The organism is Clostridium amazonense, assembly GCF_056431285.1.
In genome coordinates, this window is record NZ_JBWKMH010000010.1 from 592,709 (window position 1) to 646,717 (window position 54,009).

Annotated in this window: 58 protein-coding genes; 48 read left to right on the plus strand and 10 right to left on the minus strand. The window is 27.3% G+C overall.

The window, feature by feature from the left end; genetic code table 11:
- The 3 genes from AC07E4_RS07020 to AC07E4_RS07030 all read left to right on the plus strand — a co-directional run.
- The coding region (locus AC07E4_RS07020) for a hypothetical protein (protein ID WP_478216009.1) at positions 1-342 on the plus strand (342 nt) is incomplete at its 5' end.
- Positions 343-404: 62 nt separating this feature from the next.
- The gene (locus AC07E4_RS07025) at positions 405-617 is read left to right on the plus strand and encodes a hypothetical protein (RefSeq protein WP_040330834.1); all 213 of its coding nucleotides are present in this window, start codon (positions 405-407) and stop codon (positions 615-617) included.
- Between the two features lie 303 nt (positions 618-920).
- Complete coding sequence (locus tag AC07E4_RS07030; RefSeq protein WP_478216010.1) at positions 921-2,060, plus strand: hypothetical protein; 1,140 nt, start codon at positions 921-923, stop codon at positions 2,058-2,060.
- Positions 2,061-2,194: 134 nt separating this feature from the next.
- Here AC07E4_RS07030 and AC07E4_RS07035 read toward each other — a convergent pair whose 3' ends face one another.
- Together AC07E4_RS07035 and perR are read right to left on the minus strand one after the other, a co-directional pair.
- Positions 2,195-3,130 (minus strand): VCBS repeat-containing protein, encoded by a 936-nt coding sequence (locus AC07E4_RS07035; RefSeq protein ID WP_478216011.1) that lies wholly within the window; start codon positions 3,128-3,130, stop codon positions 2,195-2,197.
- A 132-nt stretch (positions 3,131-3,262) separates the two neighbouring features.
- Positions 3,263-3,697 (minus strand): transcriptional regulator PerR, encoded by a 435-nt coding sequence (gene perR / locus AC07E4_RS07040; RefSeq protein ID WP_040329634.1) that lies wholly within the window; start codon positions 3,695-3,697, stop codon positions 3,263-3,265.
- 345 nt (positions 3,698-4,042) lie between these two features.
- Here perR and AC07E4_RS07045 point away from each other — a divergent pair, with 345 nt between their 5' ends.
- The 8 genes from AC07E4_RS07045 (at position 4,043) to AC07E4_RS07080 (ending at position 12,375) form a co-directional block, all read left to right on the plus strand.
- Positions 4,043-5,416, plus strand: a complete 1,374-nt coding sequence (locus AC07E4_RS07045; protein WP_040329633.1) for a PhoH family protein — start codon at positions 4,043-4,045, stop codon at positions 5,414-5,416.
- A gap of 472 nt (positions 5,417-5,888) precedes the next feature.
- Positions 5,889-6,935 (plus strand): phosphodiester glycosidase family protein, encoded by a 1,047-nt coding sequence (locus tag AC07E4_RS07050; protein WP_478216012.1) that lies wholly within the window; start codon positions 5,889-5,891, stop codon positions 6,933-6,935.
- A gap of 15 nt (positions 6,936-6,950) precedes the next feature.
- Positions 6,951-8,099: a hypothetical protein gene (locus AC07E4_RS07055; RefSeq protein ID WP_478216013.1), complete on the plus strand. Its 1,149-nt coding sequence runs from the start codon at positions 6,951-6,953 to the stop codon at positions 8,097-8,099.
- Between the two features lie 191 nt (positions 8,100-8,290).
- Positions 8,291-8,941 carry a site-2 protease family protein gene (locus AC07E4_RS07060; RefSeq protein ID WP_040329629.1) on the plus strand — a complete coding sequence of 217 codons (651 nt, stop codon included), beginning with the start codon at positions 8,291-8,293 and terminating at the stop codon, positions 8,939-8,941.
- Between the two features lie 126 nt (positions 8,942-9,067).
- Positions 9,068-9,610 (plus strand): sigma-70 family RNA polymerase sigma factor, encoded by a 543-nt coding sequence (locus AC07E4_RS07065; RefSeq protein ID WP_040329628.1) that lies wholly within the window; start codon positions 9,068-9,070, stop codon positions 9,608-9,610.
- A gap of 5 nt (positions 9,611-9,615) precedes the next feature.
- On the plus strand, positions 9,616-10,635 hold the full coding sequence (locus AC07E4_RS07070) for a DUF4179 domain-containing protein (protein WP_430830717.1): 1,020 nt from the start codon (positions 9,616-9,618) through the stop codon (positions 10,633-10,635).
- Between the two features lie 86 nt (positions 10,636-10,721).
- Positions 10,722-11,588, plus strand: a complete 867-nt coding sequence (rbsK, locus tag AC07E4_RS07075; RefSeq protein ID WP_478216014.1) for a ribokinase — start codon at positions 10,722-10,724, stop codon at positions 11,586-11,588.
- 91 nt (positions 11,589-11,679) lie between these two features.
- A complete protein-coding gene (locus AC07E4_RS07080) occupies positions 11,680-12,375 on the plus strand; it encodes a nitrite/sulfite reductase domain-containing protein (protein ID WP_478216015.1) in 696 nt (231 codons plus the stop codon).
- Positions 12,376-12,432: 57 nt separating this feature from the next.
- Here AC07E4_RS07080 and AC07E4_RS07085 read toward each other — a convergent pair whose 3' ends face one another.
- On the minus strand, positions 12,433-13,230 hold the full coding sequence (locus AC07E4_RS07085; RefSeq protein ID WP_430830716.1) for a metal ABC transporter permease: 798 nt from the start codon (positions 13,228-13,230) through the stop codon (positions 12,433-12,435).
- Between the two features lie 24 nt (positions 13,231-13,254).
- Positions 13,255-13,905, minus strand: coding sequence for a metal ABC transporter ATP-binding protein (locus AC07E4_RS07090; protein ID WP_040329621.1), 651 nt, complete (start codon positions 13,903-13,905; stop codon positions 13,255-13,257).
- A 285-nt stretch (positions 13,906-14,190) separates the two neighbouring features.
- Here AC07E4_RS07090 and cobC point away from each other — a divergent pair, with 285 nt between their 5' ends.
- The 8 genes from cobC (at position 14,191) to AC07E4_RS07130 (ending at position 22,083) form a co-directional block, all read left to right on the plus strand.
- Positions 14,191-14,799 (plus strand): alpha-ribazole phosphatase, encoded by a 609-nt coding sequence (cobC, locus tag AC07E4_RS07095; protein WP_478216016.1) that lies wholly within the window; start codon positions 14,191-14,193, stop codon positions 14,797-14,799.
- A gap of 52 nt (positions 14,800-14,851) precedes the next feature.
- Complete coding sequence (cobU, locus tag AC07E4_RS07100) at positions 14,852-15,400, plus strand: bifunctional adenosylcobinamide kinase/adenosylcobinamide-phosphate guanylyltransferase (RefSeq protein ID WP_040329646.1); 549 nt, start codon at positions 14,852-14,854, stop codon at positions 15,398-15,400.
- A gap of 19 nt (positions 15,401-15,419) precedes the next feature.
- A complete protein-coding gene (gene cobS, locus AC07E4_RS07105) occupies positions 15,420-16,169 on the plus strand; it encodes an adenosylcobinamide-GDP ribazoletransferase (protein ID WP_478216035.1) in 750 nt (249 codons plus the stop codon).
- 87 nt (positions 16,170-16,256) lie between these two features.
- The gene (locus AC07E4_RS07110) at positions 16,257-16,484 is read left to right on the plus strand and encodes a DUF1450 domain-containing protein (protein ID WP_430830714.1); all 228 of its coding nucleotides are present in this window, start codon (positions 16,257-16,259) and stop codon (positions 16,482-16,484) included.
- Between the two features lie 301 nt (positions 16,485-16,785).
- Complete coding sequence (locus AC07E4_RS07115; RefSeq protein WP_430830713.1) at positions 16,786-17,634, plus strand: DegV family protein; 849 nt, start codon at positions 16,786-16,788, stop codon at positions 17,632-17,634.
- A 2-nt stretch (positions 17,635-17,636) separates the two neighbouring features.
- A complete protein-coding gene (locus tag AC07E4_RS07120; protein WP_478216017.1) occupies positions 17,637-18,080 on the plus strand; it encodes a PadR family transcriptional regulator in 444 nt (147 codons plus the stop codon).
- Between the two features lie 221 nt (positions 18,081-18,301).
- On the plus strand, positions 18,302-20,053 hold the full coding sequence (locus AC07E4_RS07125) for an ABC transporter ATP-binding protein (protein WP_478216018.1): 1,752 nt from the start codon (positions 18,302-18,304) through the stop codon (positions 20,051-20,053).
- Positions 20,053-22,083: an ABC transporter ATP-binding protein gene (locus AC07E4_RS07130; protein ID WP_478216019.1), complete on the plus strand. Its 2,031-nt coding sequence runs from the start codon at positions 20,053-20,055 to the stop codon at positions 22,081-22,083. Before AC07E4_RS07125 ends, AC07E4_RS07130 begins: the two co-directional genes overlap by 1 nt.
- Positions 22,084-22,348: 265 nt before the next feature.
- On the opposite strand, the gene AC07E4_RS07135 is transcribed toward AC07E4_RS07130, so the two are convergent.
- Positions 22,349-23,002 carry a DUF4397 domain-containing protein gene (locus AC07E4_RS07135; RefSeq protein WP_430830710.1) on the minus strand — a complete coding sequence of 218 codons (654 nt, stop codon included), beginning with the start codon at positions 23,000-23,002 and terminating at the stop codon, positions 22,349-22,351.
- Between the two features lie 585 nt (positions 23,003-23,587).
- Here AC07E4_RS07135 and AC07E4_RS07140 point away from each other — a divergent pair.
- Both AC07E4_RS07140 and cobT read left to right on the plus strand, forming a co-directional pair.
- Entirely contained in the window at positions 23,588-24,271 is a 684-nt protein-coding gene (locus tag AC07E4_RS07140) for a uracil-DNA glycosylase (protein WP_478216020.1), read from the plus strand.
- Between the two features lie 18 nt (positions 24,272-24,289).
- Positions 24,290-25,360 carry a nicotinate-nucleotide--dimethylbenzimidazole phosphoribosyltransferase gene (cobT, locus tag AC07E4_RS07145; protein WP_040329612.1) on the plus strand — a complete coding sequence of 357 codons (1,071 nt, stop codon included), beginning with the start codon at positions 24,290-24,292 and terminating at the stop codon, positions 25,358-25,360.
- 494 nt (positions 25,361-25,854) lie between these two features.
- On the opposite strand, the gene AC07E4_RS07150 is transcribed toward cobT, so the two are convergent.
- Positions 25,855-27,459 carry a PAS domain-containing sensor histidine kinase gene (locus AC07E4_RS07150; protein WP_051540436.1) on the minus strand — a complete coding sequence of 535 codons (1,605 nt, stop codon included), beginning with the start codon at positions 27,457-27,459 and terminating at the stop codon, positions 25,855-25,857.
- Between the two features lie 330 nt (positions 27,460-27,789).
- Here AC07E4_RS07150 and AC07E4_RS07155 point away from each other — a divergent pair, with 330 nt between their 5' ends.
- The 22 genes from AC07E4_RS07155 (at position 27,790) to AC07E4_RS07260 (ending at position 46,908) form a co-directional block, all read left to right on the plus strand.
- Positions 27,790-28,680 carry a class I SAM-dependent methyltransferase gene (locus tag AC07E4_RS07155; protein WP_478216021.1) on the plus strand — a complete coding sequence of 297 codons (891 nt, stop codon included), beginning with the start codon at positions 27,790-27,792 and terminating at the stop codon, positions 28,678-28,680.
- 16 nt (positions 28,681-28,696) lie between these two features.
- The gene (locus AC07E4_RS07160; RefSeq protein WP_478216022.1) at positions 28,697-29,437 is read left to right on the plus strand and encodes a glycerophosphodiester phosphodiesterase; all 741 of its coding nucleotides are present in this window, start codon (positions 28,697-28,699) and stop codon (positions 29,435-29,437) included.
- 166 nt (positions 29,438-29,603) lie between these two features.
- A complete protein-coding gene (locus AC07E4_RS07165) occupies positions 29,604-30,773 on the plus strand; it encodes a 1-propanol dehydrogenase PduQ (RefSeq protein ID WP_040329608.1) in 1,170 nt (389 codons plus the stop codon).
- Between the two features lie 211 nt (positions 30,774-30,984).
- Positions 30,985-31,329: an ethanolamine utilization microcompartment protein EutS gene (gene eutS, locus AC07E4_RS07170; protein WP_040329607.1), complete on the plus strand. Its 345-nt coding sequence runs from the start codon at positions 30,985-30,987 to the stop codon at positions 31,327-31,329.
- A 12-nt stretch (positions 31,330-31,341) separates the two neighbouring features.
- A complete protein-coding gene (locus AC07E4_RS07175; RefSeq protein ID WP_478216023.1) occupies positions 31,342-31,776 on the plus strand; it encodes a EutP/PduV family microcompartment system protein in 435 nt (144 codons plus the stop codon).
- Between the two features lie 65 nt (positions 31,777-31,841).
- Positions 31,842-32,420: an ANTAR domain-containing response regulator gene (locus AC07E4_RS07180; RefSeq protein WP_040329606.1), complete on the plus strand. Its 579-nt coding sequence runs from the start codon at positions 31,842-31,844 to the stop codon at positions 32,418-32,420.
- Positions 32,421-32,426: 6 nt separating this feature from the next.
- Positions 32,427-33,854 (plus strand): histidine kinase N-terminal domain-containing protein, encoded by a 1,428-nt coding sequence (locus AC07E4_RS07185; RefSeq protein ID WP_242838441.1) that lies wholly within the window; start codon positions 32,427-32,429, stop codon positions 33,852-33,854.
- Between the two features lie 243 nt (positions 33,855-34,097).
- Complete coding sequence (eutA, locus tag AC07E4_RS07190) at positions 34,098-35,531, plus strand: ethanolamine ammonia-lyase reactivating factor EutA (RefSeq protein WP_040329604.1); 1,434 nt, start codon at positions 34,098-34,100, stop codon at positions 35,529-35,531.
- A gap of 25 nt (positions 35,532-35,556) precedes the next feature.
- Positions 35,557-36,924, plus strand: a complete 1,368-nt coding sequence (locus tag AC07E4_RS07195) for an ethanolamine ammonia-lyase subunit EutB (protein ID WP_040329602.1) — start codon at positions 35,557-35,559, stop codon at positions 36,922-36,924.
- Between the two features lie 14 nt (positions 36,925-36,938).
- Positions 36,939-37,823, plus strand: coding sequence for an ethanolamine ammonia-lyase subunit EutC (eutC, locus tag AC07E4_RS07200; protein WP_040329601.1), 885 nt, complete (start codon positions 36,939-36,941; stop codon positions 37,821-37,823).
- An 18-nt stretch (positions 37,824-37,841) separates the two neighbouring features.
- A complete protein-coding gene (gene eutL / locus AC07E4_RS07205; RefSeq protein ID WP_040329600.1) occupies positions 37,842-38,498 on the plus strand; it encodes an ethanolamine utilization microcompartment protein EutL in 657 nt (218 codons plus the stop codon).
- Positions 38,499-38,513: 15 nt separating this feature from the next.
- Positions 38,514-39,137, plus strand: a complete 624-nt coding sequence (locus tag AC07E4_RS07210; protein ID WP_040329599.1) for a BMC domain-containing protein — start codon at positions 38,514-38,516, stop codon at positions 39,135-39,137.
- Between the two features lie 14 nt (positions 39,138-39,151).
- Entirely contained in the window at positions 39,152-40,624 is a 1,473-nt protein-coding gene (locus tag AC07E4_RS07215) for an acetaldehyde dehydrogenase (acetylating) (protein WP_040329598.1), read from the plus strand.
- Between the two features lie 111 nt (positions 40,625-40,735).
- Complete coding sequence (gene eutM / locus AC07E4_RS07220; RefSeq protein ID WP_040329597.1) at positions 40,736-41,020, plus strand: ethanolamine utilization microcompartment protein EutM; 285 nt, start codon at positions 40,736-40,738, stop codon at positions 41,018-41,020.
- 252 nt (positions 41,021-41,272) lie between these two features.
- On the plus strand, positions 41,273-42,088 hold the full coding sequence (locus tag AC07E4_RS07225) for a cobalamin adenosyltransferase (RefSeq protein WP_478216024.1): 816 nt from the start codon (positions 41,273-41,275) through the stop codon (positions 42,086-42,088).
- A 12-nt stretch (positions 42,089-42,100) separates the two neighbouring features.
- Positions 42,101-42,742 carry an ethanolamine utilization phosphate acetyltransferase EutD gene (gene eutD / locus AC07E4_RS07230; RefSeq protein WP_081771026.1) on the plus strand — a complete coding sequence of 214 codons (642 nt, stop codon included), beginning with the start codon at positions 42,101-42,103 and terminating at the stop codon, positions 42,740-42,742.
- A gap of 11 nt (positions 42,743-42,753) precedes the next feature.
- Positions 42,754-43,590 carry an ethanolamine utilization protein EutJ gene (gene eutJ, locus AC07E4_RS07235; RefSeq protein WP_040329595.1) on the plus strand — a complete coding sequence of 279 codons (837 nt, stop codon included), beginning with the start codon at positions 42,754-42,756 and terminating at the stop codon, positions 43,588-43,590.
- A gap of 33 nt (positions 43,591-43,623) precedes the next feature.
- Positions 43,624-44,319: a TIGR02536 family ethanolamine utilization protein gene (locus AC07E4_RS07240; RefSeq protein ID WP_242838442.1), complete on the plus strand. Its 696-nt coding sequence runs from the start codon at positions 43,624-43,626 to the stop codon at positions 44,317-44,319.
- A gap of 34 nt (positions 44,320-44,353) precedes the next feature.
- Positions 44,354-44,623, plus strand: coding sequence for a EutN/CcmL family microcompartment protein (locus AC07E4_RS07245; RefSeq protein ID WP_040329593.1), 270 nt, complete (start codon positions 44,354-44,356; stop codon positions 44,621-44,623).
- Positions 44,624-44,645: 22 nt separating this feature from the next.
- Positions 44,646-45,185 (plus strand): BMC domain-containing protein, encoded by a 540-nt coding sequence (locus AC07E4_RS07250; RefSeq protein ID WP_478216025.1) that lies wholly within the window; start codon positions 44,646-44,648, stop codon positions 45,183-45,185.
- A gap of 105 nt (positions 45,186-45,290) precedes the next feature.
- Entirely contained in the window at positions 45,291-46,382 is a 1,092-nt protein-coding gene (eutH, locus tag AC07E4_RS07255; protein WP_040329591.1) for an ethanolamine utilization protein EutH, read from the plus strand.
- Positions 46,383-46,437: 55 nt separating this feature from the next.
- Entirely contained in the window at positions 46,438-46,908 is a 471-nt protein-coding gene (locus tag AC07E4_RS07260; protein ID WP_040329590.1) for a cupin domain-containing protein, read from the plus strand.
- Between the two features lie 119 nt (positions 46,909-47,027).
- Here the strand turns inward: AC07E4_RS07260 and AC07E4_RS07265 are convergent, their stop codons facing one another.
- Entirely contained in the window at positions 47,028-47,399 is a 372-nt protein-coding gene (locus tag AC07E4_RS07265; protein WP_040329589.1) for a hypothetical protein, read from the minus strand.
- Between the two features lie 657 nt (positions 47,400-48,056).
- Between AC07E4_RS07265 and AC07E4_RS07270 the strand changes: the two genes are divergently transcribed.
- The 4 genes from AC07E4_RS07270 to panD are packed head-to-tail and all read left to right on the plus strand — an operon-like array spanning position 48,057 to position 51,031.
- On the plus strand, positions 48,057-48,914 hold the full coding sequence (locus AC07E4_RS07270) for a Rossmann-like and DUF2520 domain-containing protein (RefSeq protein WP_478216026.1): 858 nt from the start codon (positions 48,057-48,059) through the stop codon (positions 48,912-48,914).
- The gene (panB, locus tag AC07E4_RS07275; protein WP_040329588.1) at positions 48,911-49,738 is read left to right on the plus strand and encodes a 3-methyl-2-oxobutanoate hydroxymethyltransferase; all 828 of its coding nucleotides are present in this window, start codon (positions 48,911-48,913) and stop codon (positions 49,736-49,738) included. Before AC07E4_RS07270 ends, panB begins: the two co-directional genes overlap by 4 nt.
- 47 nt (positions 49,739-49,785) lie before the next feature.
- Positions 49,786-50,634, plus strand: coding sequence for a pantoate--beta-alanine ligase (gene panC, locus AC07E4_RS07280; protein ID WP_478216027.1), 849 nt, complete (start codon positions 49,786-49,788; stop codon positions 50,632-50,634).
- Positions 50,635-50,647: 13 nt separating this feature from the next.
- Positions 50,648-51,031 (plus strand): aspartate 1-decarboxylase, encoded by a 384-nt coding sequence (panD, locus tag AC07E4_RS07285; protein WP_040329586.1) that lies wholly within the window; start codon positions 50,648-50,650, stop codon positions 51,029-51,031.
- A gap of 105 nt (positions 51,032-51,136) precedes the next feature.
- Here the strand turns inward: panD and AC07E4_RS07290 are convergent, their stop codons facing one another.
- Together AC07E4_RS07290 and AC07E4_RS07295 are read right to left on the minus strand one after the other, a co-directional pair.
- Positions 51,137-51,487, minus strand: coding sequence for a hypothetical protein (locus AC07E4_RS07290; protein WP_040329585.1), 351 nt, complete (start codon positions 51,485-51,487; stop codon positions 51,137-51,139).
- A 37-nt stretch (positions 51,488-51,524) separates the two neighbouring features.
- The gene (locus AC07E4_RS07295; RefSeq protein ID WP_040329584.1) at positions 51,525-51,848 is read right to left on the minus strand and encodes a hypothetical protein; all 324 of its coding nucleotides are present in this window, start codon (positions 51,846-51,848) and stop codon (positions 51,525-51,527) included.
- 348 nt (positions 51,849-52,196) lie between these two features.
- Between AC07E4_RS07295 and AC07E4_RS07300 the strand changes: the two genes are divergently transcribed.
- Positions 52,197-52,442, plus strand: a complete 246-nt coding sequence (locus tag AC07E4_RS07300) for a hypothetical protein (protein WP_478216028.1) — start codon at positions 52,197-52,199, stop codon at positions 52,440-52,442.
- A gap of 115 nt (positions 52,443-52,557) precedes the next feature.
- On the opposite strand, the gene AC07E4_RS07305 is transcribed toward AC07E4_RS07300, so the two are convergent.
- Positions 52,558-53,310, minus strand: coding sequence for a TSUP family transporter (locus AC07E4_RS07305; protein ID WP_430830700.1), 753 nt, complete (start codon positions 53,308-53,310; stop codon positions 52,558-52,560).
- Positions 53,311-54,009: the final 699 nt, after the last annotated feature.

Consider the following 54,009-nt stretch of genomic DNA (forward strand, 5'->3'; position numbering starts at 1 on the left):
AATGGTTATGGAAACAACGGTGGTGGATGTAATAATATCTGGAGTCCATGTGTTATCATTTTGATAATAGCAATATTTTATTATCAAGGCTTATTAAACACTAGGAACTGTAAAGATAACTCAGCAAGGAATGCATTAGTATTACTATTCTTATTCTTATTATGCAGTGGATGCTGTGGCGGCAATAGAGGATGCAATAATTATGCAAATAATAATATGCCATACTACCCACAACAAATGATGTGTTGTGCACCAACAATGAAATGCTGTATGCCAACAATGAAATGCTGTAGACCAGCAATGAAATGTTGTATGCCAGCAATGAAATGCTGTTGTAATTAACCTTGCTAATGTTATAGATAGTTACACTCTATATCAACTAAAGATTGAAAGGAGTAGATATTATGTATGGCAATAGGTGTACAGGATTATTCTTACTATTGTTAGTTATAATAATTTTAAATCAAGGAAACTTATTGAATTCAAATTGTGAAGCAGGAAAATCAACAATGACATTGATACTAATAGTATGGTTATGGATATATTGCTGCTCACGTAACAGAAATAATAATAATAATATACCATATTACCCATGTAGAAGAGTTTGCTGTTGTTAATATTTTAAAACTAAAGATTACTAATCGCAATAAAACCATGGCCCATGTTGGGGGGTTTGAGGTAAAGATAAGATTTTTAGCAGTCCATGTGAAAACATGGATTGCTTTTTAAGATAATATATTAGTACATATAGATATAAGCTATAAAACATATAAGATAAACTCAAAAATTAAGATTACTAAAGGAGAGTTTAGAATTATAGAAAAACATTGTAGAAGAAATAAATATAAGAGTAGAAGAATTTTGAAAATATAAGACTAGTTAAAGTGAAAAGAAAGTATCTTAATTAAAGAGGTGATTATATGGGAAAACATAAACATAGAAAGAAAAGAGATAATGAGCAAGTATATTACGATAATTATCAAATGAATGGGGGGATGAATCCACAAATGAATGGGGGAATGAACCCACAAATGAATGGAGGAATGAACCCACAAATGAATGGAGGAATGAACCCACAAATGAATGGAGGAATGAACCCACAAATGAATGGAGGAATGAACCCACAAATGAATGGAGGAATGAATCCGCAAATGAATGGAGGAATGAATCCGCAAATGAATGGAGGAATGAACCCACAAATGAATGGGGGAATGAATCCACAAATGAATTGGGGTATGAATCCACAAATGAATGGAAATCCTTTTGCAAATATGTTTGGTGGACTTGATATGATGGGACTTTTAGGAGCGTTGACTGGAACAGGAAGAGGCGGTGGAGGCGGAAATGGTGATATTGTATCTAATTTAATTTCTGCATTCATGGGAAATGGTAACATGGATAATGCACCAATGAATAATGACATGAATAATAATAATCAAAATCAAAATCAAAATGGAAATCCTTTTGGAGGGTTTGATTTTAGTGAATTAGCTAAAATTGTAAGTAGTTTTATGGGGAATGAACAAGCAGCGACTAATGATGAAGTTGTTAGAGAAGAAAGAAGACCAGATAACAGCAATCCCATAAATAGTTTTTCAGCAGTATTTAGTGCAGTTTCACCGAAAGATATTGAGGCATTTCAAGGAGTAATAGGTAATTTGTTTAATGCAGCTCAAAGTGCTATAAATCAAACATTAAATATAGATGATATTTTTGGAGGAGTAAACTTAGGTAAGGTTGCAGATAACTTGAAAGAAAATGAAATTTATAAGACAAAAGTTGATGATATTGATTTAGATTTGGATAATTTGAGTTTAAATTCACTTAACGAAAATTTAAATAGTGAAAATTCAGATATAATAGATGTAGAAGATGTAGTTGAGGTTGGGGATGAAAAAGAAGAAATATCACAAAATGAAACAAAAAAAGAAAATAATCAAGGTAGCAGAAAATTTACTGAAGAGGAACTATACGATATTATAAAAATACTTATACAACTTATAGAACCATATAAGCTAGAATTATTAAAAAATTTTCTTAAAGAAAATGCAGCAAAATAGGAAAAAAGTGAATAAAAAAATTTAAATAGGCAATATTATATAATGTAATAGGAGTTGAAATCTCCATTAACCAAAGATTTTTTCTTTGGTTACCCCCCATCCCCCTTGGGACCGTAATAGGTCCCTTTTTTTATTTAAAAACTTATATCTAATGAGGTAATTTTATACTCAAAATTTGGAGAAGCTACATTTGATTTTGTAACTATTAAATCTACAGTAAAATTTTTAATTTTATTTTTATCACTTTCATCAATACCTTTAAAATTTAAAGTCCAACTAAATTCATAAGGTTCATTTTTTTCATCGTAAGAAATATCTTTAAAAAAGCAATCCTGAAGTTTATATACATGATTATTATTAGCTATGGTATACAGTGAAGTAATAGAATTATATGAAATATTAGAACTAAAATAATCAGGAACATCCAAATTTTCATAAGGAAAACTTTCTATTAGATTTATAAATTCAGAAACACAATTATTGCCAACAAAATTGCTAGGATATGAATAAGCATATTCTTTTAATTCTTTGTTTACTAATAAGTAGCTTTTTAAAATCATAGTACCATTTTGAAAGTTACCACTTATTACTTTAGGTGTTTTTCCATTTGAATCATCTAAAAAGCCAAGTATATTATTTTTTGCTGAAAATATATTCTCATATTTATTGTTATTAAAAATAAATAGATGTTGTATTGGAGTTTCATTAAAAGAAGATTGGGTAAAAATTTCTTTTAAATTATCTCTAGAAATATCTTTTACTGTTAGACGCATAGGCCAATAAGTTTTATGTTCGCCTAAAGTAGACAAATCTTTAGAAGGATCTAAACTTAGGCTATCCTCATTATTCAAATTGACTTGAATTAAATATTCAGATGAATCGGTTTTAATATATAAAACATCCTTTTTTCCATCTCCATTAAAATCTTCATTAATAGTAAGGTTTTTATCAATAGCTTTAAATGTAGGAAGAGTTTTCATAGAATTGGTATTAAATATTATTATAATTATGGATAAAATCATTATAATAAAATATGCTGATTTTAGAACCATATTTTTTTTTGACTTCATAAACAGTCCTCCTTATATTGAAAATATGAAATCTCTTTATTTATGAAGTATATGAAGAATAAATAATTTTATGCAAAAAATCGATGACTAATACTAGCCATCGATTAAAATATTTGCTTAATTTGTAGATAATTAAGATTCCTCATCTGTATTCATTTTATTTTTACATTCATTACATAATCCATAAAAATATACTCTGTTAAATAATACATCATAATTAGTGTATTTAGTTATTTCATTATTTAAGTGAGTAAATGAAACATCACAAATATCATCAACTTTAGAACATTCAATACATTGAATATGAGGGTGTGGTTCTACATTGGCATCATACCTAAAGTTACCTTCACCAACATTTAACTCTTGGATCAAATTAACAGACACAAGAACCTTTAAAGTTTTATATACCGTAGCAAGACTCATAGTAGGATAATCTTCTTGTAATGCTTTATATATAGCCTCTGCTGAAGGATGCTCTGTAGTAGAACATAAATATTTGTATACAGCTATACGTTGAGGGGTAAGTTTAAGCTTTTTTTCTTTGAAAATATGCGTAAAATTTAGCATAGTCACCATCCTCTTTTAATAATCAGTATAAAATTTATTACTATTATAATTATTATATAATAAAAACTATTAATTATCAATAACTAGTTGTTGCATAATCATTACATAATAATAAAATTATGCTAATAATATTACAAAATTTAGAATTTACTTATATAAATTTATATTAAAATAGAAAATAGTTAGAATAAATGTTAAAATTTAAATATATATATTCATTTATTAAAAAACTCTCATATATTAGTAGTATAAATATATTTGTATAAAATTTGGAAAAAAACTTATGCAATAAGAATATGTATTATATATAAATATATTTACTATATGAGAGGGGGAATATATGCTGTGAAAAAAACCTATGTGTTAGATACTAATGTTATTTTATATTCGGCAACAGCTATATTATCTTTTGGGGACAATGATGTTGTAATACCAGAGGTTGTACTTGAAGAACTAGATAATTTTAAAAAAGATAAAGGTGAGCTAGGTTCAAATGCTAGGCAAGCATCTAGAATGTTAGATGCATTAAGAAAGCAAGGAGCATTAGTTGAAGGTGTTGAACTTCCAAATGGAGGGAAGATAAGAGTAGAAATGAATCATCATGATACAGTGATACCAGTATCATGGGATAAGAGTAAAGCAGATAATAGAATAATTCAAGTGTGTAAGGGATTAAAAGAGCTTGGTGAGGATGTAGTTCTAATAACTAAAGATATATTTGAGAGAATAAAAGCAGATACAGTAAGTATAAAGAGTGACGATTATTATGAAACTGAGGTTCCAGAGAATGATCAATATACTGGAAGGATAGAATTATATTTGCCTTTTGAAAAAATAGATAGTTTTTATTCAAACAAATTTATTAATGCTGAAAATCTTTTAAGTTATGATAATGAAACAGAAGATTATTATGAACCACATTTATACACAAATCAATTTGTGTTACTTCATAGTATAGAAAACCCTAAACAAACTGCTCTTGGTAGGTATGATGGAAAAAGAATAGTTCCACTTTATTTTAAGGATGTAAAGCCTATGGGAATATCACCAAGAAATATAGGACAAAAATTTATGATAGAGGCTTTATGCACAGATGCATCTAAAGCCCCACTAGTAATAATAAAAGGACCGGCTGGAACTGCTAAAACTTTATTTTCTTTAGCAGTTGGGCTTCAAAAAATATTTGAAGAAAATATCAATGAATATAGGAGAATATTAGTGTGTAGACCTAATGTTACAATGGACGAAGAAATAGGTTTTTTACCAGGAACAGAAGAAGAGAAAATAGCACCATTTATGAGACCTATATTTGACAATTTAGAAATATTGGTAGATTCAGATGAAAATGAAAGATATAAAAATGAAAAAGAACTTCAAGATAAAGTTAAAGAGGTATTTGATCGTAGAATAATAGTTACTGAAGCTGTAGCTTATTTAAGAGGAAGATCAATTGTTAAAAATTGGCTTATAATTGATGAAGCGCAAAATCTTTCTCCAAAACAAATAAAAGCGATAACTACTAGAGTAGGCGAAGGAACAAAACTTATATTAATAGGTGACCCAGATCAAATAGATCATCCATTCATGGATTCAAGATCAAATGGATTATGCTATGCATCTGAAAAGATGAAAGGTAGTGAGTTATGTTATCAAATAACTTTAAAATTTGATGAATGTGAAAGATCACCACTAGCATTTGAAGCCGCAAGAAAATTGTAGAAAAAATAAATAGTTAAAATTGATTTATTCTGTTAAAACTTAAAAAAAATTTTTAAAATATACTATTAAAAATTAATTATATATTTATAAGTAGTGAATTATGCTATAGTTTAATAGTGAAATAAACTTAAAAACAATTTAAAATATAATTGTAAGTTAGAGATTATTTCCTATGTTATATATGAAAATATATAAATTAAATTTAGTCATAAATTCACTACTTTTATTTAAATAAAATATGTATAATCTACAATATATTAGATCTGATTTTACTAAAATCAGTCTTAATTTCAAACTATATCATAAATATGAAACGATTTAGTAACATAATTGTAATTGATTTTTTTTCATTTCTACGATATTATATTATTGTTTTACAACATAGAATTACATGATTAGATACAGTTGTATAATTTAATAATTTAATTTGAATAATTTCTTAAAATTTTTAAATTTAAAAAGGAAGGTTAGGATGAAGGAGAATAAAAGCAAATCAAATGCAAAAAATAGAAATATAAAAAAGAAAAATGTAAAAAAGAAAAAAAGTAGATTTAAAATAATAATGGGATTTTTACTATTTGAAATAGTTTTTACAGGGGTTACGGCTCCACTTATAGCTTATAATGGTCCTTTTACTAATGTTAGGGATACACTTGTAACAACTGCCATGACAACACTTAGTCATCAATGGATAGCAACTACATTTTTAAGTGAAGAGAAAATCAATGAAATAATGGGAAATCAAGCAATAAAGACTATAGCACAGGATAATTCTAAAAGTGGTGTAGTTATTGAAAAGAAAAATGATCGCAAAATTTTATTAGAGGAAGTAAATAGTAATAAGTTTAAAGGTTATTTACTTACAATAAATGATCCAACAAGATTAAAAGTTGGATATTCTTCACAACTAGATAATGGAATTGGTGAACTTACAAGTGAAATAGCTATAAATAATGATGCTATAGCAGCAATTAATGGTGGTGGATTTACTGATAAATCTACTGGTGAAGAGTGGACAGGAACTGGTGGAAGTCCTACTGGATTATTAATGAGCAATGGAAAGATTGAACATAATGATTTATCAAGTGCTGATGAGAAAAGAGAAATGGTTGCATTTAGAGATGATGGAACTTTACTTGTTGGAAACTATAGCTTAAATGAATTACAAGAGCAGAATGTTTTAAATGCTGTAAGTTTTGGACCAGCACTTATAGTAAATGGTGAAAAAACTATAGGTGAAGGTTCAACTGGTGGTTGGGGGATTGCTCCAAGAACTGCAATAGGTCAAAAAGCAGATGGAACTATACTATTATTAGTTATAGATGGTAGACAACTAACTTCTACTGGTGCAAACTTAAAGGATGTTCAAGACATATTATATGAAAATGGTGCAGTTACGGCGAGTAACTTAGATGGTGGATCTTCTACTACTATGTTTTATAATGGAGAAGTTATAAATAGTCCATCAGATACATTAGGTGAAAGAACTGTTCCATCAGTTATATATGTAGAAAAATAGATTAAGGAGAAATATATGAAAGCGGTAAAGACATTAGTAATTTGGGCAGGAATATCTTTAGCCATTCAATTTCTGGGGTTTTCATACATAGATAAGGTATACTTAAATTCTGAAAATAATTTAAAAACAACCAAAATAGAGGAAATAGATGGTACAGAAAAAAAGGAAAAGCAAGGACCGGTAAAAGTTAAGGTTCCTAAAACAGCTGAAGATATTTCAATATCTAGTAATTTAAAATATATATCATATTTAGAAAATGGAAAGTTGGTATTAAAAACTGTAGATGAAAAATCTAATTTTTCTTATGAAAAAGAAGATGGAGCTGAAATAATTTATTATAAGTGGGTTCCATCTAGAGATAGAATTATTACAGCAGAAAAAATATCTAGTTATCAAGGTAATAAAATTGTTCTTTTTTCATATGATTTAAAAAAGGATGAGAAATCAGAAATAGATAAAATTGATATTTATGATGAAAATACAAAAGTAGATAATATAGAAATGTCAGTTTTGACAGGTCTTACATATGTAAAGTTAGTAGATCCTTCAAATGTAAGTTATATATATAGATTTGATAGAATGAGAGGAAATCTATTGATGGATACTGTTCCTAAACATATAAGTAATGTAGCAACGCTTGAAAAAGAAGCAGTGTTATATTATGAGGGTGAGGTTTACAATGCTGTATATGAATCAACAGTTTATAATATAGATAAGACTAATAAGGGAACAAGAAATCATCAAATTATAATTGATGGAGCAGAGAGATTATCATTATTAGGAACAGATTCTGAAAGTAATTTGTATTTAGGAAAAGTAGAAAATAATTTAATTACTAAAATATATTATAAGTCTGTAGAATGTAATAAAGAAACTAATGAAAACAGTAATTATCAATATGAAAATAAAGAAGATGAATCAGATTCAGGAATATCATACAACAGTGAAGATTTTAAATCAGTTAATATGAATAAGCCTGCTAAGAGGGAGAATATACATGTTACCAAAGAAGGTCAAGTATATGTACATGATATTCAAAATAAAACTATAACAGATGAAATGAATGGAAAAGAAGTATCTTATGAAGGCGAATTCTTAGGATTTGAAGAGTCAGGAATACTAGTAAAACAAGGTGATATTGTAACTATTGTAGATTATGAATAGACTATAAATAAAATTAAGGATAGAATTTCTATCCTTAATTTTATTATTAAATTGAATTTAAAGAATTTAATGTGGTATATTTATAGAAATATATATTTAAAATTGGAATTTAGCAAAAAATTATTTTATATTATTATTGTAAATTCAACTTTAAAACTCTAGATAAAGTAGAAAAGGAGTGAGATTTTTGTATGAGTAATAGGATATTAGGAACTATATTATTAATTCCAGCTATATTAGTAGCAATAACCTTTCATGAATATGCACATGCATGGATGGCAGTAAAATTAGGAGATGATACTCCTAAATATCAAGGAAGGTTAACATTAGATCCATTAGCACATATAGATATAGCAGGATTTGTTATGATGTTAATTTTCCATTTTGGATGGGGAAAAGCTGTGCAGACAAATCCTAATAATTTCAAAAATTATTATAAGGATGATTTAAAAGTATCTATAGCAGGACCACTAGCTAATTTCTTCTGTGCAATAGTTGGTGTAGTTTTGATGAACATACTTTATATATTACCAATATCACACAATAACAATTTATATATTATAATTAATCAAATAGTATATAATGTTGCTTTTTATAATTGTTTATGGATGATACTTAATTTGTTACCATTACCTGGATTTGATGGTTTTCATATATTAAGAGATTTATTTCCAAAACAATTCTTTAAATTCTCAGATAATATATACAGATATCAATTTATTATATTAATAGTTATGATAATGCCTATATTTGGAGGATATTCATTATTAAGTTTATTAATTAGTAGACCAGCAAGTTATATTTTTTACTCAATTGTAAAAATAGTAGGAATGATATTTTAGTAAAAAGCTACAATAAAATTTTAAATTTTATTGTAGCTTTTTTATATATTTATGATAAGTTTATGATGAAATAATCGTATTAATATATGAATTAATAAAAAAATAAAGTTAGGAGGTGCTCAAAGTATGAATGATAAAGAGATAATAAGTTATATAAAGCATAAGAAGGAAAAAGGAATTGAATTATTAGTAAATGAGTATGGAGCACTAATGAAATTCATAATTAATAAGCAATTAGGAATGTTAAATGATTTTACAGAAGAGTGTTTAAATGACGTATTACTTCTTATATGGAATAATATTGAAAGCTTTGATGAATCTAAAAATCAGTTTAAAAACTGGATAGGGGCAATATCTAAATACAAAGCTATTGATTATAAAAGAAAATATATAAAATATTTAAACTATGAAAACATTGAAAATTTAAATATAGTGAGTTCACAAAAAGTTGATACTGATTTATTGAATGAAGAGTTAAAAGAAGAGGTAGCAGATTTATTAAAGAATTTAAATGAGACAGATAGAGAAATATTCAAAAAATACTATTTAAAAGAAGAGAGTATAAAGGAAATAGCTAGAGAGATGAAAATTAAGGATACTTCAATTTACAATAAACTGTCTAGAGGAAGAAGAAAAATTAGAGGTATTATGGAATCATTTTGGAGGTGATTTATTTGAAAAATAATTTTGAGATATTTAATGAAATAAATATAGACTTAGATGAATATGAAGTTACTGAAATTAGTGAATTAGAAAAGGAAAAAATGAAAAGAAAGTTTATAAATACAACAAAAACTAATACTAAGAAAAGATATAGAAAAGTGGCTGCAAGTGTAGCCATTATATGTATAATTGCATTAGTTGGAGTTTTTTCTAATGAAGATGTACTAGCAAGAATGAATGTATTAGGAACAAAAATTGAGGACTTTTTATATAAAAATGACGGAGAATTAGATAAATATAAAACTATAATAGGAACAACTATAGAAAATGATGGAGTGAAAATAACATTAAAGGAAGTTATTATAGACGATGGTCAAATAATAATAAATAGTTTAGTTGATATTTCAAAGTTAAAAGAGCAAGATGAAAGATTAAAAAGAGAAAATTTAATTTTAGTTAATTCAGTACCTAGAATTTATATAGATGGAAAATATATAAAATCTGGAGGAGGTACATCAGAAATGAATACTGATGGAACAATAAATCTTTTTTTCACAGGGAATACTAAAAGTTCGAGAATAGGGAAAAACTATGATATAGAAATAATATATGATAATCTATATATAGAGGCAGGAGAGAACTTAGAGTATCACAAAAATATAGAAAATGTGTGGAATTTTAAATTTGAAGCAAGTGGAAAAGAGATAATAAAAGAAATTAATGAAATAAAAATTAATAAAAGCATAGAGATAATGGATACAACAATAAATTTATCTAAAATAAGAATTTCGCCTGTTTCACTTAAATTATATTACAATGTAAATTTATTTAAAGATGGATATGATATTGTTGAATTTAAAATAGAAGATGAGAATGGAAAAGAATTATTTATGGAAGGTTCTAATGGTAAATTTAAAAGGACGAGGGCAATATATAATATAAATAAAGATGTAAAAAAAGTAAAACTAATTCCATATGTAGGAGAAAAAACTTTTAGAGAAAAAGCTATTGATATAGATCTAGATAAATAAAACTATGTAATTATCATCAAAAATTATAATGAGAAAACTAAATATTAAAATAGTATATAAAATAAATAATAGGAGAAGAAGAAAATATGAAAATAGCAGTTGTAGGAAGTATTAATGCAGACTTAATCACAAAAACAAGTAAAGTGCCAAAGCCAGGTGAGACAATAACAGGATTAGAGTTTTTTATTGGTGAAGGTGGAAAAGGGTTAAATCAAGCTGTTGCAGCATCAAGAGTAGAAAGTGATGTAACGTTATTTGGAGCAATAGGGAAAGATTCAAATGGAGAATTTTTGTTAAATTCTATGAAGAAAAATAAAGTTAAATTGGAGTATATAAATATATGTGAAAACACCAAAACAGGTGTGGCAAATATAGTTTTATGTAATGGTGAAAATTCTATAATAGTAGTTCAAGGCGCAAACAAAGAATGTACACCACATTATGTGAATTCTGTAAAAAAACATATATTAGAATGTGATGTAATAATAATGCAATTAGAAATACCTATGGATACAGTAAAGGAAGTTATTAATTTTGCATATGAAAATAATAAAATAATTATATTAAATCCTGCACCAGCACTAAAAATGGATAAAGCATTATTACAAAAAGTAAATTATATAATCCCTAATGAGCATGAATATAAAATACTTTTTGATACAAATGAACCAATTGATGAAATTTTAAAGAAATATCCTAAGAAATTAATAATAACAAATGGTGACAAAGGTGTATGGTATTGTGAGAATAACGAAGTGATTAATATTAAAGCGCCTAAAGTAGAGGTAGTAGATACTACAGGTGCTGGAGATACATTTATAGGAACATTTGCTAGTGCAATAGCAAAAAGTGTTTCATTGAACGAGGCTATAGAATTTGGTGTAAAATGCTCAAGTATATCAGTAACAAAATTAGGTGCACAAGGTGGTATGCCTTATTTAAAAGATATATAGTACTAAAAATCTATAATGTAACTTAAGTTACATTATAGATTTTTACTTTTATGATATACTTAATAAAAAAATATATATAGGAGTTGAATTTATGGGAAATCATTATGGAAATTTACAAAAAATAAGAGATGGAAATAGAACATATGCAATAACTCCACATATACCAGGCGGCTTTATAACACCTAAAAATTTAAAAAAGATAGCAGAAGTAGCAGAAAAATATAATGGTGTTTTAAAAATAAATTCTGGGCAAAGAATTATGATTACAAATTTAAAAGAAGAAGATTTGAAAAGTATATGGGATGAATTGGAAATGGAACCGGCAGTAAAAAATCAATACTCTGTGAAGAATGTTGAAATATGCCCAGCGGGCTTTTGTAAAAGAGTGAGATATAATACTATGCCATTAGCCATGAGGATAAGCAAAGATTTTCATGGGATGGAAGTACCTAATAGAACGAAAATAGGAGTTGCTGGATGCAGAAATGCTTGTGGGAGTGTTTATGCTAAAGATTTAGGTGTCATAGCAGATTACAATGGTAAATTAATAGTTGTAGCTGGTGGATCTGCTGGATATCATCAGAGAATGGCAAATATAATAAAGTCTGAGCTAAATGAAAATGAGGCATATAATTTAGTTAAAGTTATATTAGAATATTATAAGGAAAATGCTGAATTTGGGGAAAAACTAGGTGTTTTTATTGATAGAATAGGTGCTGAAGTGTTTAGAAAGGATGTTATACAAAAGGCTAACTTAGAATATACAGAAAATAATGTTATAATTTAAAATAGAAAACTTAGGGTTATTATGTTATAAACCTAAGTTTTTTTTTATAAGTATATATTATTGTTTTTTAAATAGAGAATTTAAAATAATAACTAGCATAAGAACTCCTACAGAAACTAAAGCAATTGTTCCACCTGGAGCACAATTTAAATAGTAAGAAGCAAATAGTCCTAAAATAATATCAATAAATCCAAATAGTATAGAAAACAGTAATGTAGATTTAAATCCTTTTTTTAGTTGTAATGCAGTTGCAACAGGTAATGCAATCATAGATGACATTACAAGAATACCCATAACTCTAATTGATACAGAGATTGTAGCACCAACTAAAAGAGCAAAGATGTAATTTATTGCTGTGACATTTATATTACTTACTTTAGCATTATCCTCATCAAAAGTTATATAAACTAATTTATCATAAAGTTTGTAAAGTACAAGTATAGAAATTATACTTAGTATAAGCATAGTTAATAAATCTTGTTTAGTAACGGTTAATAAGCTACCAAATAAAAATGAATTTATATTTGCATTAACTTTACCCATACTAGATAATGTAATACCTATACCAACACTTAATGTTAGAATTATTACTAATATTAAATCTGCATATTTCTTATAATAATTTCTTAAAACTTCTATAAATATTGCACATAAACTTGTAAATATAAATGCACATAAAATTGGATTGTATCCAGTAACTAGACCTATTGCAACACCAGCAAATGAACTATGTGCAAGAGTATCACCCATCATAGAATATCGTTTTAACACTAAAAACACACCTACTAAAGGACATAATATAGAAACAAAAGCAGCTGCTATAAAAGCATTTTGCATAAATTCATATTGAAACATTTGAAACCTCCATTTTGTTAATCATTATCGAACTAAATCTACAGTGTTATTAATAACTGAATGTAGTTTAACTAAACCATCTTTAACATGTAAAATTTGAGATGAAACTTTAAGTGCATTATCAATGTTATGTTCGATAGATAAGATTGTTATATTGTGATGTTTATTTAGATGTTTTATTATAGTGTATAAATCTTCAATACTTTTTTCATCTAGAGCAGTAGATGGTTCATCTAATATGATTAAATCACTTTTACTCATTATTGCCCTGGCAATGAGAATTTTTTGTTGTTGACCACCAGAAAGACTGCCAATAAGAGAATCCTTATAATTTAACATATTTACAGAACTAAGAGCATTCAATATAGTAGACTTGTCTTTTATTTTTAAAACTTTCCTTTGAATATCTAATACTTCATAAACGGTTATTGGAAATCCTGAATTAAAACTATCTATTTTTTGACAAACATAAGATACATTATTAGTATTTATATTTATAGAACCAGTAGTTGGCTTTAAAAGTTTTAGAATTAATTTTACTAATGTAGTTTTTCCTGTACCATTTTCTCCAATTATGGAAACATACTCACCTTTGTCAATTTTTAAATTAATATCTTTTAAAATATAATCTTTAGAATTATTATAAGAAAAAGATAAATTTTTTATATCAATCATGAAATCATCCTTTCGCACTCTTATATGTAAAAATATTACACTATATATTATAGACAAAAATAGTAAAATTTATAAGAACATCTATGAATATATGTTCAATAATAAATATAACTAATAATCATTATCAATAATAAATAAAAGTATATCATAAAATATAAAAAAATAAAATTCATTGGTTTAAAAAGTTAGTCAGTTACTATTTTCATTTATTTAAAATATAATGGAAAGTAGTATATAATGGATATTGGTTGTTAAATAATATTATTTTATAAGTGAGGGTAGAACATGAATATATATTTAGTAAGGCATGGAGAAACGGATGAAAATATTAAAAAAAGTTTTTATGGTGATATGGATAGTGTATTAACGGAAAAAGGCGTTTTACAATGTAAAAGACTAAAAAATTTTTTTCAAGATATAAATATAAGTAAGGCGTATGTCAGTGAGAAAAAGAGAACTCATGATACGTTAGAATTAATTTTAGAAAATGAGAAGTATGAGAAGATAAATGTAGTAGAAGATAGTAGACTAAATGAAAGAAATTTTGGAGAATTTGAAGGATTGGATTATAATAGTATATGTAGAAAATATCCATTAGAATCTAAAGTATGGCAAAATGACTGGATTAATTTCATTCCACCTAAAGGTGAAAGTTATAATCAAATGTATAATAGAGTTGTTAAAATTTTTAAAGAAATAATAAAAAGTAATGATGAAAATGTTATAGTTGTTACTCATAGTGGAGTTATAAGATCAATATATTGCTATATTATGAATAATAATATGGATTTATTTTGGAAGTTTGCATGTCATAATGGTGATGTAGCTGTTATTAAATATGAATATGAAAATCTATTTATAGAAGGAATAAATTCTAATAGTATTTTGAAATAAATAAATGTTAAATTTCTTAAAAAGTTTTAATAAAGAAAAAGAGGAGGAAAATATGAATAAGATAACATTAGTTACTGGTGGCAGTAGAAGTGGCAAAAGTGAATATGCAGAAAAAATATTAGATGGAAATGATGATGTTTTATATATTGCTACTGCTATAGTTACAGACGAAGAAATGAAAAATAGAATTGATAAGCATATTACAAGAAGAAATTCAAATTGGAATACTTATGAAGGATATAAAAATTTGGATGAATGTATAAAGAATAGTGATAAGAAAAATATTTTATTAGATTGTGTTACAATAATGATTACTAATTTAATGTTTGAAAAAAATATAGATTTTGATAGTCTTTCATTAGAAGAAGTAGATGATATGGAAAAAAATATAAAAAATGAATTTCAAAAATTAATTCTTAGTTCTAAAGAGAATAACAAAAATTTGATAATGGTAACCAATGAAGTTGGAAGTGGATTAGTACCAGAATATAGACTAAGCAGAATATATAGAGATATAGCTGGCTCAGTTAATCAATTTATAGCATCACTAAGTGATGAAGTTTACTTTGTTACTTGTGGATTACCATTAAAATTAAAATAATTAGGAGAGAAAAATGAAAATTAAAAATTACATAAATGACTTTTTATTATATGTTCAATTTTTTACAAGAATTCCAGTAAATAAGGAATTAGAATGTAGTGATGAAAACTTCATAAGAGGTTCAAGCTTTTTTCCAATTATAGCATTAATAATAGGTGGAATACAGTATTTAGTATATTTATTTTTTAATAAATTTTTACCACCTAGTATAACATCTATATTTGTTGTACTTACGGCAGTACTTTTAACTGGTGCATTACATATGGATGGGCTTGGCGATGTATGTGATGGTTTCTTTGCATTTAAAGGTGGAAAAGAAAAAATAATAGAAATAATGAAAGATAGTAGAATAGGAGCTTATTGCTGTATAGCTATAGTTATAGATATATTATTTAAATATCAACTTATAAAATTAGCTATAGAATCATTTACTCCAGAAATGATAATTATAGCACCAGTAATGGGACGATTAGCAGTAGTTCTTATTTCAACTATAGGAAAACCAGCAAAGGAAACTGGCAGTGGAAATTTATTTATAGGAAGAATTTCATGGCAAAAATTAATTGTAACTAGTGTAATAGCTATATTAATACAAGCAATATTTATAACACCTAAAGCGATAATTATAAATATGATTACAGTATTAGTAGTTACATACTTATTTAATATGTTTTGCAATTCTAAAATTAATGGACTTACAGGAGATACATTAGGTGCTATAAATGAAATTGTAGAAATATTAATACTTACTATATTTTTTGCAATATAATTATTAAAGTTAAAATTTATAAAAAGTTGTTTCAACCTATTTAGATTATAAGTCGGTCTACAAAATGTAAGATAGAGGTGATTTATCATGAGTAAGAAAACTATAAGTTTTTGTGGATGCAATGAAGGATATGAAGAAATTAAGGAAAAAGTAGAAAAAGAGTTTAAGGAAGAAGTTAATATAAAGGTTAATAAATGTATTGGGGCATGTGACAAGTGTGGATGGGATTTGATTTCTAGAGTTGATGGAGTATTATTAGATGGGAAGAGCACAGAAGAGTTATATTATAAAATAAAGAAAGAAATTATAAAATAAAAATAAACTTTAATTTAAGGTGTGGACTTTTTGAGTAGAATAGGTTAAAATTTCCTTTAAATAGATAATTTATTATATTTAATTTAAGTGTTAGAATGAAGATTTTAGTTATGAAAGTCACTAGAATCTTCATTTTTTTATTTATATTATATTATAAATATGGGAAATATATTATATATCACTACTGATACATATATCACTATTGATATATGTATCAGTAGTGATATATAATATAAATATAAAACAAGAAAAGATTGTAAAACTTATTCATAGTTGTTAAGTGTATTTAGGAGGTAAGAGAATGGAAAAAATAGCATTAGTAACAGATAGTGCTTCTGATATAACAAGAGATATGGTAGATAAATATAATATTACAGTATTGCCGTTTAGAATAATAATGGATGGACATGATTATAGAGATGGGGTAGATATAAATTCTCAAGAGGTATATGATTCATTGGATAAATACTCCATAACATCATCATTAACATCTATGGATGATATGACAAAAATGTTTGAAAAGCTAAAAGAAGAAGGTTACACTCATGTGATAGCAGTTACTATATCAAGTAAATTATCAGGTATGAATAATGCATTAAGACTTGTAAGTAATGATTATCCAGAAATAATAACAGAAGTGATAGATTCAAAAAGTATATCTTGTATGGAATCTGCAATGATACAACATGCAGGTAAATTGATAGAAGAAGGAAAATGTTTTGAAGATGTTGTTAAAATAGTAAAAGAAACAAGAGAAAAAAGTGAAACATTTTTTATAATTGGAACATTAGAGTATTTAAAAAAAGGTGGAAGAATAGGTAAAGTTGCTGGAACGATTGCAGAAATTTTAAATATAAAACCTATAATAAGAGTTAGTGAAGAGGGCGAGTATACAACTTATGATAAAGTAAGAGGAAGAAAGCAATCTATAAATAAAATGATAGAAATTGCAAACAAGATTTTAGACAGAGGAAGATATGATGTTTATGTAGGGCATGGATGTGCTGAAGAAGAATCAAAAAAAATGTTAGAAGAAATTTCAAAAAATAAAAATATAAATAGAACATACTTTAAAGGACTTATAAGTGGAGTAGCTGGTGTACACTCAGGCCCTGGGCTTATAGGAATAGTTTTTTACGGGGTTAATTAAATATGAGTGGAAGTTTAAGAGATGTAAAAGAAGAGGAACGTCTATTATATGAAGAATATAAAGCGAAACTTAATGAACTAAAAAAAGTTCAACAAGAAAAAGAAGCTGTTGGTCAGGTTTTTACTAAAGGATTATTACCTATATATGCATTGTATATATTAAGTTTGGGACCAACAAATGGCAATGACATTTCTAATAAAATAGGTTTAAGGACTAATGGGGCATGGGTGCCGAGCACTGGTGGAATATATCCATTATTAAAAAAGCTTGAAAAGCAAAAATTGGTTGAAGGTCAGTGGGATGATACTAAGAAAAAAACACAAAAGGTATATAAACTTACTAAAGATGGAGAAAAGGAATTAGAAAATAAAAAAGAACTTTTAAGAGATAGAATAGAGCAATCATTAGAAGTTTTTAAAATGATATATCAGGATTTATATGAATAACATTTAACAGTTAATATTAGTTAAGTAAAAAAGACAGAATTATTATATTAAAAAATTTTTATATAATAATTTTGTCTTTTTTATGTTAATAAATTCAAAATAAACATGTATAAATTTTAATAAATTAATAATTTATTAAGTTTATTGAAGAATTTACACAATTGTTATAATATTATAACATAAGACAAATTTATCAATATTTGTAAGGGGGCGGGGATTACATGGGGAAGGTAAAATCGCTATTAAAATATGCAGCTAAGTATAAAATGAGATATTTTGTAGGAATAGTATTTTTGCTGATGGTAGATATTGTTCAACTTATACCACCTAAAATTTTAGGACATTTGACAGACTCATTAACTTTAGGTGAGGCTACATCAAAAATGATAGCTGTTGCAATAATACAAATGTTATTATTAGCGTTATTCATGGCTATAGGAAGATTTATGTGGCGTATTTATGTAAATGGAACTTCAAGAAAAATTGAATATGATATAAGAAATAAGTTTTTCAGACATTTACAAGAACTATCTATAAACTTCTATAATGAAAATAAAACTGGAGATTTAATGGCATTAGCAACAAATGATTTAAATGCAGTGAGAATGGCATTAGGACCAGGAGTAATTATGTTTTTTGATGCTGTTGTATTAACTATAGCAACAGTAATAATAATGCTTACTATAAATTTCAAGTTAACACTTCTAGCAATAATACCACTACCATTTATAGCAATATCATCTAGAATATTCGGCAAAAAAATCCACAAAAGATTTACTAAAGTTCAAAGGTGTTTTTCAAAAATAACAGACTTAGTACAAGAAAATTTTTCAGGTATAAGAATAATTCAATCTTTCGTTCAAGAAGAAAAGGAATTTGAAAGATTTGCAAAAGAAAATGAAAATAATTTTAGAGCAAATATGGATTTTATTAAAATATGGGGTGTATTTTCTCCGCTAGTAGAATTTATTTCCTTATTAAGTTTCGTAATATTAGTAGCTGTTGGTGGTACATTTGTTATTTTAGGTAATATTTCTGTAGGCGATTTTATAACTTTTAATATGTACTTAGGAAATTTAGTTTGGCCAATGATGGCTATTGGATGGGTTATAAATAATCTTCAAAGAGGACTTGCATCACTGGAAAGAATAGAGGCAGTCCTAGTTCAAAAACCAGAAATAGTAGATAATAATGTGAAAAATATCAAATCAATAAAAGGTGATATAGAGTTGAAAAACTTAACTTTTTCATATCCAGGAACAGATACAGATGTATTAAAGAATATAAATTTAACTATAAAAGAAGGAGAAATATTAGGTATAGTTGGAAGAACTGGAAGTGGCAAATCCACTTTAATTAATTTACTTTTGAGATTATACAATATTGAAAATGATAAAATTATTATTGGAGGAGAAGACATAAATAGAATACCAATTAAGGTTTTAAGAGAAAATGTAGGTTTTGTATCACAAGATCCTTTTTTATTTTCCAATACTATTTCAGAAAATATAAATTTAGCATTTGAAAATATGAATATAGAAGAAATTTATGAAGCGGCTAAAAACTCAGATATATATGATAATGTAATGGATTTTCCTAATAAATTTGATACGGTAGTAGGGGAACGAGGAACTACATTGTCTGGTGGCCAAAAACAAAGAGTTTCAATAGCAAGAGCACTTATAAAAAAACCAGAACTTTTAATATTAGATGATTGTTTATCTGCAGTAGATGCTAAAACAGAAGTTAAAATATTGGGGAATTTAAATAGAATAATGAAAAATCAAACGTCTATTATAATTTCACATAGAATTTCAGCAATAAAAAATGCAGATAAAATAATAGTTTTAGAAAATGGAGAAATTGTTCAAAGTGGAACACATGGTGAACTTTTATTAGAAGAAGGTATTTACAAGGATATTTATGAAAAACAACAATTAGAAGATGCTATTATGACTGAGGAGGTGGAATAATGGAAGATTTTAATTTACAAGAAGAAACATTAACTAAACAATATGACTCAAAACTTATGAAAAGGCTTTTAAAATTTGCAAAACCTTTTAAAATTCAGATATTAGGTGTTGTAGTAATTATGTTTATAGTTATATGTTTGGATCTTTTAAGACCATATATTATCAAAACTGCAATAGATGACAATATAAATCCTCCAAAGGCAAATTATATAATAACAAAAGAAAACACAGAAAATTCTATAAAAATAAAAGATCAAATGTATATATCAGAAAGTAAGAATAAAAAGGAAAGCAATGCATCATTAATTTATGAAGGAAAAAATTTTTATGTGGTAAATGGAAAAGTAGAAGAAAATTTACAATATAAAATAGATGGGAATAGTTTGATTCAAGGAAACGAAAATTATGAAATATATAAAATATCTAAAGATGATTTGAAAATTATAAGAAAAAATGATCTTTCAGCTGTAGTTAATAAAGGGATAGCAATTTGTATTATAGCAGCAATAGTATTTTTCTTAAATTACATTCAAATATATATATTAGAATATACTGGTCAAAAAATAGTATATAAAATAAGAGATACTGTATTTAGACATATAGAATTATTACCATTATCATTCTTTGATAAAAATCCAGTAGGTAAATTAGTTACTAGAGTTACTAATGATGTAGAGACGTTAAATGAAATGTACACTGCAGTTTTAGTTTATTTATTTAAGGATTTCTTTTTAATTGTAGGAATATTAGTAGCTATGTTTATAATGGATGTAAAACTTGCTTTTATATCCATTATAACAGTTCCAATAATATTGCTTTTAATATTCATATTTAATAAATATGATAGAAAAATATATAGAAAAGTTAGAGGTAGACTTTCAAAAATAAATTCATCTTTAAGTGAAAACATTACAGGAATGAAAACTGTTCAAGCGTATGGAAAAGAAGATAAGAAGTATAAAGAATTTGATAAAATAAATACATCATATTTAGATGCATCTATGGAACAAATAAAGCTTTTTGCTATAATTAGACCTGTTATGGATTTAATATATCAATTGGGACTTACTATTTTAATTGGTGCTGGTGGAAAAGCAGTTTTAGGTGCTGAAATAAATATAGGAGTACTTTATATATTCATAAACTATATACAACAATTTTTTCAACCAATTTTTGATCTCTCAGAAAAATTTGATATAATGCAATCAGCCATGGCATCAGCCGAAAGAATATTTATGATATTAGATACTAAATCTAATATTGAAAATCCAGAAAATCCAATTAATGTTACAAGATTTGATGGAGATATAGAATTTAAAAATGTTTGGTTTGCTTATAATGAAGAAGATTGGGTTTTAAGAGATGTTAGTTTTAAAATAAATAAAGGTGAAACGGTGGCTTTTGTTGGTGCAACTGGTGCAGGAAAAACATCTGTAATTAGTTTAATAAGTAGACTTTATGATATACAAAAGGGTGAAATATTAATAGATGGAAAAAATATAAAGCACATGAAAAAAGAGGATTTAAGAAAGAATTTAGCCACAGTACTTCAAGATGTGTTCTTATTTACTGGAAATATAAAAAGTAATGTTAGGCTTAATAATGAAGATATAACAGATAAAGATATAATTAAAGCCTGTGAATATGTAAATGCAAGTAAGTTTATAGAAAAGTTACCACAAAAATATGATTCATCAGTAAATGAGAGAGGAACTACATTCTCACAAGGTGAAAGGCAACTTATAGCGTTTGCAAGGGCATTAGCATTTAATCCACCAATTTTAGTACTAGATGAAGCTACAGCTAATATAGATACTGAAACTGAGTCATTAATACAAGATGCTTTAAATAAACTTACAAAAGGAAGAACAACTATAGTAGTTGCACATAGACTTTCAACAATTAAAAATGCAGACAATATAATTGTTATGCATAAGGGAAAAATAAGAGAAATGGGTAAACATGAAGAACTTATAAAGAAGGATGGTTTATATAGTAATTTATATAAATTACAATATGAAACACATTAAATATTTTATAATAGAAAAGCAATTGAATAAAATTCAGTTGCTTTTTTAGTGCGTAGAAATTTTAATTTAAAAAGAAAAAAATGATGGTTAAGTATTAGTGTATTTATGATTATATATAAAAAAAAGACCAACAAAAGATTGTTGGACTAAAATCAAATAAGTTTTAAATAAATGAATTTTTATGGGGGAAATTCAAACTGTCAAAGCAGTTTGAAGATAATTACAATTTTAAAATTTAATATATTAACATTCTACATAGTTGAAACTAATGTTTCAAATATGTAATTCCATCTAAAGGTATTAATGCTTCAAGCCCCGGTGTACCATTTAAAATACCTACTAAATACATAGTGTAAAATTTATCACCTCTAAGATATATATTAGGTACATAAAGTACATCTATATCTGTGTTTTGCAATTTTACAGTCATATTATATTTACGTGGAGATAATTCTTTATAATTCTCTACTTCCATTTCCATTACATCAGAAAACAAAAGAATATTATTTTCTGTGGTTAAATCTATTGATGGCCCATCAGGAATTAAGTTTACAACTTTAAAATAAACTTTATTATCATTTACAGGGCCAGAATAAGTTTCTTCTATAGGGAATAATTCAAAATCATCAGGAAATTTACCTATAGCAGCAACAGTAAAAATTTTATTCTTAGGAATATCTAAAACTGTATCATATAAGACATCAGTTGGATTATTATTTCTGACTATTTTTACATTATATTTTCCAGGTAACACTTTTACATAATCAGTAAATTCTGTATACTCAAAGTCTTTAACAAAAGGTAGATTATTAACAAGAACAGTTACTTTTGGAGCATTTGGTGATGCATGAAGTAATCTAATATAGCTAACAATCTGATTTTTATTATTGTTTTCAATTGAATCATCTCTAAAGTACATAATTAAAACCTCTTTATTAGTGTTTCTACAATCAATATATGCAAATGGAATAAAATGGTGATAAATTTCAAAAATAAAATTTTTGAAGATTAAATTAAAACAATATAAGTTTAAAATATTTAAATATAAAATAAAAAATACAAACTATTTTATACTAAATAGTTTATAATATATGTATATATAGGAATCCAAGTTAAAACTTTAAGTTATTCATGTTTCAGTTGAGAATTCTAATTAATTTAATTGAAAATGGAAAATTAAAAGTTGAAAGTGAATGTAAAAATTGGAGATCCAATTTTAAAAAATGATTTTTTATTAAATTTGCACAGCAAATTAGTGGAAAATAATATAAAAACGTAGTTTTTAAGTATTTCTATTTTTAGATATTAGGAACAAAGTGAGTAATATATACCTTAACTTTTCACTCTTAACTCTTACTTGGTTCCAAATATAAAAATAGCAATAACCTATAAGATTAGTACTATCATTTGAGAAAGACATTAATTTAAAATTGAACTTGAAACCCTATAGATAAAGTGAGTTACTTATATATATACTTCATTTAAAAATTAGAATTTAGAGAGGATGAGATTAGTGATTAAATTAAACAATGATTGGGATGAACTTTTAAAAGATGAGTTCGAAAAAGATTATTATAAAAAGCTTAGAGGTTTTTTAGCTCAGGAATATAAAACTAAAACTATATATCCCAATATGTATAAAATTTTTGAAGCTTTAAAGTTAACATCATATAAAGATACAAAAATAGTTATATTAGGTCAAGATCCATATCATGGACCGAATCAAGCACATGGATTATCTTTTTCAGTAGAGAAAGGAGTTCAAACTCCACCATCATTACTTAACATATATAAGGAATTAAAAAATACATTAAATTGTTACATACCTAACAATGGAAATTTAACAAGTTGGGCAAAGCAAGGAGTTTTGCTTTTAAATACATCACTTACTGTAAGAGCTGGAGAAGCGAATTCACATAGAAATATAGGGTGGGAGATATTTACTGATAAGATAATTTCATTATTAAATGAAAGAGAAGAACCTGTAATATTTATATTATGGGGGAAAAATGCAAAAGATAAAGTTAAACTTATAGATACAAATAGACATTATATTTTAACAGCAGCACATCCAAGTCCATTATCTGCTAGTAGAGGTTTTTTTGGATGTAATCATTTTGAAAAAGCAAATGATATATTAAAAAATTTAAATAAAGAGCCAATTGATTGGCAAATACCAAATATATAAAAATTATATGGGGGAAATATGAAGATTTTAGAACAAACACTAAAAGAAATTAAACCAAGTTATGAATGTGTTAAAGATAGAACAAAGGCAAGATTAGATTCATTATCAAAACCAATAGGAAGTTTGGGTATATTAGAGGATATAGCAATAAAAGTATCTGGAATCACAGGAGAAATTAATAATAGTTTAGATAAAAAAAACATAATAATTGTGTGTGCAGATAATGGTGTTGTAGAGGAAGGGGTAAGTACTTGCCCACAAGAGGTTACAGAAACAGTTACATATAATTTTACTAAAGGTATAACAGGGGTTTGTGTACTTTCAAAGTTTACAGGAACAGATCTTACAATAGTAGATATGGGAGTAAAAAATGATATACATAGTGATAAAGTAATTAATAAAAAAATATCATATAGCACTAAAAATATGACAAAAGAACCTGCAATGACAAGAGAGCAAGCTATAAAAGCTATAGAAAATGGAATAGAAATAGTAGATGATTTAGTAAGCAAAGGATACAAGATACTTGGAACAGGCGAAATGGGAATAGGTAATACAACAACTAGTGCAGCGGTATTAAGTGTTTTATCTGGAATTGATGTGGATAAGGTTACAGGAAAAGGATCAGGACTTACTGAAGAACAATTAGAACATAAAAAGGAAGTTATAAGAAAAGCAATAGAAGTAAATAAGCCTAACAAAGAAGATATCATAGATGTTTTAAGTAAAGTTGGTGGGTATGATATTGCAGGATTATGTGGTGCATTTTTAGGAGCAGCTAAAAATAGATTACCTATAGTTATAGATGGATTTATTGCATCAGCGGCTGCTCTTTGTGCGCAACGATTAAATAAGTATTGTAGGGAATTTATGTTTCCATCTCATTTATCGGCAGAACCAGGTGCAGTTTATATGATGAATGAATTAAATCTAGAGCCAATTTTAAATTTGAAAATGAGGCTAGGTGAAGGGTCAGGATGTCCATTAGCATTTAATATAATGGAAGCAGCATTATATTCAATGAAAAACATGGTTACATTTGAAGAAGCTCGAATATGTAGAGATGATTATATAGACATAAGAAAATAAATTTAATTTAAGGTCATTAAATGTGTTAAAGAAAAACATTAAGTTTATTAAGAAAAGGAGAGTAAAAAAGTAATTTTTTATTCTCCTTTTTTAGCTGCAATATTAAAAGTGCTAATAGTAACTAAATATGGTGAAAAAAGTTGAAAATAAAATTACTCCTAATTCAATTGAGAAAAAGATATTTAAACGAGTTTAGAAAAATTAACAATTAACGATGAACAATTAACAATGAAGGATAAAACTGAAGTATCAGTTTTTTAAATCAATTTTTATAATGATTTGCAAAGCAAATTATTTAAACACAATATAAAAACTTAGTTTTTAGGTATTTCTATTCATAAATATTAAGAATAAAGTGAAGAATATTAACCATCATTGTTAATTGCTAACTGTTAATTGGTTCTAAATACGATAATGGAATAAACCGTAAAATTAATAGTATCATTTTAGAAAGAAATTATTTTGAATTTCAGCTTGAAACCCTTAGTACTTAGTTACCCATCATATATATCAGAAAACTCTATGTTAACTTTTTTTTCATGATTCAAATGTATAACATTGTCAAGTTTAGATAAATTATGAGAGTTAAAAGCTATAATGGGTAATTTAATTGTAAATTCAGTACCAATATCTTTTTTGCTGGTGACTGATATTGACCCATTGTGCATTTCAACTAAAGATTTAACTATAGAAAGACCTACACCACTACCTTCATTTGATCTTGTAAGGAGAGCTTGTCCTTGAGTAAATCTATCAAAAATTATTGGAAGCTTATCTTCAGAGATTCCTATACCATCATCTTTAACGGAGATTAATATATAGGTATCTTCTTCATAAATACTAACTATTATATGACCATTTGGCTTTGAAAATTTTATTGAATTAGATAGTAAATTTAAGAGTATTAGTTCTATTTTATCAACATTTCCATTTATTATTGCGCTAGATACAAATGGCATAATAGAAAAATTCAAGTTATGATTTTTAAAATGTGGTTTAACTGAATTACAAATACTTAAAGTAAGACTTACAATATCAAAGTTGGTTGTTTCTAAAGTTGATATTCCAGCATTTAAAGAAGAACATTCAATAAGATTATTTATAAGTCTTAATAATCTATAACAATTTTGTTTCATAACCTTAGAATAATATATAAATTTATCTTTAGTGTTGTAAAAATCATTTTTATCAATATATAAATCAAAAAGTTGTAAGGAAGAATATATAATATTAACTGGGGTCCTTAATTCATGAGAAATATTAGCTATAAATTCATTTTTAATTCTCTCATATTCTCTACTTTCTTTAAGTTTTTTATCATTTTCATCTAATTTTTCTTCAATCATTTTTGTTGTAGTTATATCTTTCATTACAGCCCAAAAAGTTCCTTCATCTAAATAAGGGTCTTTATAATAAAAGAAAGTAGTAGTATTCCAGCTTAAACTACCATCTTTATGCTTTAGTTTATAGTTAACTAGTTCTTGTGGTATTCCAGTATTTTTTACCTTTTCACGAACTTTGTATAAATTGTCGTTAGTTAATTCATCTGTAAAAATTTTTTGATGCTTTCCTATTACGTCACTTAATTCATATCCTAAATACTTAGTTACATTTGAAGAACAATATGTAAAATATCCATCTTCATTCATTGAATATACAATTTGATAAGACTTATCTAAAATCTCCGTAAAAATTTTCTCAGTAAAAGAAGATTCTATTTTTAAATGCATTTTTTCAGATAAATCCCTTATGCAACCATCCATTTTTATAATTTTATTTTTATCATCATATTGAGGTGAAATAGAAAAGTATAGTAATTTTAAATAACCTAGACTATCAATCAATCTACATCTAAATTTTATTGGTGATTCAATTTTATCAATTTTGTAAAATAAATTTGTATCAGCATAGTAAACAAATTTATCAATATATTCATTTAAACTTATTGTAAATTCTGAACATTCGATAGAAAGTATATTGCAAAAGCCTTTAGAAAAAGTTAATTTTTTAGTAGCGATATCATATACAAAAAATCCAATATCGTTAAATATATCCATATCATCAAGTAAATAATTTTTATTAAAGTCCATATCTACCATAATTCATCACCTTTTTATTTAATAATAAAATTATAACAACAAAAAAACAAAAAACATGTAAAAATATGTAGAAAAAATAATTTTTATATATTTTTTATAAAAAAAACATTAAAAAGTTATAAAACATAATTATTAATAATATATAAGTAATAATAATAATTTTATTTGTCTTTAATTTTATGGTGAATAATATACGGTTTTGAATTTGAAAGGAGTACTTATTTAAGTAATTATTATCCATTTACAAAATTTTGAAATTTTCTTATATTATTTTAATTTTAAAACTATATAATTATTCAAAGTAAGAGTTAAAGAAGTAGGAGGTAAATATTGTATACTGATGTAGTTGAAGATTTAATTTGCCCGATTTGTAAAAGTAAGATAAGAGTGAGAAAGATTTATTTAAAAGATAACGACGAAGTCATAGAGGGAACTTTGTGTTGTGAAAATAATCATAAGTTCTATATTAAACATGGTGTTATAGATTTTCATTACAAAGAAAATACTAATACTCCAAATTTAAGTGAGTTTTATTTTGAGAGAAATTTTAAAGAATTAGATAAGATTATAGAACAAAAAACTCCAGATAACTTAAAAAAAGTTCATATATTATCTAAAAACTATATATCAGCTATTATAAATAAAATTAAACCTAAAATAGTTTTAGATATAGCATCAGGAAGAAGTATTTTGTTAGAAACATTAGCTGAAAAAGTAAATTGCAATTTAAATGTTATTTCAACAGATTTAAATTTTGCCACATTGAAATATAATAGAGAAAGAATAAAAAAAATAAATCCTAATATTAAAATAACTTATATAGCATGTGATTACCTAAAGTTACCTATTAAAGATAATACTGTTGAATGTGTAACATCTTTTTATGGATTTCCTAATCTTACAGTAAATTCGCCTTATATAATGAAGGAGTGTGGAAGAATACTAAAAAATAAAGGATTAATTTTAGATTCTAGAATTGTAGTTAATGAAAAAGATGATTATTTTAATAAGATAAAAGCAGCTACAAAACAAAATTTAGGATTTCCTAATCCAGAAATAGTGGCTGTAGAGGAAAAAATAAAAGAAATATATAGTAGTATTGGATTTAGTGAATATAAATGTGAAACTATTGGTGAGTCTATTGGTGAAAAAAATGAATTGGATATAATTCCAGCTAAAGGTGAAAAGTTTAAGGCTTGTGTAATAATAAGCAAGAAATAAAAAATGAGGTGGGAAGATGATTGTTAATTATGCACATAGGGGAGCTAGTGAATCATATCCTGAAAATACAATGTTGGCATTTAGTAAAGCTATTGAGATGGGCTGCACAGGTATAGAAACAGATGTGCAAAGGACTAAAGATGGAGTATTAGTTCTAATTCATGATGAGTATTTGGATAGGACTACAGATGGGGTAGGTCTAGTATGCGAGAAGAAATATGAAGAATTAACATCATTGGATGCAGGAAGTTTTAAAGATAAAAGATTTTCTACATGTAGAATTCCGACACTAAGGAGTTTTTTACAATTTGTAAAAAATAAAAATATAACAGTAAATTTAGAAATAAAAAATTCTATAGTTAAATATAAAGATATAGAGATAGAAATACTATATGAAGTTTTTAGAGCAGGATTAGAGGACAATGTAATAATATCAAGTTTTAATCACAGCTCTATATTTAAAATAAAGGCTGTATGTCCAAGAATAAAAGTAGGGGCATTATGCCCAGTAATGAGCAACAATTTAAATTCATATATAAGTCCATATAGAGTAAATTATATTCATCCTAGTTATAATTTTTTAACTAAGGAAAATATAGAAGAATGTAAAATCAAAAATATTGGAATAAATGTTTATACAGTTAATGATGAAGAGGATTTAAAAAAAATTGTAGAATTAGATGTAGATGGTATAATAACAAATAAGCCAGAGCTACTTTGTAAGATTTTAAAAGATAAGCAAAGTGATAATATATAAAATACACTATTGACAGAAATAACAGAAAGTTATAAAATCAAAAATATAAAAATGAATATGTGAAATTTTGCACAATGATGTGTAATTTTAAAAGAGTAATGAAGCTCCTTAAGTTTTTCTTAGGGAGTTTTTTATTTTATAAAAATTTATAATAGGATGTGAAAGTATGAGTAATTTTAAAGTAGGACCTAATGTTTACTTTGGAGTTGGAAAATTAGAAAAGCTTAGAGAAATTAAATGCAAAAAAGTATTTGTTGTTACTGATCCATTTATGGTTAAGTCTGGTACAATAAATCAAGTTACAGATCATTTAAAGGCAGCTAATATTGAGTTTAGCATATTCTCAGAAATAGTGCCAGATCCACCACTAGAGATAGTGTCAAAGGGAATTAAAGCAATGGATGAATGTAATCCTGAAGCTGTAATTGCATTAGGTGGAGGTTCTGCTATAGATGCAGCCAAAGCTATAAGTTATTTTAGAGGACTTATAAACAAGGGTCTACATAAATCAGAAGAAGATAAAAAAGTTCTATTTATAGCAATACCAACAACTAGTGGTACTGGTTCAGAAGTTACTTCTTTTTCAGTTATAACTGATAAAAAGTATAATGTGAAATATCCATTAGTAGAAGAAGAAATGATACCAGATATGGCTATTTTAGATGCTAATCTTGTAAAAACAGTACCAAACTTTATAACAGCAGATACAGGAATGGATGTTTTAACACATGCAATAGAAGCATATGTTTCAACAGAAAGTTCTGATTTTAGTGATGCTTTAGCAGAAAAGGCTATAAAACTTGTGTTTGAATACTTGGAAAAGGCATATAAAAATGGACAAGATTTAGAAGCAAGAGAAAAAATGCACAACGCATCTTGCATAGCTGGAATGGCATTTACAAATGCATCTTTAGGAATTAATCATAGTATGGCACATATAATAGGTGGAAGATTCCATATTCCTCATGGAAAATCTAATGCTATACTATTACCATATGTTATAGAGTATAATGCAGATATAAGCTTTAACAATAGAAATGAATATAGTGAAGCAGCTAAAAGATATGCGCAAATTGCTAAGTTCTTAAATCTTACAAGTAGTAATAATGTAAGAGAAGGCGTAAGATCATTAATAAGAGCAATAAACTCATTAAAGAAAACAATGGAAATTCCAAATACGTTAAAAGATGCAAAAGTTACAAAAGAGGATTTTGAAGCTAATTTAATGGAGCTTTCAGAAATTGCATTAAAAGATGGATGTACAAAAACTAATCCAAAAGAACCTACAGTAGATGAATTGAGAGAATTGTTTAAAGTTGTATACCAAGGAAAATAATTAAGTTATCTAAGTAAGAAAATTTAAAAATATTTTCAGAAAATGATTGACAATTGAAAATATTAATTATATAATCTTAGTATAAATTAATGAGAACTAAATTGTGCAACGGCGTACAATATAAATATAAGAGCAATGGAGCTCCTTAAAACACAACGAGAGTGATTTAAGGAGCTTTTGCGTCTTAAAAAAAAGAATTGGAGTGAGAAAAATGGAAGAAAAACAAAGAGTTATACAGGAATATGTTCCTGGTAAGCAAGTTACATTAGCTCACTTAATTGCACACCCTAATAGAGCAATTTATAAAAAGTTAGGACTTAACGAAGAGAATTCAGAAGCAATTGGGATTCTTACAATAACTCCAAGTGAGGCAGCGATTATAGCTTCAGATGTTGCAACTAAAGCAGCAGGTGTTGAAATTGGATTTATAGATAGATTCAGTGGGTCGTTAGTTATAACAGGTGATGTTTCAAGTGTAGAAGCTTCCTTGAGAGAGGTTTGTAATATGCTTAAAAATGTATTGCTTTTTACAACGACAGATATAACAAAATCTTAGGAGGTACAAGCCTTGAAAAAGATAATGCTTATAGGATCTATAGGAGCAGGAAAGACAACTTTAACACAAAGGTTGAAAGACGAGATTATAGAGTATAAAAAAACACAAGCTATAGAATTTAATGACTATATAATAGATACTCCAGGAGAATACATTGATAATAGAATATACTATAATGCACTAATTATAACATCAGCAGAAGTGGATGTGATAGCGTTGGTGCAAGATTGTACTAATGAAAGCAGTAGTTTCCCACCTGGATTTGGAAGTATGTTTAATAAGCAAGTTATAGGTATTTGTACAAAAACTGATTTGTGCAAAAATGATGAAGATTTAAAAAGAGCTAAAGAGTTCTTATCATTAGCAGGTGCTGGAGAAATATTTTATTTAAGTTCTGTAAATAATAAAGAAATTGAAGAATTAAAAAAATATTTAAACTTTAATTAGACATTTTATGATAAAATAATTTAGTAACAACCTATATATTGTTTTACCAAAAAGAGGTGTATCGCATGAGTAAAAGAATTGTAATAGCCGACGATGAACCTATTACAAGGATGGATATCAGGGAAATGTTAGAAGAAGAAGGGTACAATGTTGTAGCTGAAGCTTCAGATGGTTTTGATGTTATAGAACTTGCTAGAAAACATTTGCCAGACCTTATAATTATGGATATTAAGATGCCATTGTTAGATGGCTTGAATGCGGCTAAAATAATAGCAAAAGAAGAACTAGCTGGTGGCGTAGTGCTTTTAAGTGCTTATAGTGACAAAAGTTTTATAGAAAAGGCTAAAGAGGTAGGGGTTGTAGGATATCTAGTAAAACCCTTAGATAATAATTCTTTGATAGCCACTATAGAAGTTTCATTATCAAAATGTAAAGAATTAAAAGAAATAAAAAAGAATGTAAAAGTTCTAGAAAAAAAATTAGAAGCTAGAAAAGTTGTAGAAAAAGCTAAAGGAATACTTATGAAACAAAGAAGCATTTCAGAAGATGAGGCTTATACTTATATAAGAAACCTTAGCATGAAAAAGAGAGTTAATATGGAAGAAATAGCTCGAATAATAATTATCAGTGAAGAGGAAGTATAGATAAAAGTGAAGATAAATAGGGAAAATATAAAAGATATATGCTTAAAACATACTTTTTTAAAGGAAAGTGATATAAAGATAATACAAAGTATATCTAGAACACTTCAATTTATAGCAGATTCTTCAAAAGCAGATATTTTCATAGATTGTTTAGCAAAAGATGAAAAAAATGCAGCGATAGTAGTTGTAAGTGCAAAACCTAGAGATAAAGAGTCACTTTACAAAGAAGAAGTTGTAGGAAAGTTGGCTATAAGAAAAAATGAGCCAGCAGTTATGAGAACTTTTGAAACAGGAATACCATCTAGAGATATAAAGGCAACAACACAAGAAAATATAATAGTAAAACAAAATGTTGAGCCTATAACTAATGAGAATGGTGAAGTAATTGCTGTAATTATATCAGAAAAAGATATAACACAAGATTTTATAAAAACAAAGAAAATGGAAATATTAGCAGAAACGAATGAAGAGTTAATTTCTCAAATAGAAGGAAAAAAACTTAGAGATGAAAATGGAAGCATAACATATCATATAGATGATGCAATACTTATTTTTGATGAGGAAGGAATTTTAAGATTTAGGAATCCTGTAGCAGAAGAGTTATATAAAAAACTTGGATACAATCAAGAATTAGTTGGAATGGAATTTTCAAATTTAGCATTATCTAATAAGTCTATAGATAATATTATGAAAAATGAATCTATAGAAGTCGAAGAAATAGAAATAGGCGAAATGTCATTTCAAATAAAGTATATAGTTCAAAGCAGCAAAGTATTAAAACTTGCAATGCTTGTAAGAGATATTACTGATATGAAAGAAAAGGAAAGAGAATTAATTTTAAAATCAGTAGTTATAAAAGAAATACATCATAGAGTGAAAAACAACCTTCAAACAATAGCAAGTCTTTTAAGACTTCAATCTAGAAGGATAGAAGGAAAAGAATTTAGAGATGCTATAAATGAAAGTATAAACAGAATACTTAGTATAGCAATAACTCATGAAATTCTTGCTAAAGAGTGCATTGATGAAGTAAATATAAAAGATGTTATAAACAAAATAAAAGCATGCATGGTAAGTTTAGAAAAAAGAGAGAATTTAGATTTAACTATTGAAATAGTAGGTGATGATTTAACTGTTAGCTCAGATAAATCCACAGCAGTTGCATTAGTAGTAAATGAAGCAATACAAAATTGTTTAAAGCATGCATTTAAGAATAGGCATGTTGGAAAAATAATAGTAAAAGTAGAAAAAGGAAATACATATTCAAAAGTATCAATTATTGATGATGGTATAGGATTTGATATATCAAAAGTGAAGGAAAGTAGCTTAGGACTTATGATTATTAAAAGTTTAGTTTCAGATAAACTTAAGGGAAAACTTGATATACAATCAAATTCTAATGGAACAATTGTTACATTTGATTTTGAAAATTAAATAGGTTTAAATCAAATACAATGCTGTTTTTGATAAGAAGGCAATGAAGCCCAGAATATTTATTAGATATTATTTAAAAATTGTTTTAAATAAGCTAATGAATATTCTGGGCTTTATTTTATAAAAAATAAATTTCTAAAATTAAGAAATGATTATGAAATTAAATTTATAAAAGAAAGGGGGAAATCCGTATTAAGTAACTTATAACTTATTAAACTTAGAAGTTATATAACGGTAACAAAAATGAGAGAAGAAATTTTAAGTGTAGGTATTGATATAGGAACCTCTACAACTCAACTTGTATTTAGCAATATAACAATTGAAAATACAGCAAGCAACTTTACAGTACCAAGAGTAAATATTGTAGATAAAGAAATTATCTACAGAAGCGGAATTTATTTTACACCACTTGTAACTCAAACAAAAATAGATAAAGAAAAAGTAAAAGAAATAATAAGAAGTGAGTATGAAAAAGCTGGAGTAAGTGTGAATGACGTTAAAACTGGGGCTGTAATAATAACTGGTGAAACAGCTAGAAAAGAAAATGCAAATGATGTGCTTCAAACTTTAAGTGGTTTCGCAGGAGATTTTGTAGTTGCAACAGCAGGTCCAGACTTAGAATCAATAATTGCAGGTAGAGGAGCAGGTGCTGACAAAGTATCTGATGAAGAAAATGCCTTTGTTGTAAATATAGATATTGGTGGAGGAACTTCGAACCTAGCATTATTTAAAAATGGAGAACTTATAGACACAGGATGTATGGATATAGGTGGAAGACTTATAAAAATAGATACAAATACTAAAAAGATTTACTATATATATCCAAAAATAAAAGAATTAGCTGAATCTATAGGTGTAAATGTAAATGTTGGAGATATAGCAGATGTAGATAAACTAAGAAAAATAGCAAGAAAAATGACTGAGATATTAGAAGAGTCTGTATGCATTAAAGCTAGAACTTCAATGTACGAAAATCTTCAAACTAATAAAGGTATTAAAGATGGCTATAACATAGAATATGTAACATTTTCAGGTGGAGTAGCTGATTATATATACAATACAGATTACAATGATTATTTCAAGTTTGGTGATATGGGTGTAATTTTAGGTGAGGAAATAAGAAACTCAAACTTAATTTCAAAACTAAAGTTAAAAGAAGCTATAGAAACTATAAGAGCAACTGTAGTAGGTGCAGGGTCACACACAACAGATATAAGTGGTAGTACTATAACTTATACAGCAGATGTGTTTCCAATAAAGAATTTACCAATTTTGAAATTATCACAAGATGATGAAAATGGTGGCTTTGAGTCAATAGAAAAAGCCATTAAAGAAAAAGTTAATTGGTTTAACATAGAAAATGAAAACCAATTAGTAGCAGTAGCCTTAAAGGGAAATAAAAATCCTTCCTTTATAGATATACAAAACCTAGCAACTTCAATTATAAATGGTATGGAATCTTTAATTAATAGTAAATATCCATTATTTATAGTTGTAGAAAATGATATTGCAAAAGTTTTAGGACAAACTATTTACGCTAAACTAGGCAGAGCTACAAATGTAGTTTGTATAGATAGCATAAAGGTTGAAAATGGAGATTATATTGACATTGGAAAACCACTTGTAAATGGGAAAGTCGTACCAGTAGTAATAAAAACACTAGTATTTAATTCATAATTTTATTTTAGAGGGGTGAACTATAGTGATACTAAAAACTAAATTATTTGGAAAAACGTATCAGTTCAAGGATGTAAAAGAAGTATTAGCAAAAGCTAATGAAGAAAAATCAGGAGACAAATTAGCAGGTGTTGCTGCTACAACAGCTCAAGAAAGAGTTGCAGCAAAAGTTGTATTAAGTAATTTAACAGTTGCAGACATAAGAAACAACCCAGTTGTTGCTTATGAATTAGACGAAGTTACAAGAATAATACAAGATGCAGTAAATGAAAAAATATATGCTGAAATTAAAAATTGGACAATTTCAGAATTAAGAGAATGGATATTAAAAGATACTACAACAGGTGTAGATATAAGAAGAATATCAAGAGGACTAACAAGTGAGGTTATTGCAGCAGTAGCTAAACTTATGTCTAACCTTGACTTAATAGCAGGAGCTAAAAAGATAAAAGTAACAGCTCACTGTAACACTACAATAGGAGAAACTGGAAGATTATCAGCAAGATTACAACCAAACCACCCAACAGATGATGTTGATGGAATAGTTGCTTCATTATTAGAAGGTTTAACATATGGTATTGGTGATGCTGTTATAGGATTAAACCCAGTTGATGATACTGTTGGAAGTGTAGTAAAAGTATTAAAGAAATTTGAAGAAATAAAACAAAAATACGAAATACCAACACAAAACTGTGTTCTTGCTCACGTAACAACACAAATGGAAGCTATAAAACAAGGAGCTCCAACAGACTTAATATTCCAAAGTATTGCAGGATCTGAAAAAGGAAATGAAGCTTTCGGTCTTTCAGGAACAATTATAGAAGAAGCAAGACAACTTGCATTAAAAGAAGGAACAGCAGCAGGTCCAAATGTTATGTACTTCGAGACAGGACAAGGATCAGAATTATCTGCAGATGCACACCATGGTGCAGACCAAGTAACTATGGAAGCTAGATGTTATGGATTTGCGAAAAAGTTTGATCCATTCTTAGTTAACACAGTTGTTGGATTTATAGGACCAGAGTACTTATACGATAGTAAAGAAGTTATAAGAGCAGGTCTTGAAGATCACTTCATGGGTAAATTAAGTGGAATACCAATGGGTTGTGACGTTTGTTACACAAACCATATGAAAGCAGATCAAAATGATGTAGAAAACCTAGCTGTATTATTAGCAGCAGCAGAGTGTACTTACTTTATGGGAATTCCTCACGGGGATGATATAATGCTTAACTATCAAACTACAGGATACCATGAAACAGCAACATTAAGAGAACTTTTAAATAAGAGACCAATAGCTGAGTTTGAAGCTTGGTTAGAAAAATGGGGCTTCATGAATGATGGAAAGTTAACAGCAAAAGCAGGAGATGCTTCTGTATTTCTTAAAAAGTAGGAGGGGTAAGTAACATGTTTTCAGAAAATGATTTAAAAAAATTAGTAGAACAAGTATTAGTAGAAATGACAGCTAATAGCGGTTCAAATGTTAATGCCGCAGCAAATAATAACACAGAAAATACATCTGTAGATGAGAATGGAATGATTCCAGACATCACAGAAAAAGATATAAGAACAACTCTATTAGTAGAGAATCCAGAAGATGCAGAAGCATACTTAAAAATGAAAAAGCATACTCCTGCAAGAATAGGAATAGGCAAAACTGGAACAAGATACAAAACTGAAACAGTATTAAGATTTAGAGCAGACCACGCTGCAGCTCAAGATGCTGTATTTACAGATGTTAATGAAGAGTTATTAAAAGAAATGAACTTAATAACACTTCAAACAAAATGTGAATCTAAAGACCAGTTTATAACAAGACCAGACCTTGGAAGACAAATATCTAGAGAAGAATTAGCTAAATTAAGTTCATTCAAGAGAAATCCTCAAGTTCAAATATTTATTGCTGATGGATTAAGCTCAAAAGCTATCGAAGCTAACATAAAAGATATATTACCAGCATTAATTCAAGGATTACAAGGACACGGAATATCTATAGGAGACCCATTCTTCGTAAGACTTGGAAGAGTTGGAACTATGGATGTTGTATCAGAAGAACTTGGAGCAGATGTAACTTGTCTATTAGTTGGAGAAAGACCAGGTCTTGTAACAGCTGAAAGTATGAGTGCTTATATAGCTTACAAAGCAACAGTTGGAATGCCAGAATCAAGAAGAACAGTTGTATCTAACATACATAAGGGCGGTACTCCTGCAGTTGAAGCTGGTGCTTACATTGCAGATATAATAAAACTAATGTTAGATAAAAAAGCAAGTGGATTAGATTTAAAATTATAATTCAGGGGGTATAGCATTATGAAAAACGATCAATTACGTCCATCAGTTTTAGCAGTTAAAATAATACCAAATGTTAATGCTGATATGGCAAAAGAATTCGATTTAAAACCTGAGCACAAAAGTGTTGGAATATTAACTGCTGATTGTGATGATGTAACTTACACAGCATTAGATGAAGCTACTAAAGCAGCAGATGTTGAAGTAGTTTATGCAAAATCATTTTATGGTGGAGCAGCAAATGCTAATAGTAAATTAGCAGGAGAAGTTATAGGAATAATAGCAGGACCAAGTCCAGCAGAAGTTAGAAGTGGAATGAATGCAGCAGTTGATTTCATCGAAAGCGGAGTAGCAACATTCTACAGTGCAAATGATGATGATTCAATTCCATACTATGCACAATGTATATCAAGAACAGGTTCATATCTTTCTAAAACAGCAGGAATAAGAGAAGGTGAAGCATTAGCTTATGTTATAGCACCACCATTAGAAGCTATGTATGCATTAGATGCAGCTATGAAAGCAGCAGCAGTTGAATTAAAGGCATTCTTTGGACCACCATCAGAAACAAACTTTGGTGGAGGATTATTAACAGGAAGCCAATCAGCATGTAAAGCAGCTTGTGAAGCCTTTGCAGCAGCAGTTAAATTTGTAGCAGAAAATCCTACAGAATATTAAGATTAGGTGAGGAATATGAAGAAATCCACACTAGGATTTTTAGAAACTTATGGATTTGTTGGAGCAGTAGAAGGTCTTGATGTAGCATTAAAGTCTGCAAATGTTGAATTTGTAAGTTGTGAATTTGTAAGCAGTGGAATAGTTACAATAGTAATTACGGGCGATGTAGCATCTGTAAAAGCTGCAGTAGAAGCTGCTTGTATAGCAATTGATAAAGTTGGAACATTAAGAAATACTCATGTAATAGCTAGAGCAGACGAAAGCGTTGTGGGTATGTTTGAAGAGAAAAAAGAAATTGCAGTAATTGAAGAATTAAACGCCTATGAAAGCTCTCAAAGTGAAAATTTAGCAAATGATATAGAAGATATAGATGATGCTAAAGAGCTTGAGATAGTAGAAGAGAACATAGACGCTAAAGAAACTTTAGAGAATGAAAGTGAAAAAGAAACTTTAAAAACTAGTATAGAAATTGAACATGTAATGAAAATGACTAAAGAAGAGTTAGAATCATTAAAAGTTCAAGAACTAAGAACTATAGCTAGAAAACTTAAAGAAGAACATAAGCTTTCTCTAACTAAAAAACAAATTAAGTTTAGTAAAAAAGAACAACTTGTAGAAGCTATACTTAATGAGCAGTAGGAGGCGTAAAATAAATGGAACTTTTAGATAAAGATTTATTATCATTACAAGAAACTAGAACATTAATAACTAGAGCTAAAAAAGCTCAAGAAATATATAAAACATTTTCTCAAGAAAAAGTAGATTCAATAGTTAAAGCTGTAGCAGAAGCTGCAGAGAAAGAAGCTGTTAAGCTTGCTAAAATGGCTTGGGAAGAAACAGGATTTGGAAAGTGGCAAGACAAAATCGTAAAAAACACTTTTGCAAGTAGAGTTGTTTATGAAAACATGAAAAACACAAAAACAGTTGGAATAATTAACGAAAACAAAGAGCAAAAGTACTTTGAAGTTGGAGTGCCAGTTGGAGTAGTAGCAGGATTAATTCCTTCAACTAATCCTACATCAACAACTATATATAAAACATTAATTTCTTTAAAAGCAGGAAATGGTATAGTTGTTTCACCACATCCAAATGCTAAAAATTGTATCATTGAAACAGCAAGAATATTAAATGATGCAGCAATAAAAGCAGGAGCACCAGAAGGTCTTATTGGATGCATAACAATTCCTTCATTACAAGGAACAAGTGAATTAATGAAACACAAAGATACAGCATTAATTCTAGCAACTGGTGGAGAAGCAATGGTACATGCTGCTTATAGTTCAGGAACACCAGCTATCGGAGTTGGTCCAGGAAATGGTCCAGCATTTATAGATAAATCAGCAGATATAAAATTAGCTGTTAAGAGAATTTTAGATAGTAAGACTTTTGATAACGGAGTAATCTGTGCATCTGAGCAATCAGTAGTTGTTGAAAAATCTATGAAAGAAGCTGTTAAAGAAGAACTTATAAGACAAGGTGCTTACTTCTTAAATGAAGAAGAATCTAAAAAATTAGGAAGCTTCATATTAAGAGCTAATGGAACAATGAACCCACAAATCGTTGGTAAAAGTGTAGAAAAATTAGCTGAAATGGCTGGATTAAATGTTAAAGCTGGAAGCAGAGTATTAATATCTGAACAAACGACTGTTGGTAAGGATAATCCTTATTCAAGAGAAAAGTTAACTCCAATCTTAGCATTCTACACAGTTAATGATTTAGAAGAAGGAATTGATCTTTGTACAAGAATCTTAATGAATGAAGGAAAAGGACATACTTTAGTACTTCACTCAAACAATGACGAAGTTATAAAAACTTTCGGATTAAGAATTCCAGTATCTAGATTGTTAGTAAATACTCCAGGAGCATTAGGTGGAATAGGTGGAGCAACAAATCTTGTTCCAGCACTTACATTAGGTTGTGGAGCAGTTGGAGGAAGTTCAACTTCTGATAACATAGGACCACTTAACTTAATTAACATAAAAAGAGTTGCATGTGGAGTTAGAGAACTTGAAGAACTTAGAGGAGAAGAATGTCCAAGCTGTACTCAATCTGAATCTTCAATATCTAAAGATCAATTAGAATTAATAATAAAGAAAGTTGTTGAACAGTTAGCATCACTTTCTTAATCAAGATGAATTATAGAGGATTAAGTTAAGAAAAACTTAACTTTTCCTCACTTACAATATAAAACTTATAAATAAAAAAATATTAAAGGTAAATTTAAGGAGGAATTTCAAATGGCAAACATGAACGCATTAGGAATGATAGAAACTAAAGGATTAGTAGGAGCTATAGAAGCTGCAGACGCAATGGTTAAAGCTGCTAACGTAACTTTAATAGGAAAAGAGCAAATCGGAGCAGGTCTTGTAACTGTAATGGTAAGAGGAGACGTTGGAGCTGTTAAAGCTGCTACAGATGCAGGTGCTGCAGCTGCTGAGAGAGTTGGAGAATTAGTATCAGTTCACGTAATCCCAAGACCACACGGAGAAGTTGAAGTTATACTTCCAAAATTCGAAGCTTAGGATTAACAAAGCAAAAGAATAAAGAATAAATTGTTTATCATGCCCATGAACTTATAACAATGTAATGGCAATCCAATTAAGTTGGCCTTGCTTAAATCAAATTAGTTTGATTTTTATAGTTAAGAGTCCATGGGTATGATTAAGTTTAAGGCATCTTATAGGAAAACAAGGTCCAATAAGGAGTATGTTTAACTATTTCGGGTATTTAAGTAAAAAACAACTTAAAACCCTATAGTAAAGGATGTGAAATACATGAGCGTATTAACAGAAAGCACTTTAAGAAGTAAGATTAAAAATCAGAATATTAGTGAATATGTAGTTGAAAAAGGTGTGATAATAACTCCTTCAGCTAGACAATATTTACAAGATAAGGGCATTAAATTAGTTTATAAATCTAATGAATCAGATGTAAAAGAAGAATATGATGGAACTAATTTTATAAAAAATAGCAATGCAAAAAATGCTTTTGATAGCGAAAATCCAAAAGTTCCAGAAGCAAAAGAAAATAAATTTATACCACGTTATAAATTTATAAATGGTGGAGCTTTTGAAAATAAACCAGAACATATGACTCAACTAAAAGGAAACATGTTAGTTTCTAAAGGACACAGAAGAATAGTTTTAAGAGGAAGACTAGATTCACTTCAAGCTCAAATACTAAAATCAGAAGTGGTATGTAAGAATTTAAATGAGGTTAAGGTACTAGAAGAGTTAGAAGAAATTCTTGACTATGTAAGATTAATACTTGCATCAGAAGTAATGGAAGATCCATTACCAGAATTTAAACTTCTTGGTTTAAATGAACAAGAATTAAAAGCACATTCTCACAATCCTAAGAAATATTTAGGTACAGAACATATAATTTTCCCAAATTATCAAATGGGAGATGTAGTTGTAGAACTAAATAGTTTAAGAGCTGAGAGTAGAGAAGTAGAAATAGTAGCTTATAATGCATTTATAAATGAAGACGGTGAACTTTCAAGAAATGATATAGCACTAGCAATGAATAGATTAAGTAGTTGTTTTTATGTAATGATGTGTAAATATGTAGCTGGAAAGTACAAATAAGAGGTGAAAAGAGTGCAAATATCAAATTCAGAAATTAACTACATCATTGATGAAGTAGTTAAAAGATTAAAAGAGAAAAAAGAAAACAAAGGAATATTAGTAGAAGCATCAGGAAGACATGTTCATCTTTCTCAAAAGGAAGTAGAAGTTCTTTTTGGAAAAGGATATGAACTTAAAAAAGTTAGAGATTTATCTCAACCAGGACAATATCTTTGTGAAGAAAAAGTAACACTTGTTGGCCCAAGGGGGGTTATGCAAAATGTAGCGGTTTTAGGTCCTGCAAGAGCAGATACTCAAGTTGAACTTTCAAAAAGTGATGCAGTTTCTATAGGAATAAATGCACCTGTTAGAATGTCAGGAGATATAAAAAATAGTGCACCAATAACTATAGTTTCAAAAAATGCAGCTGTTTCTTTAAGTGAAGGTGTAATTGTTGCTAAAAGACATATACACATAACTCCAGAAGATGCAAGTAAATATGGAATTAAAAATGGTGAAGATGTAAAAGTTAAAATATCTGGAGAGAGAAGTTTAATTTTTGATGAAGTAGCTGTTAGAGTAAGCGATAAATTTAATACTGTAATTCATATTGATTATGATGAAGCAAATGCCTGTGGATTTACTAAAGGTGTTTATGCTGAAATAGTTAAATAAAGAGGTTAATTATGGCTAACTTAAATAAAGTTGATGAGCTTATAAAAAAGGTAGAACAATCAATAAAAAGTCCTAAAAAAGTTTCAGCTAGTGACAAATTATATGTAGGAGTAGACTTAGGAACTGCATATATAGTTATAGTGGTTTTAGATGAAAACAAACAGCCAGTTGCTTGTGAAATGAAGTTTGCACAAGTAGTAAGAGATGGGTTAGTTGTAGATTTTATTGGAGCTACTAATATAGTTAGAGAACTTAAGAAAAAACTTGAAGATAAACTTGGATTTGAACTTACAAAAGCAGCAATAGCAGTACCACCAGGAACAGGTGAAAGAGATATAAAAACTCATATGTATGTTGTTGAGGGTGCTGGAATGGAAGTTGTATCTGTAGAGGATGAACCCACTGCAGCAAATGCTGTATTAGAAGTTGAAAATGGCGTAGTTGTAGATGTAGGTGGTGGAACAACAGGATTGTCAATTTTTGAAAATGGGAAAGTAATATACACAGCAGATGAAGCGACAGGAGGAACTCAATTGTCACTAGTAGTTGCAGGTGCATATAAAATTCCGTTTGAAGAAGCAGAAGAAAAGAAAAAAGATATAAAGAATCAAGATGAGATTTTTCATATTGTGACACCTGTAATTCAAAAGATAGGTTCAATTGTTAGAACACACATACAAGGATTTAATGTAGAGAAAATTTACTTAGTAGGTGGTACTTGTTGTCTTAAAGATTTTGAGAGAATAATAAAAAAAGAAACAGGTATAGAAACTATTAAACCATTAAACCCATTTTTAGTTACTCCTTTAGGAATAGCAATCAACTGTGCTTCAAAAGAGAATGTTTAAAATCTCGAATACAGGGGGGAAGGAGTGAAACCTATGGATAATGATAAGTTAATAGAACTTATAACTAAAGAGGTTATGAAGCGAATAAAGCTTATGGTAGAAGTAAATAATAATAAAAAAGTATTAATATTAGAAAAAAGTGAAAATCTTTGTCCAGTAGTAAAAAAGATTTTAGCTGAAAATGAGATGTCAGTAGATTCAATAGATTCTATGGGTAATTTAGACAATTATGAATTTATATTAATACAAAACCTTTCTAATAATGAGCTAATTAATATAGCACAAGGATATCAAAACTCAGAAAAAGAAAAAGCTATTATAGATATTCTTTTAAAGGGAAAGAAAGTATACGGATTAGAAAAGGGATTAGAATATAAAGAATATGAAGATGTAGCACCAAAAGGATTAATAGAAGTATTCCAAGGTTATAAGGAAAAACTATCAACATTCGGTGTTGAATTCACATCATTAAGAGCTATTATAGGTAGCAAAGTTACAGAAAAAAGTGCAAATAAAAGTGAAGAAAAAACACAAGTTAAATCATTAGAAAAGGTAGATGTTAGAACACATCAAAATGTTATAACTAAAAAGTTAGTATCAGAAATAGATATGAAAAATATGCAAAAAGATGGAGCTAAAGAAGTTAGAATTTCTAAGAAATCTATAATTACTCCATTAGCGAAAGATTTTGCAAGAATAAATAACATTACTATAACAATAGAAAGTTAAGAAAGTTTATTTAGGAGAGGAAAGGGAACTTATTATGGTTATTGGACAAGTAACAGGACATTTATGGGCAACTAGAAAAGACGAGAATCTTAGTGGTTTTAAATTTTTAGTTGTAAGAAAACTGGATTATAAAGGAGATCTTACACACGATGCAATAGTTGCAGTAGACTCTGTAGGTGCAGGAATTGGCGACCAAGTTATTATAGTTGGAGGTAGTTCAGCTAGATATGTGCTTGATGACAAAAAGGCACCAATAGATGCTACTATAGTTGGAATTATTGATTCATTAGAGTTTGATAATTAAATATACAATGGAGAATAAATTTATGAAAAAAGCTTTAGGAATATTAGAATTTAGTAGCGTTGCAAAAGGCATAGAAATAAGTGATGTTCTTTTAAAATCTTCATTTGTAGATGTTGAACTTCTAAGACACATATGTCCAGGAAAGTTTTTAACTATAATTTCTGGAGATGTTGAAGAAATAAAAGAAGCTATAGAGAAAGCTGACAAAAGTGAAAAAAGATTAGTTGAGAGTACTATAATATCAGGAGTTCATGAACAAGTTTTAAGTGGATTAAAAAAAAGACCACTTGTAACAAATTTTAATGCTATAGGAATAATAGAGTTTTCTACAGTAACATCTTCAATTATAGCTTTAGATGTAGCATTAAAAACATCTGATGTAAATTTAGTACGACTAGTTTTAGGAAATGGTATTGCAGGAAGAGCTTATTTTATAATTAATGGTTCTGTGTCTAGTGTTGAAGAAGGCGTTAAGTCAGCAAAAGACTTTTTAAATTCTCAAAAAATAATTCATAGTGTAGTAATCCCTTCTCCAAGTAAACTTCTTTTACAAAGTCTTTAAATCAATATAGTTTTAAAGATGATAATATAGAAATTTAATTTAAATTTCAACATAGAGATATTTCTCTAATAAGCAGTTTAAAATTTAAGAAAAGAGGTGCGATATATGAGCATTAATGAAATTATTGTGTATATTATGATGGCATTCCTAGTAATAGGAGCTGTAGACAAACTTTTAGGAAATAAGTTTGGATATGGTGAACAGTTTGAAGAAGGTTTTATGGCTATGGGTTCACTTGCTTTAGCAATGATAGGAGCAATGTGTTTAGCTCCAGTTTTAGCTGATTTATTAAAACCAGTAGTAGTACCACTATATAAAGCATTAGGAGCAGACCCTTCAATGTTTGCAACTACTTTACTTGCTTGTGATATGGGTGGATATCAATTAGCTCAACAATTAGCAGAGAACGCACAAGTAGCGCCATTTGCAGGATTAATATTAGGATCAATGATGGGACCTACAATAGTATTTACTATACCAGTAGCATTAGGAATAATAGAGAAGAATGATCAACAATACTTAGCTAAAGGTGTTTTAGCAGGAATTATAACAGTACCAGTAGGAACATTTGTAGGGGGAGTAGTTTCAGGATTACCAGCTATGTTAGTTCTTAAAAACTTAACTCCAATTATATTATTTGCAGTACTTATAGCATTAGGATTAAAACTTATACCAAATGGAATGATAAAAGGATTTACTTACTTTGGTAAATTTATAACTATAGTAATAACTTTAGGTCTTGTAGCAGCATGTATAGAAAGCGCAACAGGATTTGTAGTTATACCAGGAATGGCACCAATTGGAGAAGGTGTAGCAGTTGTTGGAGATATAGCTATAATCTTAGCTGGAGCTTATCCATTAGTACACTTTATAACAAAAGTATTCAAGAAGCCACTTATGAAAGTTGGATCATTATTAAAGATGAACGATGTTGCAGCAGCTGGTATGATAGCATCACTTGCAAATAGTATACCAATGTTCGGAATGATGAAAGATATGGATGAAAGAGGAAAAATAATAAACGTTGCTTTTGCAGTAAGTGCAGCATTCGTATTTGGAGATCACTTAGGATTTGCAGCAGGAGTTAACCAAGAATTAATTACTCCAATGATAATTGGTAAATTAGTTGGTGGAGTTACAGCTGTAATGGTAGCTATGTTAATGACTAAAAACGTAGCAAGCAAAAAAGAAGCATAAAAATATAAAAATATAAAAATATAAAAATATAAAAGGTTAAAAAGGAGATTTTGTTATGGAAAATTTAAATGAATCATTAATCGAAGAAATAGTAAGAAAAATAATAACTGAAAAATTAGGACAAGCACAAGCTACAGAAGAGAAAGCTCCTGATTTTGAAAAAACAGTTGGTAAAAACGGAGTTATTTCAATAAAAACTGAAACTGTAAAACCTGAAAAATTTGACACAGGAAAAGAAGGGGATCAAGTTTACTTAAAAGATGTTTTAACATTAGAAGAAAGTCCAAGACTTGGATGTGGAGTTATGGAAATGAAAGAAACTAGCTTTGCATGGACATTAAACTATGATGAAATAGACTATATAATAGAAGGAAGTCTAGAAATAGATATAAATGGAGAAAAAATTGTAGGAAATAAAGGTGATTTAATATTTATTCCTGCAAAATCTTCAATACATTTTACAGTTCCTAAGTATGCTAAGTTTACATATACAACTTATCCAGCAAACTGGGCAGAACAAAACTAAAAAAATAATATAAGATGATTTAAATAGCAGATTAAATTTTCATATATTAAAATTTACCCCAAAAAAGATATGCTTAAATTAAATAAGCATATCTTTTTTTATTATTAAAAATTATAATACTAAAGTGGGATTCTTGCTAAGACTAAGTGCTTGTTTTTCATATTATATAGTTGTTCTTTTGTTATTTCTTGAATAGTAGTTACTTTATTTACATTATGGATAGTACCTAATCTAATTCTAGCATCATCTAAATCTTTTGCTAAAACTGTACCACAATATAAAGCATCTTCACTACTAATATTAAATAAAAATACTTTAAGATCTTCTATTGGCACTATATCTTTCTTTAAAAATTCGTCGTCAAATTCAATTTCTGTATCTGGAGCAATTAGTCCTTCTCTAACTATCTGTTTATCCCAACCTTTGTATTCACAAAGTCTTCCCCATAAACCTAAATTCATAAGATTTCTAACAGTAAGTGTAACCATCATAATAATATATACTCCTTTCCATTTTAAGAATTTTTAATGTTTAAATATATTAAAAATAATAAATATTCCCGTGTAAAATATTTATTAAATGTATATATCTATAAAATTTTATAAATAAGAAACTACTTAAATTTAATATTTAAATAGTTAAAAGTTTTATCATTAATTTAACTGTAATTAGTTTTATATAGTGTTTTAAGTTTAAAATGAAAATAAAAAAATGATATAATTAAACATAAATGGAAAATATTAATTTAAGTGTTAAGTATTAGTATAATACTTAAAAATTAATAATATTTGAACAATATATAAAATTATGATAAATTATACTTGGGTAGTATCAGAAAGAACTACACCAAACAAATTAATGAACAAAATGACAGCTCATATCGAATGAATGAGACTAGCTTGTTTAAATACAAGTATAAATTATAGTATCACTGAAAAAAATTAAATTATGTATGGATTCAAAAATTATATGAATTTTGGATACCAAAAAATTTAAATTTTTATAGAAAAAATATTTGAAAATTTTTTTATTTAACTAATGTATTTATATTTCTAAAGAATTAATAGCGAAATAATTTTTAGAAGCATTAGATAAAAATAAATTATTTTAAATTTTTATTAAAAATTTAAAAATCTATATTTAAGGTGGTGGTATTTATAAAAATTGGATTTATTGGAGCAGGAAAAGTAGGATTTTCCTTTGGAAAGTATCTAAGTGAAAATAAATTTAAATTAAGTGGATATTATAGTAAAAACAATTTATCCTCAAAAGAAGCATCTATATTTACAAATTCTAAATTTTATTTAAGTATTAAAGATATAGTAAATGAGAGTGATATAATTTGTGTCTCAACTCCAGATGATGAAATATTAAATATTTGGAGTGAATTACGAGAATATAACATTTCGAAAAGAGTTATTTGTCATTTTAGTGGAACATTATCCTCAGATGTTTTTACACATATAGAACAGTTTGGTGCCTACGGATATTCAATACACCCATTATTTGCAATTTGTGATAAATATAATTCCTATAAAAGTTTAAAAAATGCATTTATAACCTTAGAAGGTGATAGTAGATATATAAATAATATAAAAAGTGCATTTAATAGTCTTGGTAATGATGTAAAGATAATTAATAAAAAAGACAAGACACTATATCATGCAGCTAGTGTAATATCTAGTAATTTTGTATTAGCTTTAATAAATATATCTAAATCATATTTGAAAACATATGGATTTAAAGAAGAAGAAGCTTTAAAGGCTTTAAATCCATTAATTATCAATAATATTAAAAACATAATGGAAAATGGAATAATAGATAGTTTAACTGGTCCAATAGAAAGAAATGATGTAGAAACTATAATTAAACATTATGAAAAGTTAAATGAAAATGACAAGGAAATATATAAACTTTTAAGTAAGGAACTATTAAACATTGCAAAAATGAAAAATGTAAACAAAGATTATAAAAGTATAGAAGGATTTTTAGGAGAAGGGTTATGAAGAATACAGTAGTCACATTTCAAAATAGAAAAGATAATAATGAAAAAATTACAATGCTTACAGCATATGATTATTCTATGGCAAAATTAATTGATGAAAGTGGAATAAATGGAATACTTGTAGGTGATTCATTAGGCATGGTTTGCCTTGGCTATGAAAATACTTTATCAGTAACAATGGAAGATATGATTCATCATACTAAGGCAGTAGCAAGAGGATGCAAAAGTGCATTAGTGGTTGCTGACATGCCATTTATGTCATATCAAGTATCTACTAGTAATGCTGTATATAATGCAGGGAGATTAATAAAGGAAGGACATGCTCATGCTGTTAAATTAGAAGGTGGAAAAGATATGTGCGAAAAGATAGCGGCTATTACAAAAGCATCTATTCCTGTTATGGGGCATATAGGACTAACACCACAATCTATAAACTCTATAGGCGGATTTAAGGTACAGGGGAAAAGTGAAAAAGCTGCTAAACAATTAATAGAAGAAGCAAAAGAAATTGAAAAATCAGGAGCTTTTGCTATTGTATTAGAATGTGTTCCAGCCAAATTAGCAGAAATTATAACTAAGTCTATAGATATACCAACAATAGGAATAGGGGCTGGAAATAAGTGTGATGGACAAATATTAGTTTATCAAGATATGCTTGGAATGTTTAATGATTTTAAACCTAAATTTGTTAAGACATTTTCAAATATAGGAGAAAAAATGTCATCAGGATTTAAACTATATATAGATGAAGTTAATAGTGAAACTTTTCCAAGTGAAGAACATACATTCAAAATTGAAGATGAAATAATACAGAAATTATATTAGTTTGAAAAAGTGGGTTAAAAATCATAAAAATGATATGGGGGAGTAAAATGGTTTTAATAAAAAATATATCAGAGATTAAAGATTTAGTGAGTGAGTGGAAAAAAGAAGGTAAGACTATAGGACTTGTTCCAACAATGGGATATTTACATGAAGGACATGAAAGTCTTATAAAGAAAGCTAGAAAAGAAAATGATAAAGTTATAGTAAGTGTATTTGTAAATCCTACTCAATTTGGACCTAATGAAGATTTGGAAAGTTATCCAAGAAATATAGAAAAAGACAGAGAGTTGTGCGAAAGTTGTGGTGTAGATGTAGTTTTTAATCCAGAATCGGTTGAGATGTACGAAAATAATGCTTCTACATATATAAATGTTCAAGGATTAACAGAAGGACTTTGTGGTGCATCAAGACCAATACATTTTAGAGGCGTATGCACTGTTGTAAGTAAGTTATTTAACATTACAATGGCAGATAGAGCTTACTTTGGAGAAAAGGATGCACAGCAATTAGCAGTTGTAAAAAAGATGGTAGAAGATTTAAATTTTAATATAGATGTAGTAGGGTGTCCAATAATAAGAGAAAAAGATGGATTAGCTAAAAGTTCTAGAAATACGTATTTGTCTAAGGAAGAAAGAGTAGCAGCATTAATATTAAATAAATCATTAAATTTAGCACTAAAAAAATTAAAAAATGGTGAAGCTTCAGGAGAAAATGTAATTAATGTTATAAAAGGAGTTATAAAAGAAGAACCCTTAGCAAAAATAGATTATGTAGAAGTAGTAGATAGTAAAACACTGAAACCTGTAAAGAAAATAGAAAATAGTATTTTAGTTGCTATTGCAGTTTATATAGGAAAAACTAGACTTATTGATAATTTTACATTTAATAGAGAATAGATGAGGTGCTATTATGAGATTAACTATGTTAAAAGCTAAGATACACAGAGCTATTGTTAAGGAAGCAAATTTAAATTATGTAGGAAGTATAACAATAGATGAGGAACTTCTAGAGAAATCAGATATATTAGAATATGAAAAAGTACAAGTAGTAGATATAGATAATGGTAATAGATTAGAAACATATACAATTGCAGGAGATAGAGGAAGTGGAATGATTTGTTTAAATGGTGCAGCAGCGAAGTGTGTTAATGTAGGAGATAAAGTGATAATAATGGCATATTGCGATTTAGAAGATCAAGAAATAAAAAATCATAAACCTAAGGTTGTGTTTGTAAATGAAAACAATCAAATAGATACTATATGTAATTATGAAAAACATGGAGAAATAAAATAGCATTAAGATAAAAAGAAAAAAGGCTAATGTAATTAGTCTTTTTTCTTTTTGATTAAAATATATTCAAAAATTAAATTTATCAATGTATTGAAATCTTATATAATTTTAAGCATTATTTTTATCATCATTTGAAGATAGAGTATCTTCCTTTTTTTCGTTTGATGAATCAATGTTATTATTACAACCACAATCATTTCCACAACAACAAGAATGCTCATCCTTATTATCAACAGCTATTGTTCCAAAATTATCATCTAAATCATCACATTCATAAAGTGTTTCGTCCTCATCATCAAAATTGCATTCAAATCTTTCAAAACACTGTCTTATTTTTTTATCATGCATTTTATTAAATTGTTCATATAAAAATATTGAAGTAGCAGCTATACCAGCTACTGCCATAGCAGCTTTAACAGGAGAAACGCCATTAGATTTTTTTTTGTTACATCTTTTCATAAATATCACTCCTTCTAAAATATAAAAATTCCATAAATTATAATTTATTTTGATTATGAGATAAAATTTTTATTTTATCCATAATTTGTTGTAAATGTAACATATAAGATTGAACAACATTCATATTTGAACTATAAGGAAAATTATTATTTATAATAGAGTCAAAATAATATTTTTCATTATTATCCAAAGACAAAATTAGTTTATTTTGATTATCTACATTTAATAAATTATAGTTAGATAATATATCAACAATAAATTCTTCAATATTTTTATTTATTAATTCAGTTCTCTTTCTATAGTTATTTTTAGCAAAAAAGAAAAATATAATAATTACTATTATATAAAGTATAACCATCATAATAAAAACTATCCTTTCAAAATTATGATAAAAGTATTAATACAATTATAAATTTTATATTCATATTTGTGAAGTAGAAAATGAAAAGTGAATATAAAATATAAATAAATAGTTAATAATTAGTAAAAATAAGAATATTAGAGATTTATTTTGCTAAAATTATAATATAAGAAACAACATATTATTAAAAGCTAAGTGTACATTTAAAATTATTTTAAACAACCCGCACTTAGCTTATTTTTAAAAATACAATTTAGCTTATGAGTATTTAAATTAGAATTTAAGATAATTTTATTCATAAGTATAAAATAGATTTTGAAATTACATTATATTAAAGGGGGAATTTTTATGAGGAAAATTTATTATTGTACAGAATGCAAAAGGTTATGTGAGAATGATGAAGTTTGTAAATATTGTGGGGCAAATCACTTAAAGAAAGTTGTTCAAGGTACATCTGTTAATATTATAGGAACTAAAAGAAAAGGATCAGTGTTAAAGTTTGATGATAGTAAAATTTATTTAATATTAAAAGATGAAGGAAATAATAAATTCATAAAAGATTTTCAGATAGAAGAAATAAGAAAGGTGTTATAAAAAACTACATTTGCATATAATATAAATATATAGAAAGTATTTAAGTTAACTAATTTAGCATAGACTTTATATAAGCTATGACAATGTATTAGTAGAACTTAAATACTTTCTTCTTTTAAATTAGATTTATTAGCATTTTTAAAGCTACAGCTAATGACATAGTTATAAATATAGGCTTTATTAGTTTGGAGCCTTTATTTATTGCTATTTTAGTACCAAACTTAGCGCCTAATACCATAAATATAGCAACAATAAATCCAATTTTATAGTTTATAGAATTATTTAAGGCAAATGTTAATAGTGCTGTAATGTTACTTATAAAATTTAAACATTTAGTATTAGCTGTACTATGTAAAAAATCAAATTTATATATTTTTATTAAACCAAATACTAGAAAAGAGCCTGTACCAGGTCCGAAGAAACCATCATAAAATCCAAGAGAAAATGCAAATATAATTCCTAGTGTTAGATTTTTCTTATTAAACCCTGTAAAGTTATCTTCAGCACCAATGTTTTTTGAAAATATTGTATATATGCCAATGGCTAATATAAGAAACAAAACAAAAACATTTAAAAAACTTTCATCTAAGAGCAAAACAGTTTTTACACCTAATATTGCACCTATAAAAGTAAATGGTCCTAAAATTTTAATTAGTTTAAAATTAACAAGGCCAGATTTGCAAAAATTATATGAACTAGTAAGAGATCCCATTGAAGCTGAAAACTTATTGGTACCTAAACTAAGATGTGGTGGTATTCCAGCCATTAGGTAAGCGGGCATACTTATAAGTCCACCACCACCAGCAATAGCATCTATAAAAGCTGCAAAAAATCCAGCAATAGCAAGAAAAGATAATTTAAATAACATTTAATTAAACCCTCCTAATTATAAAATTAAAAATTCATATTAAATACAACTTGTGTAATTAAATAATATAGGATTTCAAGTTTAAATTCAAAATAATCTCTTTCTGTCCACTATATTTTAAAAATTAACTTTGTCCAATATAATTAGGGAGGCTATAGGTTTTTCACTCTTAATTCTTAGTTCTTAATTGATTTCAACCATGATATCAGAATAAACTGTAATATCAATAGTCTTCTTTGATAAGACTCTTATTTTTGGTTTGAACTTGGAACCCTATAGAGCTTGTAAAATATAAATTTAAATTATATATGGGGAAGGAGTTCGAAAAACTACACCTAGTGTATCAGTAAATGGAATTAGAATAAAAAAGAAGAAAAATAGAGCAAATGATGAATAATTCTATAAAATAGGTGAAATAATAATTATATAGTGAGTAAAATATTAATATAATAAATCTTGTCGCTGCAAGACATCAACAAAATGTTGGAAGAAAACAGTGCAGTGTTTTGAAAAGATAACTTAAAAAAGTTATTGACAATAAAAACACAAAAGGATATTATGAATAAGCAGTCATTAAAGACTGACAAAAAAGTAACAAATTGGTCTTTGAAAATTAAACAGATAATATATAGGTAAAACCAGTTAATTCATTGAGATTCTAATCAATTAGAAGATCACATCGAAAGATGTAAAATTGAC

What these genes read in the sequence shown, in the direction of transcription:
- AC07E4_RS07240 (WP_242838442.1), top strand. Translation starts at nt 43,624, where the DNA reads ATGGATAATGATAAGTTAATAGAACTTATAACTAAAGAGGTTATGAAG.
- perR (WP_040329634.1), bottom strand. Translation starts at nt 3,697, where the DNA reads ATGCTAAATTTTACGCATATTTTCAAAGAAAAAAAGCTTAAACTTACC.
- AC07E4_RS07055 (WP_478216013.1), top strand. Translation starts at nt 6,951, where the DNA reads ATGAAAGCGGTAAAGACATTAGTAATTTGGGCAGGAATATCTTTAGCC.
- AC07E4_RS07130 (WP_478216019.1), top strand. Translation starts at nt 20,053, where the DNA reads ATGGAAGATTTTAATTTACAAGAAGAAACATTAACTAAACAATATGAC.
- AC07E4_RS07210 (WP_040329599.1), top strand. Translation starts at nt 38,514, where the DNA reads ATGAAGAAATCCACACTAGGATTTTTAGAAACTTATGGATTTGTTGGA.
- AC07E4_RS07260 (WP_040329590.1), top strand. Translation starts at nt 46,438, where the DNA reads ATGGAAAATTTAAATGAATCATTAATCGAAGAAATAGTAAGAAAAATA.
- panC (WP_478216027.1), top strand. Translation starts at nt 49,786, where the DNA reads ATGGTTTTAATAAAAAATATATCAGAGATTAAAGATTTAGTGAGTGAG.
- AC07E4_RS07140 (WP_478216020.1), top strand. Translation starts at nt 23,588, where the DNA reads ATGAGATTAGTGATTAAATTAAACAATGATTGGGATGAACTTTTAAAA.
- AC07E4_RS07150 (WP_051540436.1), bottom strand. Translation starts at nt 27,459, where the DNA reads ATGGTAGATATGGACTTTAATAAAAATTATTTACTTGATGATATGGAT.
- AC07E4_RS07080 (WP_478216015.1), top strand. Translation starts at nt 11,680, where the DNA reads ATGGGAAATCATTATGGAAATTTACAAAAAATAAGAGATGGAAATAGA.
- AC07E4_RS07115 (WP_430830713.1), top strand. Translation starts at nt 16,786, where the DNA reads ATGGAAAAAATAGCATTAGTAACAGATAGTGCTTCTGATATAACAAGA.
- AC07E4_RS07120 (WP_478216017.1), top strand. Translation starts at nt 17,637, where the DNA reads ATGAGTGGAAGTTTAAGAGATGTAAAAGAAGAGGAACGTCTATTATAT.
- eutS (WP_040329607.1), top strand. Translation starts at nt 30,985, where the DNA reads ATGGAAGAAAAACAAAGAGTTATACAGGAATATGTTCCTGGTAAGCAA.
- AC07E4_RS07050 (WP_478216012.1), top strand. Translation starts at nt 5,889, where the DNA reads ATGAAGGAGAATAAAAGCAAATCAAATGCAAAAAATAGAAATATAAAA.
- AC07E4_RS07250 (WP_478216025.1), top strand. Translation starts at nt 44,646, where the DNA reads ATGAAAAAAGCTTTAGGAATATTAGAATTTAGTAGCGTTGCAAAAGGC.
- eutH (WP_040329591.1), top strand. Translation starts at nt 45,291, where the DNA reads ATGAGCATTAATGAAATTATTGTGTATATTATGATGGCATTCCTAGTA.
- AC07E4_RS07290 (WP_040329585.1), bottom strand. Translation starts at nt 51,487, where the DNA reads ATGAAAAGATGTAACAAAAAAAAATCTAATGGCGTTTCTCCTGTTAAA.
- AC07E4_RS07060 (WP_040329629.1), top strand. Translation starts at nt 8,291, where the DNA reads ATGAGTAATAGGATATTAGGAACTATATTATTAATTCCAGCTATATTA.
- eutA (WP_040329604.1), top strand. Translation starts at nt 34,098, where the DNA reads ATGAGAGAAGAAATTTTAAGTGTAGGTATTGATATAGGAACCTCTACA.
- AC07E4_RS07295 (WP_040329584.1), bottom strand. Translation starts at nt 51,848, where the DNA reads ATGATGGTTATACTTTATATAATAGTAATTATTATATTTTTCTTTTTT.
- cobC (WP_478216016.1), top strand. Translation starts at nt 14,191, where the DNA reads ATGAATATATATTTAGTAAGGCATGGAGAAACGGATGAAAATATTAAA.
- AC07E4_RS07225 (WP_478216024.1), top strand. Translation starts at nt 41,273, where the DNA reads ATGAGCGTATTAACAGAAAGCACTTTAAGAAGTAAGATTAAAAATCAG.
- AC07E4_RS07305 (WP_430830700.1), bottom strand. Translation starts at nt 53,310, where the DNA reads ATGTTATTTAAATTATCTTTTCTTGCTATTGCTGGATTTTTTGCAGCT.
- AC07E4_RS07160 (WP_478216022.1), top strand. Translation starts at nt 28,697, where the DNA reads ATGATTGTTAATTATGCACATAGGGGAGCTAGTGAATCATATCCTGAA.
- rbsK (WP_478216014.1), top strand. Translation starts at nt 10,722, where the DNA reads ATGAAAATAGCAGTTGTAGGAAGTATTAATGCAGACTTAATCACAAAA.
- AC07E4_RS07085 (WP_430830716.1), bottom strand. Translation starts at nt 13,230, where the DNA reads ATGTTTCAATATGAATTTATGCAAAATGCTTTTATAGCAGCTGCTTTT.
- AC07E4_RS07300 (WP_478216028.1), top strand. Translation starts at nt 52,197, where the DNA reads ATGAGGAAAATTTATTATTGTACAGAATGCAAAAGGTTATGTGAGAAT.
- eutC (WP_040329601.1), top strand. Translation starts at nt 36,939, where the DNA reads ATGTTTTCAGAAAATGATTTAAAAAAATTAGTAGAACAAGTATTAGTA.
- AC07E4_RS07030 (WP_478216010.1), top strand. Translation starts at nt 921, where the DNA reads ATGGGAAAACATAAACATAGAAAGAAAAGAGATAATGAGCAAGTATAT.
- eutM (WP_040329597.1), top strand. Translation starts at nt 40,736, where the DNA reads ATGGCAAACATGAACGCATTAGGAATGATAGAAACTAAAGGATTAGTA.
- AC07E4_RS07090 (WP_040329621.1), bottom strand. Translation starts at nt 13,905, where the DNA reads ATGATTGATATAAAAAATTTATCTTTTTCTTATAATAATTCTAAAGAT.
- AC07E4_RS07135 (WP_430830710.1), bottom strand. Translation starts at nt 23,002, where the DNA reads ATGTACTTTAGAGATGATTCAATTGAAAACAATAATAAAAATCAGATT.
- eutL (WP_040329600.1), top strand. Translation starts at nt 37,842, where the DNA reads ATGAAAAACGATCAATTACGTCCATCAGTTTTAGCAGTTAAAATAATA.
- cobU (WP_040329646.1), top strand. Translation starts at nt 14,852, where the DNA reads ATGAATAAGATAACATTAGTTACTGGTGGCAGTAGAAGTGGCAAAAGT.
- panB (WP_040329588.1), top strand. Translation starts at nt 48,911, where the DNA reads ATGAAGAATACAGTAGTCACATTTCAAAATAGAAAAGATAATAATGAA.
- AC07E4_RS07125 (WP_478216018.1), top strand. Translation starts at nt 18,302, where the DNA reads ATGGGGAAGGTAAAATCGCTATTAAAATATGCAGCTAAGTATAAAATG.
- AC07E4_RS07065 (WP_040329628.1), top strand. Translation starts at nt 9,068, where the DNA reads ATGAATGATAAAGAGATAATAAGTTATATAAAGCATAAGAAGGAAAAA.
- AC07E4_RS07110 (WP_430830714.1), top strand. Translation starts at nt 16,257, where the DNA reads ATGAGTAAGAAAACTATAAGTTTTTGTGGATGCAATGAAGGATATGAA.
- AC07E4_RS07165 (WP_040329608.1), top strand. Translation starts at nt 29,604, where the DNA reads ATGAGTAATTTTAAAGTAGGACCTAATGTTTACTTTGGAGTTGGAAAA.
- AC07E4_RS07025 (WP_040330834.1), top strand. Translation starts at nt 405, where the DNA reads ATGTATGGCAATAGGTGTACAGGATTATTCTTACTATTGTTAGTTATA.
- panD (WP_040329586.1), top strand. Translation starts at nt 50,648, where the DNA reads ATGAGATTAACTATGTTAAAAGCTAAGATACACAGAGCTATTGTTAAG.
- AC07E4_RS07180 (WP_040329606.1), top strand. Translation starts at nt 31,842, where the DNA reads ATGAGTAAAAGAATTGTAATAGCCGACGATGAACCTATTACAAGGATG.
- AC07E4_RS07215 (WP_040329598.1), top strand. Translation starts at nt 39,152, where the DNA reads ATGGAACTTTTAGATAAAGATTTATTATCATTACAAGAAACTAGAACA.
- cobT (WP_040329612.1), top strand. Translation starts at nt 24,290, where the DNA reads ATGAAGATTTTAGAACAAACACTAAAAGAAATTAAACCAAGTTATGAA.
- AC07E4_RS07035 (WP_478216011.1), bottom strand. Translation starts at nt 3,130, where the DNA reads ATGAAGTCAAAAAAAAATATGGTTCTAAAATCAGCATATTTTATTATA.
- eutJ (WP_040329595.1), top strand. Translation starts at nt 42,754, where the DNA reads ATGGCTAACTTAAATAAAGTTGATGAGCTTATAAAAAAGGTAGAACAA.
- AC07E4_RS07265 (WP_040329589.1), bottom strand. Translation starts at nt 47,399, where the DNA reads ATGATGGTTACACTTACTGTTAGAAATCTTATGAATTTAGGTTTATGG.
- AC07E4_RS07245 (WP_040329593.1), top strand. Translation starts at nt 44,354, where the DNA reads ATGGTTATTGGACAAGTAACAGGACATTTATGGGCAACTAGAAAAGAC.